Origin of the sequence: Paenibacillus sp. KS-LC4 (genome assembly GCF_036894955.1) — a bacterium.
Classification (GTDB): domain Bacteria; phylum Bacillota; class Bacilli; order Paenibacillales; family Paenibacillaceae; genus Pristimantibacillus.
Map to the genome: position 1 here is coordinate 125001 of NZ_CP145905.1, position 57671 is coordinate 182671.

The 57671-nt window shown below is 46.4% G+C and carries 45 protein-coding genes, 1 tRNA gene and 2 rRNA genes (1 of these 48 only partly in view); 41 read left to right on the plus strand and 7 right to left on the minus strand.

The genetic code is table 11. The features are described from left to right. Both V5J77_RS00585 and rrf read left to right on the plus strand, forming a co-directional pair. Window positions 1-1538, plus strand: a 23S ribosomal RNA gene (locus V5J77_RS00585); it begins 1506 nt to the left of the window's first position. A 74-nt stretch (window positions 1539-1612) separates the two neighbouring features. Next, window positions 1613-1729, plus strand: a 5S ribosomal RNA gene (gene rrf / locus V5J77_RS00590). Between the two features lie 560 nt (window positions 1730-2289). On the opposite strand, the gene V5J77_RS00595 is transcribed toward rrf, so the two are convergent. Further along, complete coding sequence (locus tag V5J77_RS00595) at window positions 2290-3354, minus strand: hypothetical protein (RefSeq protein WP_338553869.1); 1065 nt, start codon at window positions 3352-3354, stop codon at window positions 2290-2292. Between the two features lie 465 nt (window positions 3355-3819). Between V5J77_RS00595 and sbnA the strand changes: the two genes are divergently transcribed. The 25 genes from sbnA to serS all read left to right on the plus strand — a co-directional run bounded on the left by sbnA (window position 3820) and on the right by serS (window position 27370). Continuing rightward, window positions 3820-4809, plus strand: coding sequence for a 2,3-diaminopropionate biosynthesis protein SbnA (gene sbnA, locus V5J77_RS00600; RefSeq protein ID WP_338553871.1), 990 nt, complete (start codon window positions 3820-3822; stop codon window positions 4807-4809). Next, window positions 4793-5764, plus strand: coding sequence for a 2,3-diaminopropionate biosynthesis protein SbnB (locus V5J77_RS00605; protein WP_338553872.1), 972 nt, complete (start codon window positions 4793-4795; stop codon window positions 5762-5764). The genes sbnA and V5J77_RS00605 overlap by 17 nt, the downstream gene beginning before the upstream one ends. Beyond that, entirely contained in the window at window positions 5761-7902 is a 2142-nt protein-coding gene (locus V5J77_RS00610) for an amino acid adenylation domain-containing protein (protein WP_338553873.1), read from the plus strand. The genes V5J77_RS00605 and V5J77_RS00610 overlap by 4 nt, the downstream gene beginning before the upstream one ends. After that, on the plus strand, window positions 7895-8155 hold the full coding sequence (locus tag V5J77_RS00615; RefSeq protein WP_338553874.1) for a phosphopantetheine-binding protein: 261 nt from the start codon (window positions 7895-7897) through the stop codon (window positions 8153-8155). Before V5J77_RS00610 ends, V5J77_RS00615 begins: the two co-directional genes overlap by 8 nt. Then, a complete protein-coding gene (locus V5J77_RS00620; RefSeq protein ID WP_338553875.1) occupies window positions 8152-9336 on the plus strand; it encodes an acyl-CoA dehydrogenase family protein in 1185 nt (394 codons plus the stop codon). The genes V5J77_RS00615 and V5J77_RS00620 overlap by 4 nt, the downstream gene beginning before the upstream one ends. Window positions 9337-9355: 19 nt before the next feature. Continuing rightward, complete coding sequence (locus V5J77_RS00625) at window positions 9356-9607, plus strand: acyl carrier protein (RefSeq protein ID WP_338553876.1); 252 nt, start codon at window positions 9356-9358, stop codon at window positions 9605-9607. A 13-nt stretch (window positions 9608-9620) separates the two neighbouring features. After that, on the plus strand, window positions 9621-10754 hold the full coding sequence (locus V5J77_RS00630) for a beta-ketoacyl-[acyl-carrier-protein] synthase family protein (protein ID WP_338553877.1): 1134 nt from the start codon (window positions 9621-9623) through the stop codon (window positions 10752-10754). A 41-nt stretch (window positions 10755-10795) separates the two neighbouring features. Then, on the plus strand, window positions 10796-11860 hold the full coding sequence (locus tag V5J77_RS00635; protein ID WP_338553878.1) for an SDR family oxidoreductase: 1065 nt from the start codon (window positions 10796-10798) through the stop codon (window positions 11858-11860). 19 nt (window positions 11861-11879) lie between these two features. Further along, window positions 11880-12257, plus strand: coding sequence for a hypothetical protein (locus V5J77_RS00640; RefSeq protein WP_338553879.1), 378 nt, complete (start codon window positions 11880-11882; stop codon window positions 12255-12257). Window positions 12258-12264: 7 nt separating this feature from the next. Further along, window positions 12265-12996: an SDR family oxidoreductase gene (locus tag V5J77_RS00645; RefSeq protein ID WP_338553880.1), complete on the plus strand. Its 732-nt coding sequence runs from the start codon at window positions 12265-12267 to the stop codon at window positions 12994-12996. 12 nt (window positions 12997-13008) lie between these two features. Continuing rightward, window positions 13009-13794, plus strand: a complete 786-nt coding sequence (locus tag V5J77_RS00650) for an enoyl-ACP reductase (protein ID WP_338553881.1) — start codon at window positions 13009-13011, stop codon at window positions 13792-13794. Further along, window positions 13785-14168 carry a hypothetical protein gene (locus V5J77_RS00655; RefSeq protein ID WP_338553882.1) on the plus strand — a complete coding sequence of 128 codons (384 nt, stop codon included), beginning with the start codon at window positions 13785-13787 and terminating at the stop codon, window positions 14166-14168. Before V5J77_RS00650 ends, V5J77_RS00655 begins: the two co-directional genes overlap by 10 nt. 22 nt (window positions 14169-14190) lie before the next feature. After that, on the plus strand, window positions 14191-14973 hold the full coding sequence (locus V5J77_RS00660; protein ID WP_338556486.1) for a beta-ketoacyl synthase N-terminal-like domain-containing protein: 783 nt from the start codon (window positions 14191-14193) through the stop codon (window positions 14971-14973). Further along, window positions 14970-16412 (plus strand): class I adenylate-forming enzyme family protein, encoded by a 1443-nt coding sequence (locus tag V5J77_RS00665; protein WP_338553883.1) that lies wholly within the window; start codon window positions 14970-14972, stop codon window positions 16410-16412. The genes V5J77_RS00660 and V5J77_RS00665 overlap by 4 nt, the downstream gene beginning before the upstream one ends. A 16-nt stretch (window positions 16413-16428) precedes the next feature. Next, window positions 16429-17280 (plus strand): hypothetical protein, encoded by an 852-nt coding sequence (locus V5J77_RS00670; protein WP_338553884.1) that lies wholly within the window; start codon window positions 16429-16431, stop codon window positions 17278-17280. A 10-nt stretch (window positions 17281-17290) separates the two neighbouring features. Then, a complete protein-coding gene (locus tag V5J77_RS00675; RefSeq protein WP_338553885.1) occupies window positions 17291-18295 on the plus strand; it encodes an ATP-binding cassette domain-containing protein in 1005 nt (334 codons plus the stop codon). Next, on the plus strand, window positions 18292-19083 hold the full coding sequence (locus tag V5J77_RS00680) for an ABC-2 family transporter protein (RefSeq protein WP_338553886.1): 792 nt from the start codon (window positions 18292-18294) through the stop codon (window positions 19081-19083). The genes V5J77_RS00675 and V5J77_RS00680 overlap by 4 nt, the downstream gene beginning before the upstream one ends. Window position 19084: 1 nt before the next feature. After that, window positions 19085-19879: an ABC-2 family transporter protein gene (locus tag V5J77_RS00685; RefSeq protein WP_338553887.1), complete on the plus strand. Its 795-nt coding sequence runs from the start codon at window positions 19085-19087 to the stop codon at window positions 19877-19879. Between the two features lie 50 nt (window positions 19880-19929). After that, window positions 19930-20628, plus strand: a complete 699-nt coding sequence (locus V5J77_RS00690; protein ID WP_338553888.1) for a methyltransferase domain-containing protein — start codon at window positions 19930-19932, stop codon at window positions 20626-20628. A 53-nt stretch (window positions 20629-20681) separates the two neighbouring features. Next, window positions 20682-21062, plus strand: coding sequence for a Rid family detoxifying hydrolase (locus tag V5J77_RS00695; protein WP_338553889.1), 381 nt, complete (start codon window positions 20682-20684; stop codon window positions 21060-21062). A 240-nt stretch (window positions 21063-21302) separates the two neighbouring features. After that, window positions 21303-22760, plus strand: a complete 1458-nt coding sequence (guaB, locus tag V5J77_RS00700) for an IMP dehydrogenase (protein WP_338553890.1) — start codon at window positions 21303-21305, stop codon at window positions 22758-22760. A gap of 365 nt (window positions 22761-23125) precedes the next feature. Next, a complete protein-coding gene (locus V5J77_RS00705; RefSeq protein WP_338553891.1) occupies window positions 23126-24415 on the plus strand; it encodes a D-alanyl-D-alanine carboxypeptidase family protein in 1290 nt (429 codons plus the stop codon). Window positions 24416-24568: 153 nt separating this feature from the next. Continuing rightward, complete coding sequence (pdxS, locus tag V5J77_RS00710) at window positions 24569-25450, plus strand: pyridoxal 5'-phosphate synthase lyase subunit PdxS (RefSeq protein WP_338553892.1); 882 nt, start codon at window positions 24569-24571, stop codon at window positions 25448-25450. A 33-nt stretch (window positions 25451-25483) separates the two neighbouring features. Beyond that, entirely contained in the window at window positions 25484-26065 is a 582-nt protein-coding gene (pdxT, locus tag V5J77_RS00715; RefSeq protein WP_338553893.1) for a pyridoxal 5'-phosphate synthase glutaminase subunit PdxT, read from the plus strand. Between the two features lie 21 nt (window positions 26066-26086). Next, window positions 26087-27370: a serine--tRNA ligase gene (serS, locus tag V5J77_RS00720; RefSeq protein ID WP_338553894.1), complete on the plus strand. Its 1284-nt coding sequence runs from the start codon at window positions 26087-26089 to the stop codon at window positions 27368-27370. A gap of 947 nt (window positions 27371-28317) precedes the next feature. Here the strand turns inward: serS and V5J77_RS00725 are convergent. Further along, window positions 28318-28929 (minus strand): hypothetical protein, encoded by a 612-nt coding sequence (locus tag V5J77_RS00725; RefSeq protein ID WP_338553895.1) that lies wholly within the window; start codon window positions 28927-28929, stop codon window positions 28318-28320. Between the two features lie 416 nt (window positions 28930-29345). Between V5J77_RS00725 and V5J77_RS00730 the strand changes: the two genes are divergently transcribed. The 9 genes from V5J77_RS00730 to V5J77_RS00770 all read left to right on the plus strand — a co-directional run bounded on the left by V5J77_RS00730 (window position 29346) and on the right by V5J77_RS00770 (window position 38592). Beyond that, window positions 29346-29434 (plus strand) — tRNA-Ser (locus V5J77_RS00730). Between the two features lie 259 nt (window positions 29435-29693). Continuing rightward, on the plus strand, window positions 29694-30041 hold the full coding sequence (locus V5J77_RS00735) for a hypothetical protein (protein WP_338553896.1): 348 nt from the start codon (window positions 29694-29696) through the stop codon (window positions 30039-30041). A gap of 14 nt (window positions 30042-30055) precedes the next feature. Beyond that, window positions 30056-30214, plus strand: coding sequence for a small acid-soluble spore protein P (locus V5J77_RS00740; RefSeq protein ID WP_338553897.1), 159 nt, complete (start codon window positions 30056-30058; stop codon window positions 30212-30214). Between the two features lie 137 nt (window positions 30215-30351). Next, complete coding sequence (locus tag V5J77_RS00745) at window positions 30352-31395, plus strand: hypothetical protein (protein ID WP_338553898.1); 1044 nt, start codon at window positions 30352-30354, stop codon at window positions 31393-31395. Window positions 31396-31546: 151 nt separating this feature from the next. After that, window positions 31547-32305 carry a DsbA family oxidoreductase gene (locus tag V5J77_RS00750; RefSeq protein WP_338553899.1) on the plus strand — a complete coding sequence of 253 codons (759 nt, stop codon included), beginning with the start codon at window positions 31547-31549 and terminating at the stop codon, window positions 32303-32305. A 251-nt stretch (window positions 32306-32556) separates the two neighbouring features. Continuing rightward, complete coding sequence (locus V5J77_RS00755) at window positions 32557-32985, plus strand: NucA/NucB deoxyribonuclease domain-containing protein (protein ID WP_338556488.1); 429 nt, start codon at window positions 32557-32559, stop codon at window positions 32983-32985. A 380-nt stretch (window positions 32986-33365) separates the two neighbouring features. After that, a complete protein-coding gene (locus V5J77_RS00760) occupies window positions 33366-35855 on the plus strand; it encodes a collagen-like protein (RefSeq protein WP_338553900.1) in 2490 nt (829 codons plus the stop codon). Window positions 35856-35933: 78 nt separating this feature from the next. After that, complete coding sequence (locus tag V5J77_RS00765; RefSeq protein ID WP_338553901.1) at window positions 35934-37037, plus strand: glycosyltransferase family 2 protein; 1104 nt, start codon at window positions 35934-35936, stop codon at window positions 37035-37037. Then, window positions 37030-38592, plus strand: a complete 1563-nt coding sequence (locus V5J77_RS00770; protein ID WP_338553902.1) for a glycosyltransferase — start codon at window positions 37030-37032, stop codon at window positions 38590-38592. Before V5J77_RS00765 ends, V5J77_RS00770 begins: the two co-directional genes overlap by 8 nt. Window positions 38593-38715: 123 nt before the next feature. Here the strand turns inward: V5J77_RS00770 and V5J77_RS00775 are convergent, their stop codons facing one another. Further along, complete coding sequence (locus V5J77_RS00775; RefSeq protein ID WP_338553903.1) at window positions 38716-39546, minus strand: AIM24 family protein; 831 nt, start codon at window positions 39544-39546, stop codon at window positions 38716-38718. Window positions 39547-39578: 32 nt separating this feature from the next. Continuing rightward, a complete protein-coding gene (locus tag V5J77_RS00780; protein WP_338556489.1) occupies window positions 39579-40139 on the minus strand; it encodes a TerD family protein in 561 nt (186 codons plus the stop codon). Between the two features lie 640 nt (window positions 40140-40779). Here V5J77_RS00780 and V5J77_RS00785 point away from each other — a divergent pair. Next, entirely contained in the window at window positions 40780-45513 is a 4734-nt protein-coding gene (locus V5J77_RS00785) for a glycosyl hydrolase (RefSeq protein WP_338553904.1), read from the plus strand. A 69-nt stretch (window positions 45514-45582) separates the two neighbouring features. Here the strand turns inward: V5J77_RS00785 and V5J77_RS00790 are convergent, their stop codons facing one another. Continuing rightward, on the minus strand, window positions 45583-45975 hold the full coding sequence (locus tag V5J77_RS00790) for a MerR family transcriptional regulator (protein WP_338553905.1): 393 nt from the start codon (window positions 45973-45975) through the stop codon (window positions 45583-45585). A gap of 32 nt (window positions 45976-46007) precedes the next feature. Then, window positions 46008-47465, minus strand: coding sequence for a prolyl oligopeptidase family serine peptidase (locus V5J77_RS00795; RefSeq protein ID WP_338553906.1), 1458 nt, complete (start codon window positions 47463-47465; stop codon window positions 46008-46010). A gap of 435 nt (window positions 47466-47900) precedes the next feature. Here V5J77_RS00795 and V5J77_RS00800 point away from each other — a divergent pair, with 435 nt between their 5' ends. After that, the gene (locus V5J77_RS00800; RefSeq protein WP_338553907.1) at window positions 47901-54086 is read left to right on the plus strand and encodes an SGNH/GDSL hydrolase family protein; all 6186 of its coding nucleotides are present in this window, start codon (window positions 47901-47903) and stop codon (window positions 54084-54086) included. Window positions 54087-54221: 135 nt separating this feature from the next. Continuing rightward, on the plus strand, window positions 54222-54452 hold the full coding sequence (locus V5J77_RS00805) for a hypothetical protein (protein WP_338553908.1): 231 nt from the start codon (window positions 54222-54224) through the stop codon (window positions 54450-54452). 61 nt (window positions 54453-54513) lie between these two features. Here the strand turns inward: V5J77_RS00805 and V5J77_RS00810 are convergent, their stop codons facing one another. After that, a complete protein-coding gene (locus V5J77_RS00810; RefSeq protein WP_338553909.1) occupies window positions 54514-55458 on the minus strand; it encodes an alpha/beta hydrolase in 945 nt (314 codons plus the stop codon). Between the two features lie 102 nt (window positions 55459-55560). Between V5J77_RS00810 and V5J77_RS00815 the strand changes: the two genes are divergently transcribed. Continuing rightward, window positions 55561-56472 carry a YafY family protein gene (locus V5J77_RS00815; protein ID WP_338553910.1) on the plus strand — a complete coding sequence of 304 codons (912 nt, stop codon included), beginning with the start codon at window positions 55561-55563 and terminating at the stop codon, window positions 56470-56472. A 63-nt stretch (window positions 56473-56535) separates the two neighbouring features. Next, window positions 56536-57507: a YndJ family transporter gene (locus V5J77_RS00820; protein WP_338553911.1), complete on the plus strand. Its 972-nt coding sequence runs from the start codon at window positions 56536-56538 to the stop codon at window positions 57505-57507. The last annotated feature ends 164 nt before the right edge of the window (window positions 57508-57671 follow it).

Here is a 57671-nt window from a genome sequence, read left to right on the forward strand (position 1 = left end):
ACCTAACGCGAGGCCGAAAGGCGTAGTGGAAGGACAACAGGTTCAAATTCCTGTACCACCGTAAACCGTTATGAGCAATGGGATGACGCAGAAGGGCAGTGACGCGGACTGATGGAATAGTCCGTCCAAGCAGTGAGGCTGATGAGTAGGCAAATCCGCTCATCGTAAGGCTGGGCTGTGATGGGGAGCGAAAATTACAGTAGCGAAGGTCATGCACTCCGGCTGCCGAGAAAAGTCTCTAGCCAGGTGAAGGTGCCCGTACCGCAAACCGACACAGGTAGGCGAGCAGAGCATGCTAAGGCGCGCGGAAGAACTCTCGTTAAGGAACTCGGCAAAATGACCCCGTAACTTCGGGAGAAGGGGTACCTCGGTAGGGTGAATAGCCCGAGGGGGTCGCAGTGAAAAGGCCCAAGCGACTGTTTAGCAAAAACACAGGTCTGTGCGAAGCCGTAAGGCGAAGTATACGGGCTGACGCCTGCCCGGTGCTGGAAGGTTAAGGGGAGCGGTTAGGGGTAACCCGAAGCTGTGAACCGAAGCCCCAGTAAACGGCGGCCGTAACTATAACGGTCCTAAGGTAGCGAAATTCCTTGTCAGGTAAATTCTGACCCGCACGAATGGCGTAACGACTTGGGCGCTGTCTCAACGAGAGATCCGGTGAAATTTTAATACCTGTGAAGATGCAGGTTACCCGCGACAAGACGGAAAGACCCCATGGAGCTTTACTGTAACTTGATATTGAACTTTGGTACGATCTGTACAGGATAGGTGGGAGCCTAAGAAGCATGAGCGCCAGCTTGTGTGGAGGCGACGTTGGGATACCACCCTGATCGTATCGGAGTTCTAACCTAGGACCGTGAAACCGGTTCGGGGACCGTGTCAGGTGGACAGTTTGACTGGGGCGGTCGCCTCCTAAAATGTAACGGAGGCGCCCAAAGGTTCCCTCAGAATGGTTGGAAATCATTCGGAGAGTGCAAAGGCATAAGGGAGCTTGACTGCGAGACCAACAAGTCGAGCAGGGACGAAAGTCGGGCTTAGTGATCCGGTGGTACCGAATGGAAGGGCCATCGCTCAACGGATAAAAGCTACCCTGGGGATAACAGGCTTATCTCCCCCAAGAGTCCACATCGACGGGGAGGTTTGGCACCTCGATGTCGGCTCATCGCATCCTGGGGCTGAAGTAGGTCCCAAGGGTTGGGCTGTTCGCCCATTAAAGCGGTACGCGAGCTGGGTTCAGAACGTCGTGAGACAGTTCGGTCCCTATCTGTCGCGGGCGCAGGAAATTTGAGAGGAGCTGTCCTTAGTACGAGAGGACCGGGATGGACGTACCGCTGGTGTACCAGTTGTTCCGCCAGGAGCACCGCTGGGTAGCCAAGTACGGACGGGATAAGCGCTGAAAGCATCTAAGCGCGAAGCCCCCCTCAAGATGAGATTTCCCAATTTAGTAAGACCCCTTGAAGACGACGAGGTTGATAGGTTCGGGGTGGAAGCGCAGCAATGCGTGCAGCTGACGAATACTAATCGGTCGAGGGCTTATCCTAATAAATACGCTAAAGTTTCAGAGCTTGTCTTTTGCATCCAGTTTTCAAGGTAGCAATACCTTTACGTAAGGCCGTTTGGTGGCGATGGCGGAGGGGAACCACGCGTTCCCATCCCGAACACGACCGTTAAGCCCTCCAGCGCCGATGGTACTTGGACCGCAGGGTCCTGGGAGAGTAGGACGTCGCCAAGCACGAGAAGCCTGCCGCAGTTTGCGGCAGGTTTTTTGTTTTGTTCTAAGATGTCATCTCAATTATATGAGGTGGAATATTGATAAAAAACTGTCCTCGGTCATCAATGGAGGACAGTTTTTTTGTCATAAATAATGATTATCCGGTGGAATGATCTCAAGTATTCGAAGTAAGGACTGGTAGTCTGATTATCGAGTATAAGACATTCTAGCGGCTGTTTCACATGCATTAGTAGATAGTTCAGCTTAGCTTGTGCGATCTTCTGTAATGCGAAAGTTATGAAGGCAGTCGCTAGTCATATCCACAGGGCACGTTAAGTCTACTGTTATATTGTGATAGATAATGCATGCTCCTCATAAAAAAGATAACTCACGCTCTCCATGTGAAGATAAGCACTCAGCCGACTAATTATCGAAGCATAGCATTTAGCCAGTGCAGCTGAAGAGGAGACAGAAATGTTGTATGACTACAGACAGACGTGCTTTGCGTCATGTTTTTAACATCTGATCCATATACGTGAGCTGCTGGCTGGCCATGTGAGATCTGCTATTGCTCCTATTTATTACAAATAGTAGTCGGCGATCAGAAGCTCAGGCGCATCTTTCCATCTATTCTCCAGCACTATAATTAAATCTTCTAAGGTAGCAGCTTCCACTTCTTTTATTTCACGAATTTTCTCAATTAACGATTTAATAAGAGAAGGGTTTTCTCTTAAATTATATTTTAACACCAGGTTTCTCATATTTAAAATGAGAGATTCCAAATAGGAGAATTTTTCAATAAAAGCCGAACCATCCTCCAGGTAATTATGCTCCTCCATATATTTAATTCTTTTTGCCATGACACTCTTATGTTCCCATAAGGTGTGAAATAGTCTAGCATCAATTTTTTCCTTAGATCCGTCTATGTCAGCTTCCAAATATTTAATTATTTCATCGTAAATAGAGATTCCAAATATCCAACTTGCAGGTGGAGTGATGGAACGATAATGTAATGATGTATTTTCACTATATCTAAGTTCCTTTAAAGATTGAATAACTAACTTTATATCAAAATTATATTTATATTCTTTATTATGCTGCAATAAATAAATATATCCTCTGTTATTTATAGTTTTATCAAGCATAGTGAATGCAGTTTGAAATTCACTGAAATCCACCTCATACTCTCCATAATTCATATTTTTGTCATATCCTGATACATACAGTTTTTCTGTGTCCTTATCATATCCTGAAATCATCATTTCATGAGGCACTGTTTTAAATTTATACGCTTTTTTATGAGACACATAATATTCATCTACATGCAGATAAACATACTCGTTTTTATCAATTGCATCTAGAATAAAGCCTATCGTGCCGTCATTGTACTTTTCAGTATAACTATAATGTATCTTTTGATAATTAATTAGTGGACAACCTGTAAAGAACTCATACCAAGGCAAATGAGAATTATAGAAAGAGAAAAATTTACCTTGGGGGAAGTTGCCTGCGCATACCAATTGTATGTAGTTACTATAGAACCAATCATCCGACTTATTATCTTGCAATACTATTGAAAGAGGGTACGCGTTACATAAATACCCGTGTACTACAGGTTTTATTATGGGAAGCCTTTTTTCATTCATAATTTCACTCTCCAAGCTGTATTTGAAAATAACTTGATTATACACAAATTTCAATGATTATACAAATAATTAATTCCTTGGTTGCACCATAATTCTAAAAAGTTGAAAATGGTATGGTATTTTTGTGTTGACATCAATGTGTATAATCGGTAAAATCCATTCGTAAGTGTTTATATTATTTGGAAGGTGATCATCCTATACTCTTATTGTTTTTGTATTGATTGTAAAATGTGGATTGAGTATTTTGTATTTAGAAATTCATAAATAATGATTTTTGATTATATCTAAATAATGTGGAAAATTTGATTTGGAATAATATATAATAGTTATTTTTGTTGGTGCTTATTAGTTTCCAAATGAAAATATTTATTAAACGAAGTTTACTATGAAATAAGTAGAGAATTAAATATTTATTTCAGTTGGTAGTATGATAATTGAAATAATATTTTTATAAGGAAGGGTGCTATGTTAAATAACCATGTATTAAGTTTGGTTGGAGATACGCCACTGGTCCAATTAACGCCTAAACACCTGGGCTATATTGACTTGTATGCTAAATTGGAGTATTTCAACCCTAATGGAAGTGTGAAGGACCGGGCGGCCAAATATATTATTGATAAGCTGCTTCATACTGGAGAGATTAGCTCAAATACTTTAATTATAGAGTCTTCATCCGGTAATTTTGGAATTTCTCTGGCTGCGTATTGCAAATTTAATAACCTTAAGTTTCATTGCGTGATCGACCCTTTAATTTCACCTATTAACGAGTTGCTTATACGATCTCAGGGTGCCGAGGTTACTAAGGTTACCGAACGAGATGCTAATGGTGGATATCTTCTCAATCGTATTCAGAAAATAGAAGAGTTAAGGCAAGTCACAGCGGATTCTTACTGGATTAACCAGTATCAAAATCCCTATAATGCAGAGGCTTATTATCATTCATTGGGTGAAGAGCTGAATAAACAATGTGAACGAATAGATTATATTTTTATCGGGGTCAGCTCGGGGGGGACAATAACGGGTCTATCCCAAAGTGTCAAAAAGAATTTTCCTCATTGCAAAGTAATTGCTGTAGATATAGACGGCTCTGTTTTATTTGGAGGCACTCCTAAAAAAAGATTCATACCGGGCATTGGCTCCAGTCTTGTACCCCCAATACTGGAGCAAGCTTATATTGATGAAGTAGTGGTTGTGAATGAATATGATACCGTTATGCATTGCCGCGAGTTACTGAAAAATCAGTACATCTTTGCCGGGGGTTCTTCCGGTTCGATTATGGCAGCAATTACATCATATTTTGCTAAGCAAACATTTTCTGTACCTCCTGCTGTAGTGGGCATATTTTGTGATAGAGGCGATCGTTATGCGACAACCATATATGATGATCGTTGGGTCGAAGAAGTGTTTGAACAACATATTTTAAGTGGCGGTGATAAGCATGCTTTATCTAGATAAAACGGACATTGATAAAATGGGAATAGAGTGGGCAGCGTTAATTTCTGTTATTGAAGCTGCGGCGGCAAGCATTGAAAGTAAGGATTACGCGCAACCCTTAAAGCCTTATCTGAGGTTCGGAGATTCACGTAACCGTATTATCGCAATGCCTGCATATATTGGTGGGGATCATGCCGCAGCAGGTATAAAGTGGGTTTCCAGTTTTCCTGGCAATGTGGATAAGGGGCTGCCGCGTGCCCATAGCATGCTGATTTTAAACAATACACAGACGGGTGAGCCTCATGCTGTCATCAATACAGCGTTATTAAGTACGATACGCACAGTAGCAATTACGGGCGCATTTGTTAAAAGCTATCACGATTACAAACCTTTACAAGCAGCAAAGGTAGGATTGATTGGTCTTGGACCTATAGGGGAGAGCCACTACCATTGGCTGCGTGAATGCTATCAGCAAGAAATCGAGCAAATTAATGTGTTTGATATTAATCGGCAAGCTTCGATCCGTTTTAAGGAGAAGTATGCAGCGGATGAGAGAATTGTGATAGCGGATAAGTGGGAGGAGGCTTATGAAAACTGTGACATTGTTATTACTTGCACGGTTGCATCCAAGCCCTATATTCATACCCGCCCGAAAGCAGGTTCGCTGCACTTAAACATTTCATTAAGGGATTATGGCTCTGAATTTTATGACCGCAATCATACGGTTATCATTGTGGATGATTGGGATGAGGTTTGTAGAGAAGGCACAAGTGTAGAGCTCATGCATCACGAAAGCAATTTGCAGAAAGAAGAGGTTTATACACTAGCAGATGTCATTTGTAACAAGCGGTTAACGCAACTGCCACCTCAAACAACGCTTCATTTTAACCCTATGGGCATGGGGGTTTTTGATATAGCTATCGGAAATTATTATTTGGATAAAGCTGTTCTTCAGGGAGTGGGAGTAAAGCTATGAAGGATAGCAAGCAATTCCTAAATATTTTTGATGAGCAAATGCAAAGACGACTAAACGATTACTCAAAGGGTGAAAATGTACCAATTCCCGATTTAGTAGTGGGATTCTCTGCGATTTTAGCTGCAAGCTATACAAGTCATGAGACGATTGTCGTGGATTGTGCAGGAGCAGGCTTTGGCGAAAAAGGTTTCCATTCCTATACTTTTCAAAGAAAGAATCTGTTAGGGCAGTCGTTAAAAATCCTCTGCAAAGATATTACCGTACAGAATAGTAGGCCAAGCGGCATAGCAGCTGAACTAGATGAAAGCTGTAAAGTGCTCATGAGTGTTGGGGAAGATCAGAGAACGACTAGTCTTTCTGAGCAAGGGTATTCCTGGTCTCTGCAATTTCATCAGCACAATCCTTCTTATTTGGAAATAGTGTTGAATCAGCTCGTATTTCCTATCCCTATTGAGAAGGACATGCTAGCTCACTACTGGAGTATTGTTAATCGGATTTTAGATTCCAAAGCTGAGACTGTAATGGAGCTTGTAGAGCTCTCCACTGAGCAGCGACAACAGATAATAGAGGATTTTCAATCGTCCAGAGATTGGGGAGAGGACATACAAAAGACCTACTCCGAGTTGTTCGAGCAACAGGCAAAGCGGACGCCAGATTCAATCGCACTTATATATGACGAAGAACAGTTAACCTATCAAGAGGTGAACGAGAAGGCGAACCAGCTGGCACGTTATTTTATTGAAAATGGATTGCATCCGGCTGCTTTTGTAGCTGTATATATGGAGCGTTCCCCTTTGTTGGTAATCTGTATGCTGGCTATTTGGAAGGCAGGGGCAGTCTATATTCCATTAGACCCGGAATACCCAGCTACACGGACTGAAATGATCATAGAGGATTGTATACCGGTCCTGCTTATCGCGAGCGGCCAAGTAGATTTAAAAGTCCCATCAGCGGTGAAGACGATTAACCTCAAGGCTGCGTTAGAAGAAAGTGAGATATATTCTAAGCTAAATATCCTATTGAATGTTTCAGCGGATGATTTGTCCTACATCATTTACACCTCCGGTTCTACAGGACGTCCCAAGGGAGTCATGATTGAACACAAAGGAATGAACAATCATCTATTTGGGAAAATAGCTGATTTGCACATTAATTCTTCAAGTATTATAGCTCAAAATGCTTCCCACTGTTTTGATATTTCCATATGGCAGCTTCTCGCAGCATTATTGCTTGGAGGCAAAACCGTTATTTACAGCAATCGGCTAATTAAACAAATTCATCAGTTTATTGCTCGTATTGCTGCAGATAAGGTGCAAATATTGGAGGTCGTTCCATCTTATTTGTCTGTCATGCTGGATTGGCTAGCAAGAAGACCCGCAGATTTTCCGAATTTAAAATTTGTAATGGTAACTGGAGAGGCTTTGTCTCTTAACCTGGTAAAAAGATGGAAGGAGCATTATCCAGCTATTGATATGGTTAATGCATATGGCCCGACAGAGGCATCAGATGATATAACTCATTGTTTTATGAGTAGTCAAATAAGCCCAGATGTAGTTCCAATAGGTAAGCCATTGTATAACATGAAGGTGCTTGTGCTCGATAATACCAATCATCTTTGCAAAATAGGGGTTAAAGGTGAAATTGTGGTTGCTGGCATAGGAGTAGGTAGAGGGTATTATAGCCAGGAGGACAAGACGAATGCAGCATTTGTTCACTTCAATCATTTGAATGCAGAGCACACAGAGGAACGCTTCTATAGGACAGGTGATATAGGCTGTTGGACAACCGAAGGAGACCTACTCTATTTTGGTAGAGTGGACCATCAAGTAAAGGTTAGGGGTTTCAGAATTGAGCTTTCGGATATAGATATCGCCGTTTGCAGATACGCAGGAGTAAAGGAAGCTATTACGGTTGTTAGGACGGATGAGAGAGGGAATAAACAGCTAGAGGCATTTGTAACCGTGACCGCTGAACTGAATAAAGAGCTGCTATTGGAGTATTTAGGCGGTCAGCTGCCGGGCTATATGATACCCGCACAAATAACAACACTCGAGCAATTTCCTTTAACTGTAAATGGAAAAATTGATCGAGCCCAGCTAATAAATTTCACTTCGGAAGTAGGTGAACAGCTTGTATGAGCAAATAATAACTCTAATTAAGCCCTATACTAATTTGCCGGAGCTTCCCCAAGAGGAGCTTGTCCATCTAAACTTAAATAACTATGGGCTTGATTCCATCTCATCCATTAATTTAGTGCTGGATATTGAAACACATTTTAATATTGTATATCCAGATGAGCTGCTTATGTTTGAGGATATGAATACGCTGCAGAAGCTTGTGGACGCCGTAACCTCAATTGTAAATGAGCAGACAACGGAGGGGATAAAATGACTGCTAGTACAGAGCAATCCTTAACAGATTTATTGAAGACAGCTAAGGGCTTGGCGGTGCAAATAGAAAATTATTCACACCAGGTTGATAGGGAGGGCAAATTCCCAGAGCAATCTGTACAGCTGCTGCGGGACAACGGCTTAATGGGTGTTTTAATTCCTCATCAATACGGGGGTGCAGATGTACCGCTGGATGTGCTGGTTAAACTCTGTGAAGTCATTTCGGGTGCTTGTTTAAATACAGGGATGATATGGGGCATGCATATGCAGCAGGTGGCTATTTTGGCGGAATATGCTGAAGATAGCTTAAAAACCCGATTGTTGCCACGAATTGCAAGGGGCGAGGTGTATGTGGTCTCAGTCACTTCCAGTCATAACAAAACGGGCAGCGGCTTTGCGTCAGAATCAGCAATTCAGAAAGCGGGTAGTGAAATTAAATTTGAAAGAAATGCACCGACCGTTACCGGGGCTAATTATGGAGATGGATACCTGCTCACTATCCGCGAGGATGATAATAAATCAAATTTGGCCTTTGTATATGCAGAACGCAACCAGTTGACAATGGATTCTGAACCTACCTGGGATGCAATGGGAATGCGGGGTACACAAAGCTGCAAGCTTTCACTCACCGGTACCGTTCCTAAAGATCAGTTTATTAATCCTCCAGGGGGCTTTGCAAGCATTGCCCATCAGACCATGAATCCCATTGCCCATATAGCGTGGGTTGCTTGCTGGCTCGGAGCGGTTAAAGCAGGTTACTTTAAGACGCTTAAATGGCTGCGCCATCCTGAGAACCGCCAGGCATATGATCTTCGATCAAGCTCCCTTATTGAGAAGCTAGCCCGCATTCGGATGAAGATTGATACTGTTCAAACTTATTTACAGGCTGTTACACAAGAATATAGCCAATATCGCGGCCTAGAGGCTGTAGATGCCAAGACTAATACTCAGCCGTTTAAAATGAGAATCAATTATTTAAAAATTTTAGGTTCTGAAATGCTGGGTGAGGCCATTGATGAGCTCATTCAATTAGTTGGCTTGAAATACGGCTATTTGAAAAATGAAACGCTGCCTCTTGAGAGAATATTCCGTGATATGCGTTCATCCAGACTGATGCTTAATAATGCGAATTTGCTGTTGGCTAATGGAAGCTTTGCTTTGTTGGAAAAAAACGAATACTAAATATATGGAGGTCTACATTATGACTAGAAATGACATGGTAGTTAGCTTGAAAAACTTTTTGGTAAACGATTTGTTGGTTGAAACACCGATTGAGGAAATTCGTACGGATATGGGCTTGGCGAGCGAGCTAAACGTAGATTCATTAGGCTTTACAGAAATTATGGCCCATTTGGAGGACGAATATAACATTCGTATCTCAGATGAAGAATTTATTCCGGAAAATTTCAAAAACATAGATGCTCTTATCAACCTAGTTGAAAGTAAAAAATAAAATAGGTGATGGTATGAAAGCTATTGATATTAGCGGTATGAGTGCAGTTACCTGTCTAGGCAATGATTTATCTGATATTTGGCAGCAGGTATGTGAGGGATCTAGCGGTTTAAGGCCAATTACATTGTTTGATACTTCAAAAAGCCGCTCCTCTATTGGGGGGGAAGTTTCCAGCGAGCCAGTTGCTCAGGGATATGATAGAATGCTTGCCTTCTCGGTGCAAGCTATTCAGTCAGCTATGATCAATGCGAATATTGATTGTGATTACGTTCATTCTGTTCGAGCAGCGCTTATTATTGGAACAAGCCTGGGGCATATTTTTGATAATGAATCAGGGCCTGTTGTGCTGGATGATTTTGTAGAGGAACTTAAAATCAAGCTTGGCTTGAACATAGCTGTATTAACAGTCTCAACGGCCTGCTCCTCAGGAACGGATGCAATTGCCAATGGCGGCGATTTTATTGAGTTTTTAAATTACGATCTGGTCATTTGCGGCGGGGTAGATGTACTCGATTTATATAAATTAATGGGACATTCTAGTCTGCACACCTTATCTCCTAATAAATGTAAGCCGTTTGACCAGCATAATGATGGAACCTCACTTGGCGAAGGCGCGGCCTTTATCATTTTAGAAAATAGAGAAGCCCTTAAAGAACGTGGTGGGAGGCGCATCGCTGAGCTAGTCGGGCGCAGCAGTACAACCGATACGAAATCAGTTACCTCGCCAGATGAAAGTGGAGGCGGGGCAATAAGAGCAATCAGTCAAGCTCTTGGACAGAGTAAAAGCGGGCCTGAAAGTGTCTCGTATGTAAATGCTCATGGTTCGGCAACTCCAGTTAATGACGCAATGGAGGCAAGAGTATACCAAGAGCTGTTTCAAACAAGGGCTATACCGATTTCCTCCACTAAAGCTGCTTTTGGGCATACACTGGGGGCAACAGGCGCCATTGAGGCTGTTATCGCTATTTTTGCACTCGTTCACGAGCAAGCACCGCCTACAGCAAATACAACAAAGCTGCATGAGGACTGGAGTGCGGCAAATGTCGTTTTTTCTAATCAGCCGCAGCCTATAGAGAAGCCCGAGACCGCAGTTACGGTTACTTATGGCTTTGGCGGAGCTAATGCGTGTCTTGTTTTTCTAAAATAGACAGTGGACATGAGCTGACAAAAGGGTAGGAGTGGTCTGTTTTGCATTCAAGAAAACATATTTTAATGACCGGCATTACTGGCTTTATTGGAAGCTACTTAGCTGCGTCCTTTCTAAAACAATCTAATCCGCCTCATATTTATTATTTAACGCAGGATGACATGGATGGCTCTAAGGCACGTCAAGCTGTTGAATTTGGGCTTGAGGACGACAGTTTTGAAATAGATTGGGAAAGCAGCCTTACCCCTCTTATTTGCTCGGATTTTAATCATTCTGCGGAATTATCGAAGGTGCTGAGCGAGTTGGAGGTAGATGAGGTATGGCATATTGCCGCCCAAATGAGCTATGACTATAATGAATTGCCGCAAACGGTCCAGTTTAATGCAGTTACTTCTACCCATCTGTTAAATGCCCTTAAGCATTGCAGCAGATTTTATTTTTTCTCCAGTACCGGTGTAGCCGGCTTAGGAGAAGGCGGACAACATGAGGTGCCTGAACAGCTGCTGCACCAGTTTGATGTTGTAAACCCCTACACCCTTTCCAAAATATTGGCGGAATACATGCTTTCAGATGCTGCAAGCAAGCGGGGGATTCCTCTCACCATTATAAGGCCGGGTAGTGTCATTGGGAGCAGTAAGACAGGCTGGGCGGGCCGAAGCCGCTATGGATATTATTCCTATTTATATCCGCTAAAGAAATTTCAAAACAAAGAGATGGTTTTTTATGTGGATATTGATCCGGATAAAAGGTTTCCTGTTATTCATGCCGATCATTTAGTTGAGTTATGTGAACGCCTTCGTCAGCGGGAGCAAAAAACGGCTTGTGAAATCGTTCATGCAGTAAATGAGGGATTATGGACGGCGAGGGAGCATTTCAGACTGCTGGAGGAAACGCTGAATAGCAAGCTTTCTATAGATTTCGGGGCTGGGCATGAAGGGTTTAACAAGGTCTACAACAGAATGAATGCGGATAATAACAAATTTATGGGTGTAACATGCACTTTTTCAATGAAGAGGCTAACAGAGGCTTTAGGTAAGGGGCAGTTGCCTCCAGCTTTAAGCGCAGAGAGTTTGAGGAATGTGTTTACAGGATATTTTAAGCCATGATAAAGACAGGTGTTTTCACATGAAAATACGAAGCCATTCATTGGATCGTGTTATTGAGCTGGAGCCGGGGAGGTTCATTACTGCCTTAAAGTTTTTATCCTATAATGAGCCGATTTTTAATGAGCATTTTCCTGAGCGTGAGGTCTATCCAGGGTCCATGGTGCTGCAAAGCATATTTTCTGCTTTAAAGGTTGCTTTTCAATATGAAGAAGCTATGGATGTTTTGATGGAATGGGAATTAAAGTTGATTAATTTTAAGAAAATGTGTGAGCCAGGCGATCTATTAAAAATAGAGCTAAAGCGAATAGAGGATGCTGACAAAATCAGTTTTATAGTCAGTGAGTACTTTGGGCGGAACTTGCTTTGTAATGGGCAATTTGTGCAGAGGAAGGATTGAAAGCGTAGTGGAAGCCGTTAAAAGGGCAGTTGTAACGGGAGGTACGAGAGGAATAGGCAAAGTCATTACTGAGCGATTAATTGCTGCAGGCTATTTTGTAGATTTTACTTTTGTGCAATCCTATGAGCATGCTGAAGAGCTGGAAAGGCGTTATGCAGGCAAATGCAGAGGAGCGAAGGTGGATAGCAGGCATCCTGAGGAAGTACGCAAATATATTGAGAATATTTCTTCAGCGGAACCTATAACTGTTTTAGTGAATAATGCGGGTATCACGTTTAACGCTTTGGCTAAAGAAGGAACATGGGAGGATTTTCAAGACACCTTGAATATTAATTTGGGGGGGAGCTTCCACTTTTGCAAGGAGCTTATCCCACAAATGAATAGAGCGAGGAATGGAGACATTATTATGATTTCCTCGCTTGCCTCCGATAATGTGCGGGTGGGAAATGCCTATTACGGTACTTCCAAGGCTGCAGTAAATCGTTTTACGGAGACGCTGGCAATAGAGCTTGCGAGAATGAACATAGCCTGCAACATAATCTCCCCGGGCTTTGTAGAAACGGATTTGGTTAAAGAGCTGCTTACTGATGAAAAGAGAAGAGAGCTTCTGAAGGAGATTCCACTGCGCCGTTTTACTTTGCCAGAGGAAGTGGCGGATGCGGTCATGTTTTTGCTGGGGAGGAAACCGCTGTTAATAGGTGCCAATATTCCGCTTGGCGGCGGCGGTCACTTACGATAATGGGAGGGCACAATGAAGCTGCTGGAAGGAAAACGTGGTCTTGTTACAGGTGTAGTTAATCACCGTTCCATTGCATGGGGAATTGCAAAATTATTTCATGAGCAGGGCGCAACCCTTGGATTTACGTATCATCGTGAAAAGAAATGGGTAGAAAAGCTTGCTTCGTCCATTGACGCGGATTTTGTTGAAAACTGTGATGTATCCGACGACGAGCAGATTAAGCGAGTATGCGATTTGTTTGGCAGTCGCTATGAATCCGTTGATTTTATTATACATGCGATTGCCTATGCTGATGGAAACGAGCTAGCGGGAGGAGTAATTAATACTTCAAGACAGGGCTTTCTTCATACGATGAATGTGTCCGCATATTCTATCATCCCTTTTTGTCAGTATAGCCGTCCGTATTTTAGAGAGGGCTCCTCTATTATCTCTCTTTCTTACTTGGGTGCTGAAAGGGTATGTGCAGGATACAATGTGCTTGGCATAGCCAAAGCGGCATTGGAAACAACCTGCAAATATTTAGCCTCTGACCTAGGAGGGGAACAGGTTAGGGTAAATGCAATTTCTGCTGGACCGATTCGGACGCTTGCTGCATTTGGCCTGCCTAATTTTAAGGAAATGGTTGAAAAAAGAGCGGGGCAAAGCCCTCTTAAAAGGAATGTGACACAAGAGGATGTAGCCAAGACAGCTTTATACCTTGCTAGTGATTTAGCTAGTGGAACTACTGGGGAAATTATACATGTTGACGCGGGCTACAATATTATGGGCACGTGGACTGAGGAAGTGCCATGTACTTAAGCTTATGCGGTGCGGTTGAGCTAGAAAATCAGAGGTATAGGGCGATCTTTCATCCAGAACGATATATGCCGTTTCTGGAAGGCGGCCAAGCTGGAGCGATTCCGCTATATATTATGATTGAGGCGCTTGCCCAAATTAGCTGTCGTGCCTCTAGCACTGCTTTTTTTGGGGGGGCTCGAACCATTCCGGTTCAAATCAAAAATGTCCGCTATGTAAAGCAAATTTTTGATTCCTATCCTGTAGGAGAGCTGGTGCTCTCGGCAGATGTAGGGCAGAAAGGCAAGTTTGCTCTAGCGGATTGCAAGTTGGAAACGGCAGAGGGAGAAATGATTGTCGAGGCTGCGATTACGGTGAGTCCGCTTCCACCACAATAAAGAAAGGTATGAAAACAAAGTGATGCCTTTAAAATTATTTGCTTCTGTTATCGTGACCTTTCAGGGCTATGGGCTGGAGGGGCTGCAAAAAAGCTTTGAATGCGAAATGCCCGCCGAGCCGCATATTCTTCGTCCTGAAGCTTTGAGAGGACATGTATCAAAAATAGACCCTGCCACAGAATTATCTGCTTCAGCAGCTGTGGCAATGAGAGAAAAGCTTCCGCGAATAGACAATGAGCGTATAGGTATTATTTTAGGCACAAGGGCTGGCAATCATGTTCTGGCTCGGCAATATGGTGACCGAATTCGCCGTCAAGCTAGCTCGCCGGTTCTTTTTTCGACCTCTGGCTACAGCATCTGTGCCGGGCTTGCTGCATTTTCGGCTAAAATAAATGGTCCATCACTAGTCATAGCGGGAAAGCAAAGCAATTGGGCAGATTGCCTCATAGTTGCTAGCAACTACATAGCACGTGGCGATGCAGATATGATATGGGTCGGGCAGGTAGAAGTTACAGAAGACGGGAAGCATGGGATTTGTGGACTGACTGCTTTGGCCAAGCTGCAAGAGGATGACGATGCCCAGACTGTGAAGGTTCATTTTGCGGATAGTGATCGTTTCATATTCAATGACTCTGCTGCTGCAACGCTGCAAAAACAAGGACTGGCGGCTTCGTTCCTTCCTACAGGACTTGACCATCTTCATGATTGCATCGAAACCTGCTTATTAACGAACGAAGACAGCGAAGCGCTTGTCTATAATAGTCAGTTTGGAAGACGAGTAATCGTGCAGAGAGGTTTATTATGATAAAAGTAACGGAGTGGCTGGATAGTTTAGCTAATAAAAATGCGGTGTTAACGGATTTTTCCGGGGCATCCATTATAGAAGTGAGCTACAAAGAATTTATGAATTGTGTGAGCGAAACGGCGATGGAATGGAGTAAGCTTGGCGTTGTTGCAGGCAGTACGGTGCTTCTTTCCTTGCCTAGTCACCTGTCCTTACTAATTCACACGCTAGCTTTAGTAAAGCTGGGCGCAGCTCCTGCCCCTATATCCAATCATCTGACGGGTGAGACGTTTCGCCATATTTGTCATACGGTTCAACCCTGTGCAATCCTGTCTACCCAGGCAAAAATGGAGCAGAGCCTTATAACAGAGTTCGAAGTAAAATCCGCCCGGTTTGCTGTTTTTCATCCGTTAAAGCTATTCGTGAGGAAGAACAGGGCTATTAATTCCAGCTTAGAAAATTGCTGCATCCTCTCAACTACTGGAAGCACGGGCTTACCTAAGTCAGTGGTCCATGCTTCTAGCAGTCTCCTGCAAAATGCCTTACTGCATATGAATGAAATAGATAAACATGAGGGAGGCAGCTATATTGCCTCTCTGCCTATTTTTTATTCCTATGGCTTGGTTGCAGGGGTTTTAGGGGCTTTGAGCAAAGGCAAAAATATTTATTTTCCAGAGCAGCCCTTTTATCCGCGAGGCTGGTTTGATTTGTGCGAGCAGCAAAATATCTCGCTAGCATCTATTACCCCTTCCTTATTAAAAAGATTGCTTGCAACAGACAGGATATTTCCTAGCACGCTTCGTAAGCTTACGATCGGAGGCGATCTGTCTGATCAAGAGGATCTCGAGCAACTGCAAGCCGTATACTCAGGCGATATTTATCTTACTTACGGATTGTCAGAAGCCGGCCCGAGGGTAATGACACAGAAACTAAAGAAGAATTACACAGCAGAGCAGGGCGTACCGATGGGTAGGCCTTTATCTGGAATTGAACTTAAGCTTGATGATGCGTATAGTATCGACGGCGATGAATATGGCGAGCTATGGGTGAAAACCCCTACAGCTATGTTGGGATATTTGCAGGACAAGCAGTTTCGGAGAGATGATTTTAACGGGGAATGGCTGCGAACGGGCGATATTGTCCGAAGAACAAAGGGCTTGGAGCAAGATGTTTTTTTTGTGGAACGGAAGAAAAACATTATTGTTTCCGGCGGTGAGAAGCTATATCCCGGTATCATTCGAAATGTTCTTCTGCAGCACCCACTTGTAGTAGAAGCGATGATCTTCAGCCTGCCTAGCGAAAGGTGGGGGAATGTTCCCGCTGCTGCTATAAAGCTAGTGTCAGAGGCAGCTGAGAACGAACTTCCTTTGATTTTGGAATGGTGCAAATCGCGACTGCGGGGCATAGAGACACCCCATAAATTAGTAATAGAAAAGGATTTAATTGTCTCAAAAAAATAAATTCAGGAGGCTTACAGTGAATAATACGATTAATGAAATTCCAGAAAACAGCTATTTTTATGGTCCCTATAATTGTACAATGAATGCAGTTGGATTATACTTACTCAAGCACAACATTAGTATAGATGCGATTTATAGCCATAATTTCAATTTCAGCTGCAGTTTTGATAACAAGACCATTTCCGGATCTATGTCTAATCAAAGTTTATTTGATTTTGTAAAAGAATATTATAATATAGAATTAAAGGAAAACGGTGTGGACGGTATACCGACTAACGAGTATTTCATGGTGACGGTGGATGTATTTTATGTGCCTGGAAACAGTTATTATAATAAGCATCATTCTGGACATAGCATGCTAGCCTATTTATCAGAGGACGGCATTGTAAATATTAATGATCCATATTTGAAAATCCATGAGCATATGCCGCTTGAGTCCTTCCTAAATACGCTTGTGGCGGGAAGACCTATTTATACCTTTGTAAGCCTGCCAGTATCCGATCGGGTAGCATCGGATAAAGGGCCATACATTTTGAACAAAGACTACAAAGTGCTTTATAAACACGCAGAGCAGGAACTATATCGTATTCTTGAAGGTATTTGCAGCAATCTGGATGATGAATTTAATGTGGAGGCTTTTTTTGGCGGGCTGCGGACACTAGAAATTGCACGTGAGAATTATTTTAGAGCAGTAGAGGCGCCAGAGGAGTATGTAAAAAAAATTAAAATTGGCTGGAAAAAGACGTTGATGAATTACATTAGAATGAAAAAAAATGCTAAATATCTGGATGATATTAAAGCTACTATCCAAGATGTGCTTGAAGACGAAATAAAATATTTAGATAGCTTACACGACCGAAGCCATTAGGGGGAACAACATGAGTTTCATTGAGGTAAAGGAGATTACAAAAAACTATCGTGTTCCTATTAAAGGAGAAGGTTTTGCAGGCCTAATCAAAAAATATTTGAAGCCTGAATACAAAACGTTATGTGCTGTCAACCAAATATCGTTGAACGTTGATGAAGGCGAAATCATTGGTTACTTGGGTCCGAATGGGGCAGGGAAATCAACTACTTTAAAGATGCTAACCGGTATTTTGCATCCTTCGAGCGGAGAGATATTGGTTGATGGCATGAGACCTTATTTGAACCAGAAGAAATATGGGTCACTTATAGGAGTTGTTTTCGGACAGAAAAGTCAATTGTGGTGGGATCTGCCGGCTAAGGACTCTTTAGAATTATACCGTGATATTTACAAGGTCTCCCTCCAGCAGTACAAGGAGAATATTGATATGTTTAATTCCATCCTTTCGCTGCATGAATTTTGGGAAAGACCCGTTCGGAGTTTAAGCTTGGGGCAACGCATGCGGGTGGAGATTGCCTCCGCACTGCTCCATGATCCTAAAATTCTCTTTCTGGATGAGCCTACAATAGGTCTGGATATTATTGTTAAGGAGAAAATTCGATTTTTCCTTAAAGAATTGAATGCTGCCAAAAAAACAACGATCTTCTTGACCACGCATGATATAACGGATATTGAGCGAGTATGTGAGCGAATCGTTATTGTGAATAAAGGCGAGAAAATTTTCGACGGCAATGCCAAACTATTGGAGGAAATGTTCTCGGAGCAGAAGGAAATCATTCTTACCTTTGCCGGGGATCGTGTGCCGGAATCGGTTAATAACATGTCCATAAACGGCAATATTAGTCGTATGGAAGGTAATCGGTTATGGCTACAAGTAAATAATACGATTCCAGTTTCGGAGCTCATCAAAGATATTGTTAATCTCTATGAGATTACGGACATCCAAATATCCGGCATTGAACTAGAAAGCTTGCTAAGCAAGGCGTATGTGTCTCCGCTCAAAGGAGAAGGCGGATGAGGAAATATATAACGGTATTTCGCAAAACGCTCGCATTGCAATTTACTTATAATTCGAATGTCTTTTTTTCTATTTTATCCTCTTTGATCTTTGTGCTGCTTCAATATTCTTTATGGCAGCAAATCATTGAGCATGGCAGCTCAGATAGTCAATTAACAATAGGGATGATGTCCACCTACATTATACTCGGCATGATTATCCGCAATTTAACGACGGCGGATATTTCTGATTTTTTGGCTGAGGAAATCAATAAGGGAAGCATTGATTTATATTTAGTAAAGCCTTATAGCTTGTTCTTTTTCTCCTTTGCTCGGCATTTGGCAGTAATAACAGGGCTGTTTATTACAAGGGGTCTTATTATTGTTCTGGTATGCTTGCCTTTCATCGGCTCTCAGTTGAATATTGATCTATCCTTCAGCTTTTATTTTCTTTTAAGTGTAGGAAATGCGATCATTATGTCCTTTTGTTTGGACTATATTATAGGTTTGATGGCATTTGTTTTTGTGAAAATATGGCCGATTAAATATTTGGTTAGAGATATAGGCAACATTTTTTCCGGCTTCTATGTGCCGCTTTGGTTTTTCCCGCAGTGGCTCATAACGATTTCAAACTTTACACCGTTTAAATATATGTACTTTTTCCCTCTAAATATTATCATTGGTAACTACTCCAAGCAGGAGGTCGTTCAGGAGCTTGGGATTAGTGCGGCATGGAGTGTATTGCTCCTATTGATTATTACTGTGGTGTGGAGAATAAGCAGGAAAAATATTATTTCACAAGGAGGCTGACATGGCGGCATTGTATTACTCTCGACTCTATCTGCGCTTCATAAAGCTTATTCTAAAGTCCAGAGTACAGTATAAGTTTTCATTCTTCATCGAAATATTTGTAAATATGATAGCGCCGACTAGCTTTTTCGCTGCTATTTCGTTTATTGTGTTTCGTTTGGGCACGTTAACCGAATGGAGCAATGCAGAATTAATTTTAATGTTTGGAATCGGGTTGTTAAGCTGGGGCATTACAGGATTGTTTTTGTATGCACCGTTAACGCAACTGGAAACCTTCATTAATCAAGGTCAATTTGATTTGTACTTATATAAACCGATACATCCTTTAGTTTTATTGATATTCAATAATTTTCAGCATACGTATTTTGGTCATATTATCGTGAGTCTGGTGATGATTGGCTATTCTCTGGTCAACGGGCAGATGCTCGATGCTGCGACGATTTTTAAATTGGCCTATTTTGTAATCAATGCCGTTACAGTACATGCAGGTATTCTTATCTTTTTTTTATGCATACATTTTTATTTGAAGCGGCCTTTAGCGCTGATTATGATTTTTGTCATTGATATTCAAATCATGTCCCGCTATCCTATGGAAATATTTAATAAAGGTATTCAATTTGTATTTTTCCTTATTCCTTATATTTTCGTTTCTTATTATCCAGTCGTCATCATAACTAAGCATAGCATTAGTCCCATCATGTTTGCTTTAACGATGTTGATAGGCCCTATCCTTTTAGCCAGCTCTATTTTTGCTTTTCACTGGAGTCTTAAAAGATACGACAGCTCAGGTAACTAACCTGAAGAATACGCCTAAGCGTGCAAGAGATTACATAAGGAGGCTACACAATGGATCAGTCAATAAAAGCACAGTTTGATGAGGTAGCAAAGGAATATGATTATCAGCGGCACCTGTTAATTCCTTGCTTCCATGAGTTTTATGGTACAGCAGTAGAGTGGGTTCATACAACCAAGCAAAAGCCGCGTATTTTGGATCTGGGTGCTGGAACAGGTCTGTTTGCGGCTTTCGTTCAGCAGAAATATCCACAAGCAGAGTTCACCTTAATTGATCTGAGCGAAGAGATGATGAAGGTGGCGCGTTTGAGGTTTGAAGGCAGCGAGCAAGTAGAATACATTGCGGCGGACTATACCAATTATAATTTTGAGCATAAGTATGACATCGTTATTTCTTCATTATCTATTCACCATTTGACGCATGAGGCTAAGCAAGGATTGTTTCATAAAGTGCATGAGCTGCTGGAGGAGGGCGGAAGCTTTGTGAATGCAGATCAGGCTGCTGGAAGTTCGCCTTATTTTGATCTTGCATACAAAGAAAAATGGGAGGCGCAAATCGGTAAAGGAGAATTAACGGAGCAGGCTGTACAGTCAGCCATTGAAAGAAGAAAGCTGGATAAGAATGCTACAGTTAACGATCAAATAGCTTGGTTGAAAAATAGCGGCTTTGCAGTTGCGGATTGCGTCTACAAAAATCATGAATTTGCCGTGTTTGCTTCCTTTAAAAAGGAAGAACGTAGAACCGATCTATAGCTTGATTTCGATTTAACCGAAAAGCTTTACTATTATATAGGAAGGTGTGTGACATGAGGAGAAAAGCGTATAGCTCAGAAGGAGCAGTTGCAGTAGGGCCGTATTCACATGCCGTAGAAGCAGGAGAGATGATTTATTTTTCTGGGCAAACGCCAATTGATTCAGCTACCGGTGTTTTGATTGGCTCTGACATTATGGAGCAGACGAAGCAGTGCTTTGTGAATTTGTTTCAGGTGCTGGCTGAGACTGCGTTGAGCGAGGAGCAAATCGTCAAGGTAAACGTATTTTTAACGGATATGAACGATTTTAAAGCGATGAATGCCGTTTATGAACAGCAGTTTACAAAGCCATATCCAGCGAGAACGACGATTGGCGTTGCAGCGCTGCCACTGGGCGCTAAAGTGGAAATTGAAATGATTGCCTGCAAACGCTAATATTTAAAATTCAAAGGGAGCAACCTTGTAACCATTATCATTATAACTAATTAGTTCCTTCAAAATAAGAAGTCACTGAATGTAAGCGTAATGCTTCTATTTAGTGAGAAAATTCAGACAAAAGGCTTATTGCAAAACACGAAATGCTAGCTCTGCGTCAGCCTTGACAGCCCATGACCCCTCTGCTAATATTGCAATAATATACGTGAAGACGGCTCAATTTAAGGGAGGAACATATTCGTGTGGGAATCAAAATTTGCCAAGGAAGGCCTAACATTTGATGATGTGCTGCTCGTTCCAAGGAAATCAGAAGTACTGCCAAGAGAATCGGATATTTCGACAAAACTTTCTGCTAACATCAAGCTGAATATTCCATTGATCAGCGCAGGGATGGACACGGTTACGGAAGCAGCTCTTGCTATAGCAATAGCGCGTGAGGGCGGAATCGGCATTATTCACAAGAATATGTCCATTGCACAACAAGCGGAAGAAGTAGATCGTGTGAAGCGTTCGGAAAGCGGCGTTATTACGAATCCATTCTCGCTTACAGCAGATCACCATGTGTATGATGCAGAAGAGTTAATGGGTAAATATCGCATTTCAGGCGTACCGATTGTAGATGCCGACAAGAAGCTTGTTGGTATTTTGACGAATCGTGACCTGCGTTTTATACATGATTATTCTATAAAAATTCATGAAGTCATGACACGTAACAATGTAGTAACTGCTCCAGTTGGCACGACGCTTGCTGAGGCTGAAGTGTTGCTGCAAAAGCACAAAATTGAGAAATTGCCATTGGTAGACGATTCGAATACACTCAAAGGCTTGATTACAATCAAGGACATTGAGAAGGCGATTCAATTCCCTAATGCGGCAAAAGATAACCACGGTCGCTTGCTTTGCGGAGCAGCTGTCGGTATTTCTAAAGATACAATGGATCGTACGGAAGCACTTGTACAAGCAGGCGTCGATATTCTCGTTGTAGATTCGGCTCACGGCCATCATATCAATATCATTGAGGCAGTTCGCAAAATCCGCAAGCAATATCCGGAATTGACGATTATTGCAGGTAATGTGGCTACAGGTGAAGCAACACGTGATTTGATTGAGGCAGGTGCATCTATCGTTAAAGTCGGCATTGGTCCAGGCTCGATCTGTACAACTCGTGTAATCGCTGGTATCGGCGTACCACAGATCACAGCGATTTATGATTGTGCTTCCGTTGCTCGTGAATACAATGTTCCGGTTATCGCTGATGGCGGCATCAAATATTCCGGTGATATTACGAAAGCCATTGCAGCAGGCGCAAGCGCGATTATGATTGGCAGCTTGTTTGCAGGCACAACTGAAAGCCCTGGCGAAACAGAAATTTTCCAAGGCAGAAGCTTTAAAGTTTATCGCGGTATGGGTTCCCTCGGCGCAATGAAAGAAGGCAGCAAGGACCGTTACTTCCAAGAGAATGAGAACAAGCTGGTTCCAGAAGGCATCGAAGGCCGCGTGCCATTCAAAGGTCCTTTGTCCGATACCGTTCATCAACTGCTTGGCGGCTTGCGTTCCGGTATGGGCTATTGTGGGACATCAAACCTGGAGCAGCTGAAAAACGATACACAGTTTATCCGTATTTCAGGCGCAGGACTTCGTGAAAGCCATCCACATGATGTGCAAATTACGAAGGAAGCTCCAAACTACTCGCTTTAATAACCCGACTAACGGGACAGAGACAGACCACAAGAAAGCGGAAAATCGCTTTTTTCGGGGTCTGTCTTTTTTTCAAAAATAGGCATGTGTAGGTTTCATTCGTATCCTTTGCCTTCGCAACGGAAGCTTTGCCCCTAGAAGAAGGCGATAGTCATTAGCGTTTGAATAACGGGCGTTAGTATTGCCACTATTACACATGGTAATTATTGTTTTATTGTAGCTTTAAGGGGGCTAAGCGGCTCAAAAGGGCTTCCTGCAAGGGCTCGGGTGGTGAAAGGGGCTTAGTGCAGTAGAGGTTTAATTCCCCTGCTTGCTTGTGATACAATTAACAACGACAAACTTTTGGATGAAAAGGGGAGAAGACGTTGAAGGCAAAGGTAAAGCCGATTAAATGGACATCGGTTCTCGCCGCTTTTATGGCGATGTGGTTGGTTGTTCTGTCATTAGGGTCTGGAGTAGCAGCGGCTGCGGGTAAGGAAGATTGGGTCGAGAACTCTTTAGGCATGGAATTATCTTCAGCCATTTTAATAGATGCAGATTCGGGACAAGTCATCTATGAAGTCAATGCGGATACACCGCGTCCCCCTGCCAGCATGACGAAGCTCATGACGGAGTATATCGTACTTGAGGAAATTACGAATAAAAGATTAACCTGGGACCAGGTCGTTACCGTTAGTGAAGAAGCAGCGAATACTCCTGCGGATGGCTCGCAAATTTATTTAGCGAAAGGCGACCAGCACTCGGTTAAGGACTTATATATTGCTATGGCAGTAGGCTCGGCGAATGATGCAACGATTGCTCTTGCTTCGCAAATTAGCGGAAGTGAGCAGGGCTTTGTTGCCAAGATGAATGAAACAGCGAAAGAGCTGGGACTGACGACGGCTCATTTTACAAGTGCGACGGGGCTGCTTGATACAACGGTGATTTCGGCTCGCGATATGGCGAAGCTGGCACAGACGATATTGAAAAAACATCCGGACTTTCTGGACTATTCGAAAATTCAGGAGTACAAGTTCCGTGAGCGCGATACAGCGACCATGAAGAACTATAACTGGATGCTTGAAACGAACAAAAGCAACACATATCTTCGTGCTTATGCTTATCAGGGCGTAGACGGTATGAAAACCGGCTATATTTCGGCAGCAGGCTATACCTTTACGGGTACCGTTAAACGAGGCGATACGCGTTATATCAGCGTCGTCATGAATACAAAGTCCAAAGAGGCTCGTTTCTTTGAAACAGCGAAGATGTACGACTATGCCTTCAACAATTTTGAGAAGAAATCTGTGCTTGCTGCAAAATCTGTAGTAGAAACGCTGGAATCGGTTAAAATTAAGAAAGGTGTCGAAAAAACCGTCCCAGCTGTTACCGAGTCCGACATCACTTTTACGGTGAAAAAGGGCGCTGAGCCTAAGATTGAGCTGAAGGAAAGCAACATTTTGAAAGAGGAAGATTTGGTTGCTCCCATTACGGCTGGTCAGAAGCTTGGAACAGTCACCTACGAGTACACGGATGCGGAAGGAAACAAAGTGGACAGAACGGTTAATTTGATTGCCTCGGAGGATGTGGAAAAAGGCGGCTGGCTGCGTCTGATGTTCCGCGCCATCGGCAGTTTTTTCGTGGGACTGTTCAATGATATTGTGAATCTGTTTTAATGACATAAATACAGGGAAAACAATGGTTGTCGATTAAGGAGCGTTCCTGTAAAATTAGTGCCTAGAGCAAGTATCGATATTATATTGGGAGCTAAGCGTTTACCTTTCAGAATGAAGGTCGCAGCGTAAAACCTTGAGGAGGATTTTTTGAAAATGGAAACAGGAACTTCGCGTGTAAAACGTGGTATGGCTGAAATGCAAAAAGGCGGCGTCATCATGGACGTTATGAACGCCGAGCAAGCAAAGGTAGCAGAAGCGGCGGGTGCAACAGCAGTTATGGCGCTGGAGCGCGTTCCTTCCGATATCCGTGCAGCAGGCGGCGTAGCCCGTATGGCTGACCCAACTATCGTAGAAGAGGTTATGAAGGTCGTTTCGATTCCCGTTATGGCGAAGGCGCGTATCGGCCATTATGTAGAGGCTAAGGTGCTTGAGTCGATGGGCGTTGACTATATTGATGAGAGCGAAGTTTTGACTCCAGCAGACGAAGTGTTCCACATCAGCAAAAACGAATTTACAATTCCTTTCGTATGTGGCGCTAAAGACCTGGGCGAAGCGCTTCGCCGTATTCAAGAGGGAGCAGCAATGCTTCGTACAAAAGGTGAACCAGGAACAGGAAACATTGTTGAGGCTGTTCGCCACCTTCGTTTGATCAATGGCCAAATCCGTAAAATTCAAGGCTTGTCGAAGGACGAGCTTTATAATGAAGCGAAGGTTCTTGGCGTTGCTTATGACCTGCTTCTGGGCGTGCACGAGAGCGGCAAGCTTCCAGTCGTTAACTTTGCAGCAGGCGGCGTAGCAACACCTTCTGACGCGGCACTGATGATGCACCTGGGCGCTGACGGGGTGTTTGTAGGATCGGGTATTTTCAAATCCGACAGCCCTGAGAAATTTGCTCGTGCGATTGTAGAAGCTACAACGCACTACCAAGATTACAAATTGATCGCAGAAGTATCCAAAAACCTGGGAACGCCAATGAAGGGCATCGAAATTTCCAAGCTGGACGCTTCGCAGCGTATGCAGGATCGCGGAATTTAAGCAACAAGCTTGGATAAGAAAGGCGTGTAGGCGATGAAAATTGGTGTACTTGCGCTTCAAGGCGCAGTTGCAGAGCATATACGCAGTTTGGAGGCGGCGGGCGCGGAAGCGGTCGCCGTTAAACAGACCTCGCAGCTTGATGAGCTGCAAGGTCTTGTTATTCCAGGCGGCGAAAGCACGACGATAGGCAAGCTGATTCGCAGATACGGATTTTTGGAAGCGATTCAAGCTTTTTCTGAGCAATCCAAGCCGATTTTCGGCACCTGTGCGGGAATGATTTTGCTTGCTGACCGTATTGATGGACAAGAGGATGCACATCTGAAGCTCATGGATATGACGGTGGTGCGCAATGCTTTTGGAAGACAGCAGGAAAGCTTCGAAACCGATCTCGATATTAAAGGCATTGATGAGCAGGTGCGTGCGGTATTTATTCGTGCTCCTCTAATCAAGGAGGTTGGGCCGCAGGTTGATGTGCTTTCGGAATACAAAGGCGAAATTGTGGCGGCTCGGCAGGGACACCTGCTGGCAGCATCCTTTCATCCTGAGTTAACCGATGATTACCGTTTGCATGCCTATTTTGTCGATATGATTAAACAAGTGGCAGTGAGCCGGTAGCAGAGAGGAGTCCATCCAAGCGTGATAGATATAAAATGGCTGCGTAATGAATACGCAAAAGTAGAGCAAGGGTTAACAAAACGTGGTAAATCGCTCGAATTAATCGCTGATTTTCCTGTTTTGGATACAAAACGCCGTGACCTGCTGCAGGAAACGGATCAGCTGAAAAATCGCCGCAACACCGTATCACAGGAAGTGGCGAAGCTGAAAAGAACCGGTGGCGATGCCGATGCGCTTATTATCGAAATGCGTGAGGTAGGCGATCGGATCAAGGAACTGGATGATGAAGTTCGTGCGTTAGAGGTGCAAATCGACGAGCTTATGCTTGCCATTCCGAATTTGCCGCATGAAAGCGTACCGGTTGGTCTTTCTGAGGATGAAAATGTTGAGCTTCGTCGGATTGGCGAGCAGCCGTCATTTGATTTCGAGCCGAGAGCGCATTGGGATCTTGCACAAGAGCTGGGCATTCTTGATTTTGAGCGTGCGGCTAAGGTGACGGGCTCTCGTTTTACATTTTATCGGGGTTTAGGTGCGCGTCTCGAGCGTGCGCTGATTAATTTTATGATGGATCTACATAGTGATAAGCATGGCTATGAGGAAGTGCTGCCACCTTATTTGGTCAACCGCGACAGCTTGATTGGTACGGGTCAGCTTCCGAAGTTCGAAGAGGATTTGTTCAAAATATCCGATTCGGATTATTTCCTCATTCCAACAGCTGAGGTTCCGGTTACGAATTTGCACCGTGAAGAGATTTTGTCGCTGGAGGAGCTTCCGAAGCACTTTGTCGCTTACAGCTCTTGCTTCCGCTCAGAGGCTGGTGCAGCAGGCCGGGATACCCGTGGCTTGATTCGTCAGCATCAATTCAACAAAGTCGAGCTGATCAAGCTTGCGAAGCCTGAAGATTCCTACGATGAGCTGGAGAAGATGACGGCGAATGCGGAGAAGGTGCTTGAGCTGCTAGGCCTGTCCTATCGCGTGCTTGCTCTGTGCACAGGCGATATGGGCTTCACCGCTGCAAAAACCTATGACCTGGAAGTATGGCTGCCAAGCGCAGGCACATACCGGGAAATTTCCTCCTGCTCGAACGTAGAGGACTTCCAGGCGCGCCGTGCGGGTATCCGCTTCCGCAGAGATGTGAAGAGCAAGCCGGAGTTCGTTCATACGCTTAATGGCTCAGGTCTTGCAGTTGGACGTACAGTAGCTGCTATTCTTGAAAATTACCAGCAGGCTGACGGCTCCGTCGTTATTCCTGAAGTATTGCGTCCTTACATGGGCGGAATCAGCGTAATTGGACCAAAAGCTTAAAATTCTTTTAAATTATGAGTATATAAGACTCGCGCTTATAACGGGCTTAACTTTCAACGTGGAACGGCAGATTTGTCGATATAGAACGGTCTTAGTCGTTTCTAAGGTAAAGGATAGTGCGCACTTGCGGAAGCCTGCATCGCCCGATGTATTGCAAATGCTTCATAACACTGTGCTTTTTTAAACCGCCAGACATCTTCTGGCGGTTTTTGCATTTTTTCAAGGCTCATTCGCTCAGGTTGTTGTCAAGGGAGCCGCGTAATCATTCAATAGCTGCATACAACTTTTCGATCATGACCTTTAGTTTTAACCATATACCACATGAATTCTAAATTTTCATATGCTGGATTGAATTGCTTCCATGCTAGTATGAAGGGATATTGTATGTTATAATTGATAAAAGGAAAAATTATAAAATAGGAGTGAAATATTTGGGAGTTTTATATAGTAAAAAAATTCAAATTTTAACAACTATTATATATCCCATTATAGTTTTTTATGTACTAAGTATAAATCGAACACTTGAGTCATGGTTTATTCCTGCGTTTGTTACCTTTTTATTTTGCTTGTTATGGAGTAATATCAGATATTTAATCTACTCTACCCTTCTAATGTGGAGCATATCAGTACCTATGTGGTTGTTACTGATAGAGCGTTTAAGAGAAGATCAAGGATACGCTATTTTCACCTCATCATTGCCATTCATCATACCTTTATTTATACTATTCGTTTTAATACCTGAAGTTTTAATTATTATACTCAAGAATTTTATTTTGAAGAAGTTTTTTAATTATAAAATATAATTTAAATAATAAAGCGAAGGTTTTCTAAGAGAAATAATAAAAGAGGTTTTCAGATTGAAATCCGAGAACCTCTTTTATTATTTCTCTTGTTTGATCTGTTCTCATTTAAAGACCACAATTTTTCCTACACATAGAAACGAATATTTATGGAGTTATGAATGATCCAGCGTATGTCAAATCAGAACTGTCAATAATTTGAGCAGGTGTTACATAAGCTTCTTTACTAGGTGTATAATAACCAATAATATAATCTGTATTGCTATTTCCATAATAAAATGCTTGCCAAATAAATTTTGAGCAGTAGTTAGGATTAATTGTTCCCAGCTTGAAGTCATTCCAGCTGAATATTGGAATACTATAATTTGTTACTTTATTATAGTTATCCTTTGCCCATGCTGCTGCCTTACTACCATGCGCAGCTCGATACACTTTAATTGTTTCTCCTTTGCCATGTCTACCAAAGTAGTTATACAGAGCATCGGCCTTCCCTCCCGATCCTGCTCCATCATCTGCAGGATTTACATGGTACACCCTCATATCTGAAGCAACGATTGCTATGTGTCCAACTATTTGTGTAGATGTTCCGAATGTTTTTGAAGAATAAAGTACATCACCTGTTTTAATAATAACATTAGATCCTGGGTAATACTCTGGTAACACAGCCTGTAGAGTAATTTGATTGGCACTCGCGACAGATGGAACTATGAATAATAGAAAAATTGCTAATGACAGAGCTAAATTTAGGTATTTTCTCATATAAAACCAACGTTTCTATTTTTTTACTTTCCTGAATATGATATAGCAATATCAGTTAGAAGTAAATAAGTAACTTAGGAAAATTGATTATAGCAGATTACAGTTCAGCCTACGGTAAGCCTTCGCCGAATATAGCACTTGAACTAATGCTGGTGTAACGCATCCTTTTTTCGCCCCTGCTTCGTCCCGTTGTTTGACGTACTCTGGCACACCTTCACAACGCTTTGCATGGAACGATAATTCGGCAAAATTTGCTGTGTTCAGTGTTCTCGGACATGCCCTAGACGATAGCGTGAATGACTTTTCATTTTTTTCTTCTACAGGGCTGAGTTTTAACCTGAAATATCAGGTTAAAAATGGGGTTGATATTCCTTTTTAACCTGTGGTATAATAAGTTTTGTGATGATTTTGTATACGGAGAGGTACCGAAGCGGTCATAACGGGGCGGTCTTGAAAACCGTTAGGGGGCAACTCCACGTGGGTTCGAATCCCACCCTCTCCGCCAACTTAATAAACGATAACGTCCAACCTTACGGTTTGGGCGTTTTTTTGTTGTCTGGAATTGGTGATAACGTATTAACAGCAGTTATCACCATTATCCACGGATGCGTTGTGGGCAAAATGTATATAATGTGGATAACTCGCATGGATTGTGTATAACATTGTGGATAACGTTGTGATTAAGCATGTCGTTATGTTGGATTTTGCCTGAATAATTGGCGGGCTTGCGCTGCATCTTATAAGATGTGGAGGTGTTGATAAAGATGGCTAAAAATGATGAGCTGACCTATAGCCAGCCAGAGCTTGTGGAGGCATGGAATCGCACACTGCCGGAATTGATGAACAAGCCGGATAAATGTCTGGTACAAGCCGATGAGGCAGATCCAAAATCGCTGCGAATTACGATTCAGTCAGCGGGTCACCAGTCGTATGAGATTGATTTTAAGGTAACCTATGTGGATAGCCGTGAAATTAAAGTCGAGCTTGTCGATGTGGAGAAGGATCATCGTGCTGTGGATGAACGCACAGATATCCTTCAACAACTGATTCATGACTATAAGCGCCATATTCATGAATGCGCCCAAGCGCTTGGACAGCTAACGCATGCTTAAAGGAGGACGATAATATGAGCAAGCCAGACAGCATGCCTGTACCGGAGGCAGAGCGTCCATCTCAGGACAAAAGAAGCCGCAATGATGAGTCTGCCCAGCAGCAGCCATTGTCCGGGTCTAAAAAAACAAAGAAGAAAAATCATACTTCTCACCTAAATCCGGAAGGTTCTTAAACGCAAGGCATTCATACAAAAGTCCCGTTTCTTCTTGGAGAAGCGGGATTTTTTGGATATTGCTTCTATGAGCGGTCGTTTTGATATAAAATAGGGGGGATGTCATTCAGAGATACAAATAGGGAGGATCAACTAGAATGAAAAACAGACTTCATAAAGTGGCTATGCTACTTATTGCTGCTGCTTTAATTATTGTCGCAGGCTGCAGCGCGAGTGCGTCGCCTAAGGAATCTTTGGAGAAAGCTACTCAAAAAATGACGGAAGTTACCTCATATGAGTCCACCATGTCCTTTGGGATAGATGAGCTATCGGTGCCAGACGAGTTGCTGCAGGGAGAGGGAGCTGGGGCGCAATACGTCATCAACCTGCTCAAAGGCGCTAAAGTAAATGTTAAAGCGGTATATCAACAAGAGCCGCTGCGCACAGATATGGAAATGGATGTTACGGCAGCCGGCCTTTCTGTTAAAATTCCGATGATTATGACGGACAAAAAATTGTACGTTAAAATTCCAGCACTTCCGATGCTTATGCTGCCAGAGCAATACACGGATAAATTCGTGGAGATTGATCTGGAGGAGCTGTCAAAGCAAGCAAAAACAGGAGCCATGATGGATACGGCTGCCCAGCAGAAGCTTGGTCAAGAAGTGAGCGGCATTATTTTAAAACATTTTGATGAGAAAACATATTTTTCTACGCTGAAAAAAGAAGATGCGGCGCTCCCTGAAGGGGTAGAGGCTGATCAAGTGGTTCGTTTCCAAATTAATGAAGGGAACTATCAGCAGGCTGTAGAAACCATCGTTAATCAAGTGCTTCCAGAGCTAATCGACACGTTGACGAAAAACGAAGATTTTATGAAAATGCTACAAAGCTCAAATGAGGATGTAACGAAGCTGAAGGATGAATTTGAAGCAAACAAGCAAGAGACGTTGGAACAGCTGAAATCCAACCTGAAAGTTAATGATTTCTCCATTGTAGGAGCCATTAAAGACGGCTATTTATCGCAGCAGACTGCTAAAATCAACGTAGACTTTACGGATGAAAGCGGCGGTATCGTGAAAATTGGCGGTTCGTTAACGGCTGAATACCACAACATTAATAAAGCGCCTAAATTCCTGTATGAAATTCCGACCGACGCAGTTAAGATGGATGAGCTGATGTCTGGCATGGGACTAGGCCTGTAGCTTGAAAGCTTAAAAGGATACAAAAGGAGCCGCCATTCTTAGCGAATGAGCGGTTTTTTTTATAGCGCTGCGGCAGTAGCCTTAATACTCCTATTGCTTTAAAAAGTAAAGTATATTACTATACGTATATGAGTTTAAAGGAGGAATTGTAATGCAAATAGATGTATGGTCAGATTTCGCATGTCCGTTCTGTTATATTGGTAAAAAGAAACTGGAGGGGGCATTAGCAAAGTTTGAGCATGGCAAGCAAGTGAAGGTCGTGTTCCGCAGCTTTGAGCTGGACCCTAACGCCGCGATCAGCTACGAGCATGATGTACATGAAATGCTGTCCCGCAAATACGGCATGCCCCGCGAGAAAGCAATCGAGATGAATAGAGATTTGGCGAAGCAGGCGGCATCGGTTGGTTTGACCTTTAACTTCGATACGCTGGTGCTGACGAATACGCTAGATGGGCATCGCCTGACCCATTTTGCTGCAAAATACGGCAAGCAGGAGGAAATGTCGGAAATATTGTTCCGTGCCTATTTTACTGATTCGAAGCATTTGGGAGAGCGCGACACGCTTGCTGATTTGGCTGCTGAGGTTGGACTCGATCGTCAGGAGGTACTGGCTATGCTTGAAAGCGATGCTCATACACAGGATGTGCGCGGGGATGAGGAGGAGGCTTCGCGGTTAGGAGTGCGAGGTGTGCCATTTTTCGTCCTTAATCGCAAATACGCCATATCGGGTGCGCAGCCGGATGAAGTATTCCTGAATGCAATCAAGCAAGCTTGGGATGAAGCATATCCGACACTGACCGTTATCAATGATTTACCTGACGCGATGGATGGTGCAGCTTGTTCAGACGGCGCTTGTGCGCCTTCGGCAGCTAAGGATGCAGCTAAGGATGCCCATTCCGACAAAGCCTAATCGTATGTTACGCTAAATGTATAGATATAGATGGATTTCAGTGGAGGCTGGAGTGGCGGGCAAGTGACGCTGCTTCAGCCTTTTTAGACCGCGCCCGCTACAAAAGGCGGCAAGAGTCTTTTCACCATGACGGTGCGAAAATATAATTTGGCTGAGGGTTGTCCTCGCGCCTTTATGATGAGAAAATAAGGAAAAAGAGCATCAGGAGGCTGCGCGCATTGAAAAGGAAGTCCCGTAAAAAGAAGTTTAAAATGAAAAATGCCTTTATTTCCTTGCTTATTATGCTGGCTTTGGCTGGTGCATCCTATATGGGCTGGCTCGATGAGCTGGCGAAAGATTGGAATACGGCAGAAGGAACGGACTATACGTTATATTTTCCGACTGATCGGTATCCGGAGACAGGCAAGCACATTAAAGATGCGATTGCTGCGGGAAAATCCCCTATTTGTACGATTGATCGGGATGGCGCGGATCAGAATCGAAAGAAATCATTGCAGGGCGTCAAGGTGAAAAAAGGCTTTGATCGTGATGAATGGCCAATGGCTATGTGTGCAGAAGGCGGGAGCGGAGCACATATTGCTTATATTGACCCATCGGATAATCGCGGTGCAGGGTCGTGGGTCAGCAACCAGCTGGAGAAATATCCCGATGGCTCGAGAATTGCTTTTGTCATCAAATAATAAAGCACTTAATTGTAGGTTAAAGTCCAATTTTCTGCGTTGCTGCGGAGGATTGGGCTTTTTTTATATTTAGGGGATGGGTGAATACCGTGTTGCATTTTGGGTTCATACATAGACTGATGTAATGATGATAAAAGTCTATTATTTATATTTTTGCATAGGGAGCAAGTAAATAATTAGGTAAAGAGGGATGGAAATGAACAGGGGACGGAAAACGCAAGAGCTGAACCAATGGATTAAGCAGCTCCAGCATGTAAAAGGTTTAATACGACAAAATCGTGTTAAACGAGCTAGTGCACATATTCGACATGTTATTTCGGCATGCAGGCGCACAGTGAGTAAGAAGCGTTAAGGCTAAAAAATAATAGGAGATGAGCAGGTTGGCGAAAAGAAGAGCAAGTTGTTTGCGTAAATTAAATCTCGCCATTCTTGAATTGAAATTAGCACGGAGGCTGGCTGGGAAAAATAAAATTGCTCGTGCAGAGCACGAAGTAATGGATTCGATTTTGCTGCTGACAGAGGCATTGAAATGTCTGGATGAGCATCCAAATAGAAAACCTCGGCATAGCCATGTCCACTGGTCAACGCATACAAGGCGGGGCAAACGCGGTCCTAGAGGAGCGAGGGGGCCGCGGGGCTTAAGAGGCTTCAGCGGCTCAGCTGGAGTAGATGGAGCTACAGGAGCCGCTGGTCCGGCAGGAGCACCCGGTGCTGTAGGGCAGCCTGGGGCGATGGGGCCTGGCGGGGCAGTTGGGCCCGCGGGACCACCGGGGCCGCAAGGGGCTGCGGGAGCCATTGGTCCAGCAGGGGCAATTGGCGCTGTCGGAGCTACAGGCGCGACGGGTGCAACTGGAGCTGGGCTGCAAGGAGTAGTGGCGTTTAATTCAATGGTCGCACCAACTTATTTCGTCAATCAGGTCGTTACATTCAATAATTGCACTTATATCGTGAATACGGCACCGCCAAGCGGGGATCCAGAAAGCTCAGCCGATTATACGCTGCTTGCTGGGGCGGGAGTCGACGGCGCAGCCGGAGCCACTGGTGCAACGGGTGTGGGGCTGCAAGGAATAGCAGCGTTTGACCCGCTGATTGCTCCAACCTATCCAGTTAACCAGGTCGTTACGTTCAATGGCAGCACTTATGTCGTGAATACGGCACCGCCAAGTGGAGTGCCGGGAAGCTCGTCCGATTATACGCTGCTTGCTGGCGCAGGGGCAACCGGAGCAACTGGGGCAACCGGTGCAGGAGTTACAGGTGCGACGGGGGTTACTGGTGCCACTGGTGCTGGAATTACAGGGTTAACTGGTGTTACTGGAAATACGGGAGCAACAGGAGCTACAGGTGTAGGTGGAGCGACAGGCAATACCGGAGCAACAGGTAGTACAGGAGTCGCTGGAGCAACTGGCGTAACCGGGTCAACCGGAGAGACGGGAGCAACAGGAGCTACGGGTGTAGGTGGAGCAACAGGCAATACCGGAGCAACAGGTAGTACAGGAGTCGCTGGAGCAACTGGCGTAACCGGGTCAACCGGAGAGACGGGAGCAACAGGAGCTACAGGTGTAGGTGGAGCGACAGGAAATACCGGAGCAACGGGAAGTACAGGAGCCACCGGAGTAGCTGGCGTAACCGGAGCCACCGGAGAGACGGGAGCAACAGGAGCTACAGGTGTAGGTGGAGCGACAGGAAATACGGGAGAGACAGGTAGTACAGGAGTCGCTGGAGCAACTGGCGTAACCGGGTCAACTGGAGAGACGGGAGCAACAGGAGCAACAGGAGCTACAGGAGCGACAGGTAGTACAGGAGCCACCGGAGCAACTGGCGTAACCGGGTCAACCGGACAGACGGGAGCAACAGGAGCTACGGGTGTAGGTGGAGCAACAGGCAATACCGGAGCAACGGGAAGTACAGGAGCCACCGGAGTAGCTGGCGTAACCGGAGCCACCGGAGAGACGGGAGCAACAGGCGCTACAGGTGTAGATGGAGCGACAGGAAACACTGGAGCAACGGGAAGTACAGGAGCCACCGGAGTAGCTGGCGTAACCGGGGCAACCGGAGAGACGGGAGCAACAGGTGCTACAGGTATAGGTGGAGCGACAGGAAATACCGGAGCAACGGGAAGTACGGGAGCCACTGGAGTAACCGGCGTGACTGGAGCCACCGGAGCAACTGGTGTGACTGGAGCCACCGGAAATACAGGGGCCACTGGAGCAACAGGAGCAAGAGGAGCAACGGGAGCAACAGGAGCGGATGGAGATGAAGGAGACAGAGGAAGTACGGGAGCAACAGGAGTAACGGGTATAACTGGAGCGACAGGAAATACTGGGGCAACAGGAAATACGGGAGCCACTGGAGTAACTGGAGTAACTGGCGTGACCGGAGCAACAGGAGCCACCGGTGCTACAGGCGCTACAGGCGCAACCGGAGTCGGCAGTACCGGAGCAACAGGAGCAACGGGTGTTAGTACAACAGCAGTGTCTGCTTTTGCGGCTAATACAACAGGAGGCGTTATTGCTGTCGTGCTTGGAGGGACGAATGTGCCGCTCCCAAGCGCTCAAAATATCGGCGCAGGCATAACGGTCAATGGAGCCAACGATACATTCACGGTTACTGCTGCGGGAAGGTATTTTATTACGTATCAAATAAATACAACAGCTGCGTTATTGGTTAACACGCGTTTGCTCATTAACGGGGCAGCCAATACGGCATCCACCTTGGAGCCGATAGTAAGCTTATCCTCTTTCAACAACGATATCATTGTGACGCTAACTGCAGGCTCAACCATTACTCTGCAATTATTTGGACTTCTGGGTTCAGCCACATTGCTTGGAAGCAGTGCGGGCGCGGCATTGACCATTATCCAATTAAGCTAATTCGTCAATTTGGGCACGAAGTCAACAAGTAATGAATAAGATGGGTCAATAGAATCGACTCGCAGGAGTGTGGTTTCATTGATCGCAATTAGCCTTTGTATGATTGTCAAAAATGAAGAAAAAACATTGGCGCGCTGTCTCGCCTCTATCGCCCCCGCCGTAGATGAGATTATTATTGTCGACACAGGCTCGACCGATGCTACCAGAGAAATCGCTGCTGATTTCACGAATCGCGTCGAGTCTTTCACCTGGGTGGATGACTTTGCCGCAGCCCGCAATTACGCATTCTCGCTTGCAACGAAGCCTTATATGATGTGGCTGGATGCAGATGATGTACTGGAGGTTTCCGAGGTGCACAAGCTGAAGGCGCTCAAGCATCAGCTTGACGATACGGTGGACTCTGTCTCCATGGACTACCATCTGTCATTTGACGAGTTCGGGAATGTCGTTAATAAGCTGCGGCGCAATCGCATTGTAAAGCGTGAGCGGGGCTTCCAGTGGATAGGTGCGGTTCATGAGTATTTGGAGGTATATGGGAACATTGTCCACTGCGATGTGATCGTTACACATAAAAGCCTTGGGCATGACAGTGACCGCAATTTAACAATGTATGAGAACAGGCTCCGTAGAGGAGAGATTTTCACCCCGCGCGACTTGTTTTATTATGCGAATGAGCTGAAGGATAATGGTCGCTATGATTCGGCTATTCGTTATTATGATAAGTTTCTCGCGACGGAAAAAGGCTGGATTGAAGATAATATTCTCGCTTGCGGACGGCTTGCAGATTGCTATCACGAGTTGAACGAGCCTCGCAATATGATGGATTCCGTGCTGCGCTCCTTCTATTATGATAAGCCGCGGGCAGAATTTTGCTGCCGTCTTGGGTATTATTTTTTGCAGCAGGATAAGCTCCAGATGGCCGTTTATTGGTATAAGCAGGCGCTCCAGGTCGAGCACGCAGATACAACAGATTGGGGCTTCGCGAATGTAGCCTGCTCTACGTGGCTGCCGCAGCTTCAGCTATGTGTCTGTTATGACCGTCTGGGCGACTTTGAGGCGGCCAATTTTCATAATGAGCAAGCGGCCAGCTATCGGCCAGAGGATGAGCGAATGATTGCGAATCGGGAATATTTGAGCAAGCGGTTGAGCAAGAGGGATGAGGGAGGGGTCGTGCTTGTTTAATAAAAAAAAGCATGTGCTCATCGCCAGCCCCGTTCAGCAGCAGCCTACGATTTTGGCGTTGTTTCTCGCTTCACTGAAGCGCCTCCATGCAAACCAGTTGGAGCTGAGCTATCTCTTTATAGACGATAATACAGATGCGACGAGCAGTCTGCTGCTATCACAGTTTGCTGCCGCTCGCGATGGCGTGACGATTATTTCGCCAGAATCCTCTGATAGCCAAGAAGAGTATGTGCGTACAGATATGACGCATTGCTGGAATGAGCGGCTCATTTGGAAGGTTGCCGATTTTAAAAATCGCATCATTGATCATGCACTGCATAACCAAGCAGACTACTTATTCCTGCTCGATTCCGATCTGCTGCTGGATGCGAGAACGCTAGAACAGCTAGTAGCTGATGACAAGGATATTGTCTCGGAAATTTTTTGGACCCGCTGGCAGCCGGAAGCGCGCCCGCAGCCGCAAGTGTGGCTGCATGATGAATACGGACAGTGGGAGCAGGGGCGGGGCGAGAAGCTGAGCGATGTGGAGATTGCGGTGCGCTTGGAGCATTTTTTTGCGAAAATTAGCGAGCCTGGCGTTTATGAGGTTGGAGGGCTTGGTGCATGTACGCTGCTTAGCAGACGTGCGCTTAAAGCAGGTGTACATTTTGGCCCTATTAGCAATTTAACCTTCTGGGGGGAAGATCGGCATTTCTGCATCAGGGCGGCCGCGCTTGGCCTAAAGCTATTTGTGGATACCCACTACCCTGCCTATCATATTTACCGAAGTGCGGATTTGGCTGGGGCGGAGCGATTTCTACAGAAAGAACCGGAGGTTCAGCCGAATCCGAATCCGAGTCCGAGTCAGAAGCCTATACCTAAAGGGCGGCTTACGCTGTCGATGGTCGTAAGAAATGAGAGCAGCCGCTATTTGCGTCAGGCGCTGGAGCAGCATCGCCAATATATTGATGACGCGGTCATTATTGACGATGGCAGTACGGATGACACAGCCGATGTGTGCTTGCAGGCGCTGGAAGGCATTCCGGTTAAGCTGATCCGCAACGAGTTTTCGCGCTTCAGCAATGAAGTTGCGCTTCGGCAGCAGCAGTGGGAGGAGACGTTGACTGTAAATCCGGAGTGGATTCTGAATCTCGATGCGGATGAATGGTTTGAGCAAAGCTTCGCTCAGGAGCTCGACACCCTGCTGCGAAGCCGGACTACGAACGTATTTTGCTTCCGGTTATACGATTTTTGGAGCCTTCATTCCTATAGATCGGATGCGATTTGGCGGGCGCATGAAAGCTATCGTCCTTTTTTGCTCCGCTATGATCCAACATTTAATTATAAGTGGAAAAATACACCGCAGCATTGCGGGCGTTTTCCCGCTAATATTTTGGAGCTGCCTCATCAGCTGTCGGAAATTCGCCTTAAGCATTACGGCTGGGCGAAAGTCGAGCATCGCCGGGAGAAGCTGCACCGCTACCAAATGCTTGACCCCGATGCCAAGTATGGCTGGAAGGAGCAATACCTGTCCATTTTAGATGACAATCCACAGCTTGTGGAGTGGCAGGAATAACAGGGACAGCAGATATATCAGGAGTGGAGGATAAAAATAGGAAAAAAGAGCATTCCTGCTCATCAGCAATGATGAGCAGGAATGCTCTTAATCTTCTTATCGGATGTACGTATAATAAAGAGCCTAACGCAAAATTCGGCCAATGATGCCACCGAGCCCGCCTTCATTATTATTATTGTTATTGCCAGGATTGCCGCCCATATTGCCACCGTTCCCACCATTGCCGCCAAAGGTGTTTTGGAAGGCGCTGCTTTGCTCCTGCGGCTGATAGCGATTGTCGTCAATGCCGAATTTCACGCCGCTTTGACGCTCGAAAGGCTGAACGATAACGACTTGCCCTGGCTCATTAAACTCATACATATATGATTCACCGGAGGTTTGTCCGATAAACGTTTTCCAGTTCACATCAAGCTTCACTTTAGGAGAAGGGCCTGTCCATGCCACAATCGCATCGGGATCGACGCGGCATGGAGCTTGCAGCACGAGCGGATTTCCGTTCGTTTTTACAGCAACTTGGGCGCCATTACCGTTGTAGGAAAGCTTAGAGGTGAAAAGTCCACGCTGAGAAATGACACCTGAGCCAATAACCGTAACGCCATAGTGGCACGTTTCTGTAAATGCCAGCAGATCCTCACTTTCAACACTAACGTGCTGCCAAGGGCCGCCTTGCTCCAAATTAATGACGGTCACATGCGTGTTCTGGTCGGCAAGATAGACCGAGCCTTGGCCTTCGACCTCCATAATTTCAAGGTTCTCGCCCGTAATACGGCGCATGCCATGGTTTAATACTTGTCCAACGATGTTGCCGCCGTTAGTGCCCAGCAAGCGCTTGGAATATTTAAATTTGCCGCTGTAGGCCTGATCAGCGACCATGGAGCCTTTTTTCGCGAAAAATCTGCCTTGACCTTCTGCTTTCAGAAACAGCTCGCGTTCCACTTGAAATTGAAATGGCATATGAGTTGACCTCCAGTTGAATGTGTTATGAATTACATAGCGCCGTAATGCGCACAAATGCCAGCTAGATCAAGCGAAAGGCCTGTGCCTACCGCATTGAATTTCCACTCATTGTTGTGACGGTATACCTCTCCCGCAAGCAAGGAAATGGAGGTAGAGTAGTCCTCGGACAAATCAAAGCGGCAAATTTCAGCGCCGTTCGCTTGGTTGACGATGCGAATATAGGCATTGCCAATTTGGCCGAAGTTTTGATTTTTGCGAATAGCATCATCAATGGTTACAGTGAATACGATTTTTGAAACGTCAGGGGACACACGGGACAATTGGATTTCTGCGGACTCATCGTCGCCGCTTCCTTGACCGGTCCGATTGTCGCCGTTATAGCGAACCGATCCATCGGGACTGTTCAAATTATTATAAAAAACGATGTGGCCATTCGATATCAGCTTCTCTGCTTGGTTCAGTAGGAAAATTTCAACATCCAAATCGTAATTTTGACCTTGCAAGCGGTTCGTATCCCAACCGAGTCCAACCTTTAAATGGTCGAGTCCGGGGTTATTTTTCGTTAAATCGAGCTTTTGTCCTTTAGACAATACAAGTCCGCCGCCGAAGCCGCCGCCTTGAGGGGCAGGCGCTGCGCCAAAAGGGTTTGCGTTGCCAGCATTTTGAAAGCCACCTTGCTGAATGCCGCCTTGGATGCCGCCCTGCTGGATACCGCCCTGCTGGATACCGCCTTGTTGGATACCGCCCTGTTGAATGCCGCCTTGCTGGATACCGCCTTGGATGCCGCCTTGTCCACCAAAATTGTTTCCACCGTTAGAATTCGATCCAATACCCATTTGTATTGCCTCCCTAAATATAAAATAAGAGAACCATCTGCCTCGACAGTTATTCACCTTGGAGCGCTTAACAGGCCAGAATGGTGAAATTTGTCGCTTTTGTGTAAGGATATGAAACTATTTGTAGTATAGCAGATTGCTATTGTAGTTGTTAATGGTTTTACAGTCCTGCTGCAGCAGGGATGTCTGATTAGATACGGTGTAGCAGAAGGTTGGTTGCATTTTTTAAAATATTTAGGGAGCGATATGATTTTCCCATCCTCTCACAGAGAAACATAACAAAATAGAAGACAAAAGAGAACAATAAAAACAAAATGAGCCTCCTATTTTTATCATTTTTTTCCTATATAATGTTGTGAAGCGCTTTCAAAAAACGGAAATATAGGAGGCTCGCATGAATAAAAAACGCAAATGGATCGCGGCCGTTATGGCCCCAGCTATCGCAGTTTCGATGCTCTCTTCTGCTGCTTTCGCTCAGTCAGGGGCGGCAGTCAAGACGTATGTAACAGATACCCAGGAGCATTGGGCGAAAGCGGCTATAGAGAAATGGAGTGCGAAAGGAATTGTAAGCGGTTACGCTGACGGGGAGTTCCAGCCAGATGGCCGTATCACTCGGGCGGAATTTGTTACGGTCATAAATCGGGTGTTCGGTTTATCGGTATTGTCTCCTACAGCCTTTAGCGATGTGCCGGAGACGGCATGGTATGCGAGCGAGCTTGGCAAGGCACGGGCTGCGGGATATTATGATGGGTTTCCGGGCAACGAGGCGAGGGCGGAGCAGCCTCTAACGAGGCAGGATGCGGTTACGCTGCTGGCGCGTGTTTTCGAGCTGAAAGCGGCGGAGAATGCGGCTTACGCCAGCTCCTTCAAGGATAGCAGCCAAATTTCCAGCTACGCTAAAAATGCAATCGACGCGCTGCAAGGTATAATCAGCGGCTACGAAAATGGTGCCTTCCAGCCTGCGGCCAGCATCTCTCGTGCCGAGGTCATAACCCTGGTGGACAGGTTGGTGGCCGAGCTATATGCCAAGGCGGGTGATTTTACGGCGGAGCAAGCAATTTCCGGCCATGCGATTATCAATCATACTGGCGTGACACTTAAAGATGCCCATATTGCTGGCAACCTTTATCTTACCGCAGGGATTGGAGATGGAGAGGCCGCCGTGGAGCATGCCAGCGTGAAAGGGATGACGTTTATTGCGGGCGGCGGCGAGCATACCGTTCGCTTTAGCGATTCGACGCTGGCAGGCGTGGAAATTAACCGCAAGGACGGCAAGGTGCATGTCGAGGCAGACGGGGAAACAACCATCGCCAGCATTGTCGCTAATAGCAAGGCCATACTGGAGCTAGGCGACAACGCGGAGGTAGACAGCATCGTACTGAATCAGCCTACGGAGCTCATAACCGGCTCAGGCACCACGATTGGGAAGCTGACTGTGCAAGGCGATTCCGTGACGATTAATGGAAAACCGGCAGCCCAAGGCAGCTATACGTTGAAAAATGGTACGCTCACGCCAGTCGGCACCGCTACGCCGCCCGTAGCGAACGTGGCCTCTAGCGGCAGTGGCAGCAGCGGAGGCAGCGGCACCGGGGGAGGAACCGGTGGCAATAACGGCGGGAATACGGAGCAGACGGTTAATTTTGTCGATCAGCATGCGACGGCAGAGACCAAATCATTATTTGCTTATTTGAATGGCATTCGCGGGCAAGAAATCTTGTTTGGGCATCAGCATGCAACGGACGAAGGTGTGACACTGACCTCTACGGATGGCTCGCAATCCGAGGTGAAAAATTCCGTCGGCGATTTCCCGGCGGTGTTCGGCTGGGATACGCTCAGCCTGGAAGGCAAAGAGAAGCCCGGTGTGCCAAACAATATGGAGCAAAGCAGGCTTAATCTCACTGCTGCGGTCAAAAACGCCCACAATCTCGGCGGTATTGTGGCACTCAGCACCCATTTTCCAAACTTTGTGACGGGCGGCAGCTTTAATGATACGTCAGGCAATGTCGTAGCTCATATTTTGCCGGGCGGCGACAAGCACGCGGAATTTAATGCTTTTCTGGATACGATTGCGAATTTCGCCAACAATGTGAAGGATGATGACGGAAAGCTCATCCCGATCCTGTTCAGACCCTTCCATGAGCAAAACGGCGGCTGGTTCTGGTGGGGCGCGAAGACGACGACCACTAGCGAATACAAGGAGATTTTCCGCTATACGGTTGAATACCTGCGCGATAAGAAGGACGTTCGCAACTTCCTGTATGTGTTCTCGCCAAACGGCTCATTCGGGGGCGCGGAAAGCACCTATTTGACGACATACCCGGGCGACGAATATGTCGATATTTTGGGCATGGATCAATATGACAACAAGGAAAATGCGGGCTCGCCAGGCTTTTTTAACGGATTGGTAAACGATCTTGGCATGATCTCAAGAATGGCGGACAGCAAGGGGAAAATCGCCACGTTCTCCGAATTCGGCTACAGCCCGGAGGGAATGAAGACAACCGGGAACAATAGTACGACGTGGTTTACGGATTTGCTGAATGCGATTAAGTCCGATGAGGATGCCTCGCGTATTGCCTACATGCAGACATGGGCGAACTTTGGCCTCGGCAACAATCTGTATGTGCCGTATAAAAATGCGCCAAACGGACTCGGCGACCATGAGCTTTTGCCCGATTTTATTAACTTCTATAACGATTCGTTTACAACCTTCCGCAATGAGGTGCAGGGCGTATACGGACATACGGTCGTGACAGCGCCCGAGCAGCCGTTCATGCATATTGCAACGCCAACGGATAACAGCATTGTGGGCAGTGCTGTGACGATTCGCGCAAGGGCACTTGAAATTAATCCGACGAAGGTCGTCTATACCGTGCAGGGGTCGAATGCGGAATATCCAATGGCACTCGATAGCGACGGATTTTTCTATACGGCAGATTGGTCTCCAGCAGCAGGCTTAAATGGCAAGACGACGGCGCTGAATGTCAAGGTCTATGTCGGCAATCAGGTTGTGCTGACGCAAACGGCGACGGTCTCGGTGCAGGCAAGTGAGATTTTAATGAAAACGTACACCTTTGACCAAGATACAGAAGGCGTAGTCAAAAATGGTGACCCGGGCACTTACCCGGAAACGATGGGGCTGACCGTTCAGCATGATGCTTTTGATGGCAACGGCGTATTGAAGCTGAATGCTCAGCAGGCGACGGCAGCTGATACGTGGCAGGAATTCAAGCTGGCGCTTCCGGCGCTCGACGGTGGAAATGCGCTGGCGGATGTGAAGCGCATCAAGCTGGATGCATGGATTCCGCTGGGCGCGGGAGATGCGAATGCGACCATTAGCAGCATTGCGATGCTTGCGCCAGATTGGGACACAAAATATGGGATGACAACGACCAAAATTAAGCTGTCTGAGCTCCCGCAAGTAACGATAGGCGGTACCGTATATGCGAAATACTCACCCGTTATCGACTTAAATGATGCTGAGAAATCCGCAGCGGCGACGGGGCTTGCGCTTTCTTTTGTAGGGAGCGGATTAGCGGGGGATTTCCCGATCTACGTTGATAATTTGAGCCTTTACAGCACATTCGCTGAAGCGGAGAAGGACCCTGCTGTAGTGGACAACTTCGAGACGTACCAGGGAAGCGACGCAGCCCTTGCAGCGAAGTTTATTCATGCGGGCGGCGATGCGACGGCGGTTGCGCTGGATGGCGTGCACAAAAGCTCAGGCAACTATGCGCTGAAGCTGGACTATACGCTGGGCACTTCCGGCTATGCGGGCATTACGAAGGTACTGGGTGGAGTGGACTGGTCTACATTCAATAACCTGAAGTTTTGGATGGTGCCGGACGGCAGCAATCAGAGGCTCGTTATTCAGCTGCGCGTGGATGGCGTTTCCTATGAAGCCTATCCGTCGCTGGCAGGTACAGCGGGACAATGGGTCAGCCTGCACTTTAATGAATTTACCGTTGCTCCGTGGGATACAGGAAATGCGGGTAAAAAAATCAACAAGGTCAGCTTGAAAAATGTACAGGAATTTTCGGTGTATGTGAATGCTGTCAATGGAGCTACGCTAAGCAGCACGCTATATTTTGACGATATCGAAGCGATTAATGATGGAACGGGCGGCGTGCCGAATGGCGGTTCAGGCTCGGGCAGTTCCCCGGCGGAAGCGGGAACGCTGTATGGATTTGAAGCGGGCACCGCTGGCTGGGCCGTAAGCTCGAATGAGGCGCAGGCTACAGATGCAGCCATCACAGCAGATGATAAGGCCGAGGGCGAGCATTCGCTAACGTCGATCTTCTCGCTGGCAAGCCCGGCGGGCTTTGAGCTGACGAAGGTTGCGGCGGCTGATTTGTCGGCAGCTACAGCACTTAGCGTCAAGGTGAAGCTGTCGCAGGGAACCGCTGATGCCCGACTATATATTAAAACCGGCAGCACATGGCAGTGGCATGATAGCGGAACGGGCATTGTCGTTGACTCCAGCGGGTTTAGTACGCTGACGCTTCCGCTCTCCGGCCTGACGGGACTCGACAGCGTGCAAGCAATCGGCGTGAAAATCGAGCCGACGGCTGGTCAGACGGGTACAGCAGCTGTCTATGTCGATGATGTATATGTGGTAGGCAGTGGGGAGCCGGGAACGAGTGGTCTCACGTATGATTTTGAAAGCGGGGCAGAAGGCTGGGCGATTAATACGGATGCCAGCAATGCCTACAATACGGCAAACGCCCATGATTTGACGGTATCTACAGATGCGGCTTCATCAGGTGGCAGCTCGCTAAAGGCGGCTTTTGACCTAAACGGCGGCGAATTCCAGCTCAGACGGGTCGGTGTGCTGAACCTGAGCACAGCGGGTACGCTTTCCGCGAAATTCAAGGTGGTGGCGGATGGAAATGCAGCGCTCGCGGGAGCGATTTCCGCGAAGCTGTTCCTGCAAACGGGCGGCGGCTGGAGCTGGTTTGCACCGAACGACACGGTGTCTTACAGCAGTGATGGCTTCGTGACGGTCAGCTATGATTTGTCAGGCGTGACGGACAAAAATAACGTCCAGGCGCTGGGTATTCAGGTATTTACTCCAAGCGGCTCGACAGGCACAGCTGCGATTTATTTAGATGAGGTTAAGGCGCAGTAAACGCGAATGTAACGGCAAACAAGGGAGGCCTTATGCGGGCCTCCCTTGTTTATCAATTAAAATATAAAATTAATCTTCGGACTTGCGAAACGAATTTAAATAGTTATGAATTTCATCCTGCGGCGTCTCAAGCAAGGTAGCCAGCATCGTTTGGATCGCGCGCAGCGAATCGACCTTTTGCTCAATCTCCACTATTTTGCCTCGTACATACTCCTTCAAGGTTTCGGCGTCCATATCGCGGCCAAGCAAATGCAGCACCTGCTGAATTTCCTTGAGTGAGTAGCCCAATGCCTTCGTGTCCTTGATGAATTTGATTTTGACCAAATAATCGTCCGAGTACAGACGATAGCCACCTTGGCTGCGGCGGGGAGCTGGTAGGATGCCGCTTTCCTCGTAGTAGCGAAGCGTCGCCATGCTAAGCCCGGTTTTTTTGGCAAGCTCGCCGCGTGTCATACCTTCCATGCATGCTTCCCTCCTTGATCCTGTCCATAGGCTTATTGAACAGCTGCTTTTTTTGTATAGTTATTGTCAAAAATAACCTCAGGATAATCCGGCGACGGCCCAGCCAGCAGCGGCTGCGATTCATTTTTCAAATATTGATTGAAAAAGGCGGTAACATAGGAGCGCGTAATGTCTACCGTATGGACGGGGTCGACGCCCTTGGCGAACAGCTTAGGCGATAGCAGCGCGATGTCGGTAAAGCTCTGATGGATAAAAGGCTCCACGGTCATATAATAGGTGTCATTGGTGCTTTTCGTCATGACCGAATCCAAATCGGAAGGGAACTCCTCAAAATAGACATAGGATTTCTCCTTGGTCGCCGGGTCAAGGCTTTTGGCTGTGTCGCCTGTCATCACATACATAAATGGCTGCCTCAAGCCGTCTCGTGCTACATCACCCCAAAAACCGCCCTCCAAGCTGACTCCCGCCTTAAAACGGCTGTCTTGTGCGAGTGCTTCCGCGGTTGTCGCCCCGCCATAGGAGTGGCCGAAAATGCCGATGCGGCTCAGATCCAGCTTGCCTTCAAGTCTGTGCTCAGGGTCGTTCTGATTCCATGCCGTTAACGTGTCCAACACAAAGCTCGCATCGGCTGCTCGAATGGCCACTTCCTTAATATTGTTGTCGTAAAGCTCCGCTGACGTCGAAAATTCGGGTTCTGCTGCATATAAAATCGAACGGCCATCTGGAAAATCAACCTTCGCTGATGTAAAAGGATGATCCATGCCTACGACGATGTAGCCATTGCTGACCAGCTCCTCAATGGCCGTCATGCTCTGAAAGCGGGTTGAGCGAATACCGGGTGAGAATAGGATAACCGGATAGCTCGCTTCAGCAGCGGATAGCTCGGCCCCTTCTACGACATGTGTCGGAATGTTCGTCACATGGCCGAAAAGCTGCTTCGGCAAGCCGAATACAAGGCTGATTGCTTCTCCGATTTCCGACGGGTAATGCTCAGTCGAAGCGCCTTCGATTTTATTTTTATCTACCGGATACCATACATTGATCATCAGCTCACGCTTGTCGCTTTGATCCTCACTATGCGTTTCGTTGCGGGATTCATCCGTTAGATGGCGTGAAACGGTGCCAATGCCATAGCTGCCATTAGGTTCAGGCATTGTAAAAACGGGCAGCAGCGCGCTCGCATATGCGGAAAATCCGCTAAATGCGATGACGAGAAGGGAGAGTAGACTCTTTTTAATCAGAGACCTGGAACGGATAGAAGCATCGTAAGGCTTCATCAGCCGGCGAGCCAGTGCAATAATTATAACGAAAGCTACAGCGTAGGCGGCAACCATTTGGATACGGAAATGATCGAATAAACCATGCAGCAGCACTGCCAGTACAACCGCGCCCAGCATCCCGGCATCGAGCCGCTTCGTTTTTCTCGCGAATAACAGACCCCCTGCTGCCGATAAAATAACCAGAATGACAATGACCTCTAATAATTTCATTATACATGACCTCCATTTATTACTGTATTCTCCGTCCAATAGGACGGTAAGCTTGTATAAATAGAGTATAAAGGTTGAAGTATACTGCAAGGTCAAGCTGCTAATTTTTTTTCACTTCAAGGACACCAGCTCTGCAATGAAAATCGGATTTTTAATCAAAAAAGACGGTTTTTTTGCTATTATTTCACAATAAAGAGCGTTAGTATCATATTGGAAGCGCATTCAGTAAAGTCGCAATAGCTATTAAACATAGATTCAAGGAGGGATGCAGGCTTCAATACTAACAGACAGCTTGGGGTCTTACAGCAGGATGCAGCATTATGTAAACGCTTACTATAAGCTAAGAATAAAAACAGATACGTATTTACCCGAAAGTGGAGCCTTGTTGCAAAACGGATAAACTATTCATTGGAGAAAATGGGGGGAATATTTTATATGTTAAGAAGCAAAAAAAGGACGATGTTTCTGCTGCTTGCCGTTGCGGTTTTGTGGACCACTATTTTGCAGGGACTACCGCTTGGCGCGCAAATGGCATACGCAAACGAAGTGGAGCAGGTGGTGAAGAAATTCGACTTTGGCACAGCATCAAGTCCTATCAAGGAAGGCTTTGTTAGAGTAAGCGAATCACAGCTGTACACGGCCGAGGCTGGCTATGGGCTGAGCATCGCTCTGGCATCCCGGAATCGCTCTGGCGGTGATGAGCTGACGAATGATTTTGTCCTTGGCACCTCCTTTTCGTTTTATGCGGATTTGCCTAATGGCGAATATGATGTCACGGTTTATTCGGGCGATTTGCTGACCGGGACCAGCACGACTAAAACGAATATTGCCTTGGAAGGAGTCGCCGCTGGCACGCTGTCTACGCGTCAGGCGGTCGTTCACGGCACGTACCGGACAACGGTAAATGACGGGCAGCTTACGGTCGATATTTCAGCAACTACAGGCTACGCTTATTTGAACGGCATCGTCATTGAGCAGGTAGTAGCTGCTGCGCCCGAGGCGCCGAGCGGGCTTGCAGTGAACCGTGTGACACCGCAGGCTGTGACGCTTGGGTGGATTCAGGCCGCAGATGCGGTTAAATATAAGCTCTATCGCTCAGAGGGCACAGCCGCTCCCGTCCTTGCAGGCGAGACAGCAGCGACCTCCTATGTGGATACAACAGTTGTCGAAGGGAGCAGCTATAGCTACTTTGTTGCCTCCGTCAATGCTGCCGGGCTAGAGTCGGCCTTGAGTGCCCCTACCGCTGCGGTTACCATACCGGCGCTTGAGGTGCCAGCGGCACCAAGCCAGCTCAGCATCAGCGCCGTACAATCCTCGTCAGTCGTGCTGGGCTGGACGGTTGTCGAGGGAGCGGAGGGCTACAAGGTGCTGCGTGCTAATACGGCAGCAGGCCCTTTCGTCGAAATTGGCCAATCGACGGTGCTTGCCTATACAGATGAAGGCGTCGATACATCTGTACCGCAATTTTACGCTGTGAAAGCTTTTAACGTGCGCGGGGAGTCGGAAGCCTCTGCTGTTGCAGAGAGCGCTGCCTATGTGCCGCCTGCTACACTGCCGGAAGGCGATACAATTCGCTTCGATTTCGGCTCGGGCGAGCTCGCTGACGGCTATGTCCGTGTAACCGCGGAGACCGCCTATACATCAGCGCTGAAATACGGCTTTACCGACATTTCCAATGTCGGCTCAGGCAACCGCGGAACAGCTGATCCGCTGCGCTCGGACTTTGTTACGCCTGTGAATGGGGCCTTTAATGTTGATCTGCCTAATGGCGATTACACCGTCTCGCTCATTGCAGGAGATGCGGCTGAAGCATCGGAAATCGCGATCAAGGCCGAGACCATGCAGAAGGTACAGTTGACGAGCAAAGCAGCTGGCCAATATTTGGAGATGGACTTCCAGCTGGCGCTGGTGGATGGGCAGCTTAATCTTGCATTTTCGGGGTCCGCTCCCAAGCTGAATGCTCTTGTCATCAAGAGGCAGCAGGAGCGTCAGGCCGGAGAGCTTCCGACTGTTTATATCGCAGGTGATTCTACCGTTCAAACCTATGATGCTTACTGGGAGCCTGAGGCTGGCTGGGGCCAAATGCTGCCGCGTTTTTTCAGCAAGGATGTTATTTTCAAAAATCATGCTATTGGCGGACGCAGCTCCAAATCCTTTATTGTAGAGGGACGTCTTGATGAGGTGCTGCGGACGATTCGTCCGGGCGACTATTTCCTTGTCCAGTTCGGTCATAATGATGCGACGATTAGCGTCCCTGATCGCTATGCTTCGCCAGCCGACTACAAAAACTATTTAAAAGCCTATATTAACGGCGCGAGACAGCGCGGTGCGACACCGATTCTCGTAACGCCGATGGGTCGCCGCGATTTCAATGCGGAAACAGGCATTTTCAACGTAAGCTTCCCTGAATATGTGCAAGCGATGAAGGAAGTGGCAGGCGAGCTTGATGTGGAGCTGGTTGATCTGAGTGCGCTCAGTATTGCCTACTACAACTCCATTGGACCACAGGCCTCCCTGTCGGTATTTCTCCATGTGGAGCCGGGCATTTATGGTGCGTTCCCGAACGGCTCTGCGGACAATACACATTTTCAGGAGTATGGGGCGATTCAAATTGCCCGTCTATTGGCGGGCGGAATTGAACAGCTGCCAGTACCGCTGGCAGAGTTTGTCCGCGAAATTGAGCAGCCTGCTGCTGTGCCTGCTGCGCCAGCTAATTTGGCTGCGGGCAGTGTCAGCAATGCTGGTGCGGTACTGAAGTGGAGCGCTTCGGACAACACGGACATTTATAAAATCTACCGCAAGCTGGCATCCGAGCCGGAATCGGCCTACGCCATGATTGGCACAGCGACGGTGCCAACCTTAACGATTGGCGGAATGCTGGAGGGTCAAGCTTATACAGTGCGAGTGACGGCAGTGAATGGCCGCGGCGAATCGCTGCCTTCCGGCGAAGTATCCATAACGACCAAATCGGCACAGTACCGTTTTGATTTTGGGCCGGTAGGGGCACCAGTTGCAGCCGGCTACACGGAAATTACGCGCGATGTGCTGTATACGCCCGAGCTCGGCTATGGACTGACGAACAGCACAGGCATGATCGACCGCGACAGAGGTGCGGGAACGGACGATCTGCGCCGCGATTTTGTCGCTTATTTTAATGCGAGCTACGAATTTAAAGTCGATTTGCCGAACGGTTCCTATTCGGTCAAAACCTATACAGGTGACTGGATCGGCTCCACACGTACCAATGTCAATATTGAAGGGGCGGACTACGGCACGATTGCGTCCGGCAAGGAGTCGATTGCCGAGCGGGTATTCAATCAGATTGCAGTAAAAGATGGTCAAATGAACCTTGTATTCAGCGGCCAAACGGCTCATTTGAATGGCCTGGAAATTACACCGCTGCTGCTTGCGCCAACGGGCCTTGCCTTAACAGACCTTGAGCTGGAAAGCGAGCCAGTAACGGCGACTCTTGCATGGCAGGCAGTAGACGGTGCCGCAGCGTACCGGGTATATCGCCAGGCTGCTGTAGCTGCAAGCGCTGAGCTGTTGACTGAGACGGCGGCACTTAGCTTTGCTGATACGACCGCCGATGTCGGTCTGGATTATGTGTATACGGTGACAGCGGTTGACGATACGGGGCTTGAATCCGTAGGCTCCAATGCGCTTGCCGTGTCGATGGTTGATCCGAATGTGCCGAAGGCTGCCATTCCGACAGGCCTGACGCTTGTGGAGACGAACAAAAACGATCTGACCTTCAACTGGGATGCGGTTAGCCATGCAAAGGTATTCTATGTGTATCGCTCAGTCAAGGCGGATGGCGATTATACGTTGATTGGAAAATCGGCGGAAGCCGTGTATACCGACACGACGGTGCTGACGACGATTCCTTACTATTACAAGGTAGCGTCTGTGAATGCGGGGGGCATTTCTGAGCTGTCACAAAGCCTGGAGACTCCAGCAGTGACCGTATTGTATCGCGATATGGAAAATTTAGACCGTGCTCCCGTTGCAGTGAAGCAGTCCGAGGGCAATTACATCGGCTGGCGGATGCTCGGACTTGATCCTTCGTCCATCGCCTTCAACGTATATCGGGATGGGGCTCTGGTAAACGCGGAGCCAATGATAGGGAGCACGAATCTGCTTGATACGGAAGGGACAGATAGCTCCGTCTATCAGGTGACGGCTGTTCTGAACGGCGTTGAGAAGCCAGCGACCGAAGAATTTGGCGTGTGGACGCAATCGTATTTGTCCATTCCGCTGCAAAAGCCTGCCGATGACTATACCAAGGATGGACAGCCATATACGTACAATGCGGGCGATGCTAGTGTCGGCGATCTTGACGGCGATGGAGAGCTGGAAATTGTATTAATGTGGACACCGTCCAACAGTAAGGATAATTCCCAGGCGGGTTATACAGGCATCGTCTATTTGGACGCCTACAAAATGGACGGAACACGGCTATGGCGCATCAATATGGGGCCGAATATCCGCTCCGGCGCTCATTATACGCAGTTTATGGTTTATGATCTCGACGGAGATGGACGCGCTGAGGTCACGATGAAAACAGCGGATGGAACAATCGACGGGCTTGGTCGTGTGATCGGGGATGCTAGTGCCGACCACCGCAACAGCAGCGGCTATGTGCTGCTTGGGTCTGAATTTTTGACCGTATTTAATGGTTTAAATGGTAGTGCGCTGGATACAGTTGCCTATGATCCTCCACGCGGCGATGTTGGCGCATGGGGCGATGCATATGGCAATCGGGTAGACCGTTTCCTTGCAGGCGTCGCCTATTTGGACGGTGAGCGTCCGAGCGTTATTTTCAGCCGTGGTTATTATACAAGAACGGTGCTCGCCGCCTATAATTTCCGAGATGGCGAGCTGACGCAGCAATGGAAATTTGATTCGAATACGGAGGGCTATGGATCGTTTGCCGGTCAAGGCAACCACAATCTGTCAATTGGCGACGTGGACAACGATGGCAAGGACGAAATTACGTTTGGCGCAATGGCCATTGATGATGACGGCAAGCCGCTTTATAACACAGGACTTGGTCATGGCGATGCTTTGCATTTCGGCGATCTGGACCCTACGCGTTCGGGGCTTGAAGTGTTTGGCGTACACGAGCATACGGATTCCAAGTATGGGATGGAGATGCGTGATGCAGCGACGGGGGAAATTTTGTGGGGCGTCTTCACTGGCATAGATACCGGACGCGGACTGTCAGCAGATATTGACCCGAATCATATTGGGGAGGAAATGTGGTCGGCTACAATTACGAATGCACAGCATATTCCGATTACAGGACTATACAATGCACGCGGTGAACTGATTACAACTAAAATTCCTTCCTCGACCAACTTCGGCGTATGGTGGGATGGCGATTTGCTGCGTGAGCTGCAGGATGACAATCGAATCGACAAGTGGGATTACACGAATGAAACAACGATCAACCTGCTTACGGCGACAGGCGCTGCCTCAAACAATTCAACAAAGGCTAATCCGAGCTTGCAGGCTGATCTGTTTGGCGACTGGCGAGAGGAAGTAATGTGGCGCTCTACGGACAGCACTGAGCTGCGTATTTATACGACGACCGATGTAACGGAGCACCGCATTAGAACGCTGATGCATGATCCGGTTTATCGACTCGGTATTGCTTGGCAAAATGTAGCCTACAACCAGCCGCCGCATACTAGCTTCTATTTGGGAGCAGGCATGGAGGAGCCGCCGATGCCGCGCATTCAGTATGTGGGCGCGCCGAAGGAGGAGGAGGATACAACACCTCCTGTTATTGCAGGCTTGCCGCCGCAGCAGATGACCGAGGCAGACAGCTGGACCGCTGCGGTAACGGCAGAGGACGGGGAGACGGGCATTCAAAGCCTGACGCTTTCCTTTGACGGAAACCCAGTGGAAAATGGGGAAGTGCTGTCAATGGCTGGGCTTGCAGGCACGCATACGTTTACGGCAACAGCGGTCAATGGGGCTGGGCTGCAGGCGGTTCGCACCGTCGCCATCACGGTGACGGGGGCAGAGCAGGCGACTGGTATTCCGGGCACACCTGTACTTTCCGACAATAACGGACATGACAATGGTCTGCTGGATGGCAGCTATACAATTACGATGAACCTGTGGTATGGCCAAAATGGTACGGTTTATAAGCTATACGAGAACGGTGAGCTAATCGAGACGAAAATATTGAGCGACAACTCGCCGTCTGCACAGACCTATTCTTTTGATATAACGGGCAAAGCAAACGGTACGTTTACGTACACCTGCGAGCTTAGCAATTCTTTCGGCACGACAAGCTGCAGCCCACACACGGTAACGGTTAAGGACGCTTTTCCAGGCCAGCCGGTGCTGTCCAATGACAACTGGGATGGGGACGGCAGCTATAAGGTAACGATGAACATGTGGTGGGGAACGAATGCCACGGAATACCGCTTGTATGAAAATGGGACGCTTATTGATACGCAGACAATGACGGCGAATACGCCTAGTGCGCAAAGTGCCTCTACGACGATAGCTGATCGAGCTGTAGGCAACTACGTTTACCGCGCCGAGCTATCGAACGATAGCGGCATTACGGAAAGCAGCCAGATGGAGGTTGGCGTAACCAAATAGGAGCAGCAGCAACAGCCTGCCTTGAACCAGATTTATTGGTCCAAGGCAGGCTGTTGGCATTGAGCAGGGCATGAGATAGAATGAAGCTTTAAGATTTATAGAACAGATATTTTGATAGAAACAGGAGAACCCAGCATGCGCATAGCCCTGCAAATAATAGCTGTCCTTGTTATGATTATTTTTACGATTTCGCTGATTTATCCGAGATTTATGTCGATGTACAAGCGGTGGCAGAAGGTCAGTTTGCTTATAATCGCTGGTTTTTTGTTCTTACTGACGTTATGGGTGGCAGGTGATTTTAACATAGCCTCACAATCGCGGACGTGGGAGCTGATTGAAAGCTTGTTCGGGAAAGATAATCCGTGAATAGTCGTTTATTTTGAATCGTATTATCAAGGGCAGCCTAAACCTTGCAACGCTCTTGGAGTTAGATGGCATCCTGCTGCTCCAGCCATTTCAAAATCGCTTGGTTTGTTTCCTCCGGCTTTTCTTGTTGGATCCAATGACCGCAATCCAGATTGACCACTTCCGCATTGGGCACGAACTTTGTTAGTTTTTCAAACTTCGGAACCAGATCCCGGACACCATAGATCATGAGGGCCGGCTGTTGGATGATTGGGTTTACTTCCGCCAATAAGCGCCAGTTGCGGTCAAGGTTCCTGTACCAATTGATGCTGCCCGTAAACCCTGATGATTCAAAGGAGGAGACGAAAACAGCCAGCTCGCTGTCGCTCATCAAGGGCTCACCCAGTGGTGTTTCTGCGTTAGCGAGATTGATCATCATCATTCCCGGCTCTGGCTCTCTAAGAGGCTCATTCTTGCGGTATAGATTGCGAAGAAAGCGGAACGTATTGTCCTCTAATACGGCGTCTGCGACGCCCGGCTGTCGATTGAAGTGGACAAAATAGTAGTCGCCGCCAAGTATTTCTTCCAAAAACTCGATCCAGGGTTTTTCTCCGCGCTCTTGGTAAGGCAAGCTCAGATTTATTACTTTGTTTACACGGCTTGGATGCAATAGGGTCAGTCCCCAAACGACCATTGCACCCCAATCATGACCGACAAAGGTGGCATCCTCGTATCCGTAGTGATCGAGAAGCGCGATGAGATCACTCGTCAAGTGTTCAAGGTCATAGTCGGTTACTTCGGTCGGACGGGATGAGTTGCCGTAACCCCGCTGGTTTGGAACAATGACATGGTAGCCCGCTGCGGCAAGGGCAGACAGCTGATGGCGCCAAGAAAAGGCATGCTCTGGCCAGCCGTGACAGAGGACTATGGGTTTTCCGGCATTTTGTCGGCCTGCTTCAAAGACTTCGAGCTCTACACCGTTGACTGAAATGAGGGTGGGCTTAGGAAAATCGGTTGGATTAAACATTGTTATTCAAAACCTCCTTCTTGTGATACACGTAGTATAATGGACAAAAGATGACATCATATTGTCACCATTCTGAAATCATGTAGAAAAAAGAGGGCAATAATGGACAAAGTGGAAAGACTCATTTCGATTATTATGATATTGCTGAAAAAAGAGGTTGTTTCTGCAAAGGAGTTCTCACAACTATTTAATGTTTCCAAAAGAACGATTCTTCGCGATATGGAAGCATTAAGCTTAGCGAGCATCCCGATCTACTCTGTCAATGGGGTCAAAGGCGGCTACGGCATAATGGATGAATACAAGGTTGATAAACGCCTTTTGAGCAGCTCCGATTTACAGCATATATTAACTGCGCTTGGCGGATTGGAACAAATTTTCCTTACGGAAGAGGTTGAAAGAACGATAAAAAAAATAGAGGCAATGGTCAGTCCATTGTCTCTGAATCGTTCCATTCAGCTGTCGTTTTATGATTGGGAAGGTCGGTCCGAAATTCTTGAAACGTTAAAGACCTGTCAACAATCCATTTTAAAGAACAGGCTGGTTTCGTTTGATTATACAGATAAAGACGGGGCTGTAACGAATAGAATGGTCGAGCCCTATGGTCTGCATTTTAGCGAATCGAGTTGGTACTTGAAAGGATTCTGTTTACATCGACACGGATATCGTACATTCAAGTTATCCCGGATCGATCATATTACGATGGATGAGCGTGCGTTTCATCCTAGAGACGATTGGTCCGAGCAAGGACACGAGGCAGGTTATGTACCGCAATTCGTCACGATTAAGGCAAGGATATCGTCTAGCATCAAAGATCAAATCATCGAAAGGTATGGTCGAAAAAGTATTGAAGACCACTGTTCTGGATTTTTATTAGCGACCATGTATGTCCCTCAAAATCGTGGGGGATTTCAATTTTTAGCAGGCTTCGGCACGCATCTGAAGGTTGTTGAGCCCGAAGCCTATGTTGAAGACTTTCGCGATTATTTATCTCAAATGATGGAGAACTATTCCTGATAATGGTCTCGCCAGGGAATATAGGCAGGTATGACGCTAAACATAGATTAGAAAGGAGCCGCTATGAATCTTTCTCTGAAGCAACGTATGAAATCATTATTAGTACCAGTGATTTCTGGTGGAATCATTACCATTCTTATATTTTATCTGGATTACTTCCAATTCGAGCTTGTTGAAAAATTTCTATTGTTTGCGGCTTTCGTCATTGTACCTCTTGTGATTTTATATTTGAATGATGACGAAAAGAGCAAACATCAACGAATGATTTATGCTGCTATTAAATGGCTTCAATTTCCCGCGGCGTTATTTACCTTAGCCTCCGTAATGAGCAGTAAGATGTGGGGGCTAGGAGGCACGGCAATACCAGGGCTTCTTTCCCTTGGGTGGCTTCTTTTCACACTGCTGCTTGGCATCTATGGCGTGACCACTATTGTGATTCATAAGGGGAAAATAGCGGAAATAGCGATTGGCGCGGGCCTCGTTTATTTTTTTATCGGGGGCATTTGGTTTACCTTATATCAATATCAATTGAACCTCCTCCAAGCTAATCCTGCAACGCACGCGTTAAGCTCGGTCCACTTTCATTTTTCATCTGCTATCGTTCCGATTTTTATTGGTGCTCTAGGACGGATCATGACGAAGAAAAGCTGGTATCCCTGGGTCGTTGCCATTGATATCATCGGACCAATATTGATCGCTATTGGTATGATTTTCTCCAAGCCAATGGAGTACATGGGTGTCATCTTGTTTGCCTGTAATATTATGATTTACACCACTTATCTCCTTGCTTACGTGCGGAGAAACCCTTTAAACAATAAGGCAGCCTTCTTTCTACGCCTTTCTTGCCTAGCCTTTTACACGGTTGTCGTCCTTTCCATTTTATATCCGTTACTGAAAAACATGTTTTCCTTAACGATACTCGATTTCATTCCCATTTACGGAGCTCTGCATGCGTTTGGTTTTGTTTTATGTGGCCTGATCGGTTGGGTGTACTTGGTAGACGCTATGAAGAAAAACGCTCGCCTGCGCGAATAGATGAATGATTCACTTTTGTGAATGATTATATACAAAGCCAAACGGCCTTCGTCCCAATGAATTCAGGACAAAGGCCGTTTTTGTTTTTAATGGAATTTATATCCATTCATTCTGAAAACACCCCATAGAACATCCTCGGTAACTCATCTGGGTTTCCCAATGTC

What these genes read in the sequence shown, in the direction of transcription:
- V5J77_RS00595 (WP_338553869.1), bottom strand. Translation starts at nt 3,354, where the DNA reads ATGAATGAAAAAAGGCTTCCCATAATAAAACCTGTAGTACACGGGTAT.
- sbnA (WP_338553871.1), top strand. Translation starts at nt 3,820, where the DNA reads ATGTTAAATAACCATGTATTAAGTTTGGTTGGAGATACGCCACTGGTC.
- V5J77_RS00605 (WP_338553872.1), top strand. Translation starts at nt 4,793, where the DNA reads ATGCTTTATCTAGATAAAACGGACATTGATAAAATGGGAATAGAGTGG.
- V5J77_RS00610 (WP_338553873.1), top strand. Translation starts at nt 5,761, where the DNA reads ATGAAGGATAGCAAGCAATTCCTAAATATTTTTGATGAGCAAATGCAA.
- V5J77_RS00620 (WP_338553875.1), top strand. Translation starts at nt 8,152, where the DNA reads ATGACTGCTAGTACAGAGCAATCCTTAACAGATTTATTGAAGACAGCT.
- V5J77_RS00625 (WP_338553876.1), top strand. Translation starts at nt 9,356, where the DNA reads ATGACTAGAAATGACATGGTAGTTAGCTTGAAAAACTTTTTGGTAAAC.
- V5J77_RS00630 (WP_338553877.1), top strand. Translation starts at nt 9,621, where the DNA reads ATGAAAGCTATTGATATTAGCGGTATGAGTGCAGTTACCTGTCTAGGC.
- V5J77_RS00640 (WP_338553879.1), top strand. Translation starts at nt 11,880, where the DNA reads ATGAAAATACGAAGCCATTCATTGGATCGTGTTATTGAGCTGGAGCCG.
- V5J77_RS00650 (WP_338553881.1), top strand. Translation starts at nt 13,009, where the DNA reads ATGAAGCTGCTGGAAGGAAAACGTGGTCTTGTTACAGGTGTAGTTAAT.
- V5J77_RS00655 (WP_338553882.1), top strand. Translation starts at nt 13,785, where the DNA reads ATGTACTTAAGCTTATGCGGTGCGGTTGAGCTAGAAAATCAGAGGTAT.
- V5J77_RS00660 (WP_338556486.1), top strand. Translation starts at nt 14,191, where the DNA reads ATGCCTTTAAAATTATTTGCTTCTGTTATCGTGACCTTTCAGGGCTAT.
- V5J77_RS00665 (WP_338553883.1), top strand. Translation starts at nt 14,970, where the DNA reads ATGATAAAAGTAACGGAGTGGCTGGATAGTTTAGCTAATAAAAATGCG.
- V5J77_RS00675 (WP_338553885.1), top strand. Translation starts at nt 17,291, where the DNA reads ATGAGTTTCATTGAGGTAAAGGAGATTACAAAAAACTATCGTGTTCCT.
- V5J77_RS00680 (WP_338553886.1), top strand. Translation starts at nt 18,292, where the DNA reads ATGAGGAAATATATAACGGTATTTCGCAAAACGCTCGCATTGCAATTT.
- V5J77_RS00685 (WP_338553887.1), top strand. Translation starts at nt 19,085, where the DNA reads ATGGCGGCATTGTATTACTCTCGACTCTATCTGCGCTTCATAAAGCTT.
- V5J77_RS00690 (WP_338553888.1), top strand. Translation starts at nt 19,930, where the DNA reads ATGGATCAGTCAATAAAAGCACAGTTTGATGAGGTAGCAAAGGAATAT.
- V5J77_RS00695 (WP_338553889.1), top strand. Translation starts at nt 20,682, where the DNA reads ATGAGGAGAAAAGCGTATAGCTCAGAAGGAGCAGTTGCAGTAGGGCCG.
- pdxS (WP_338553892.1), top strand. Translation starts at nt 24,569, where the DNA reads ATGGAAACAGGAACTTCGCGTGTAAAACGTGGTATGGCTGAAATGCAA.
- pdxT (WP_338553893.1), top strand. Translation starts at nt 25,484, where the DNA reads ATGAAAATTGGTGTACTTGCGCTTCAAGGCGCAGTTGCAGAGCATATA.
- V5J77_RS00725 (WP_338553895.1), bottom strand. Translation starts at nt 28,929, where the DNA reads ATGAGAAAATACCTAAATTTAGCTCTGTCATTAGCAATTTTTCTATTA.
- V5J77_RS00735 (WP_338553896.1), top strand. Translation starts at nt 29,694, where the DNA reads ATGGCTAAAAATGATGAGCTGACCTATAGCCAGCCAGAGCTTGTGGAG.
- V5J77_RS00740 (WP_338553897.1), top strand. Translation starts at nt 30,056, where the DNA reads ATGAGCAAGCCAGACAGCATGCCTGTACCGGAGGCAGAGCGTCCATCT.
- V5J77_RS00745 (WP_338553898.1), top strand. Translation starts at nt 30,352, where the DNA reads ATGAAAAACAGACTTCATAAAGTGGCTATGCTACTTATTGCTGCTGCT.
- V5J77_RS00750 (WP_338553899.1), top strand. Translation starts at nt 31,547, where the DNA reads ATGCAAATAGATGTATGGTCAGATTTCGCATGTCCGTTCTGTTATATT.
- V5J77_RS00755 (WP_338556488.1), top strand. Translation starts at nt 32,557, where the DNA reads ATGAAAAATGCCTTTATTTCCTTGCTTATTATGCTGGCTTTGGCTGGT.
- V5J77_RS00775 (WP_338553903.1), bottom strand. Translation starts at nt 39,546, where the DNA reads ATGCCATTTCAATTTCAAGTGGAACGCGAGCTGTTTCTGAAAGCAGAA.
- V5J77_RS00785 (WP_338553904.1), top strand. Translation starts at nt 40,780, where the DNA reads ATGAATAAAAAACGCAAATGGATCGCGGCCGTTATGGCCCCAGCTATC.
- V5J77_RS00790 (WP_338553905.1), bottom strand. Translation starts at nt 45,975, where the DNA reads ATGGAAGGTATGACACGCGGCGAGCTTGCCAAAAAAACCGGGCTTAGC.
- V5J77_RS00795 (WP_338553906.1), bottom strand. Translation starts at nt 47,465, where the DNA reads ATGAAATTATTAGAGGTCATTGTCATTCTGGTTATTTTATCGGCAGCA.
- V5J77_RS00800 (WP_338553907.1), top strand. Translation starts at nt 47,901, where the DNA reads ATGTTAAGAAGCAAAAAAAGGACGATGTTTCTGCTGCTTGCCGTTGCG.
- V5J77_RS00805 (WP_338553908.1), top strand. Translation starts at nt 54,222, where the DNA reads ATGCGCATAGCCCTGCAAATAATAGCTGTCCTTGTTATGATTATTTTT.
- V5J77_RS00810 (WP_338553909.1), bottom strand. Translation starts at nt 55,458, where the DNA reads ATGTTTAATCCAACCGATTTTCCTAAGCCCACCCTCATTTCAGTCAAC.
- V5J77_RS00815 (WP_338553910.1), top strand. Translation starts at nt 55,561, where the DNA reads ATGGACAAAGTGGAAAGACTCATTTCGATTATTATGATATTGCTGAAA.
- V5J77_RS00820 (WP_338553911.1), top strand. Translation starts at nt 56,536, where the DNA reads ATGAATCTTTCTCTGAAGCAACGTATGAAATCATTATTAGTACCAGTG.